This is a genomic window from Streptomyces sp. NPDC059169 (assembly GCF_042755225.1).
GTDB lineage: Bacteria > Actinomycetota > Actinomycetes > Streptomycetales > Streptomycetaceae > Streptomyces.
Window position 1 is genome coordinate 230,687 of record NZ_JBHZCF010000009.1, and the last position, 56,325, is coordinate 287,011.

General features: G+C 71.0%; 51 protein-coding genes, 2 tRNA genes and 1 pseudogene (2 of these 54 only partly in view). 14 read left to right on the plus strand and 40 right to left on the minus strand.

Features of this window, described 5'->3' with window-relative positions; all coding sequences use genetic code 11:
- Positions 1–1,281, minus strand: the 5' portion of a protein-coding gene (locus tag ACFXOM_RS19065) for a tetratricopeptide repeat protein (RefSeq protein WP_384932425.1). It extends 981 nt beyond the left edge of the window; only the first 1,281 of its 2,262 coding nucleotides appear in the window; the start codon lies at positions 1,279–1,281; its stop codon lies off the left edge, out of view.
- A gap of 276 nt (positions 1,282–1,557) precedes the next feature.
- Between ACFXOM_RS19065 and ACFXOM_RS19070 the strand changes: the two genes are divergently transcribed.
- On the plus strand, positions 1,558–2,064 hold the full coding sequence (locus ACFXOM_RS19070; RefSeq protein ID WP_384932428.1) for a DinB family protein: 507 nt from the start codon (positions 1,558–1,560) through the stop codon (positions 2,062–2,064).
- A gap of 89 nt (positions 2,065–2,153) precedes the next feature.
- On the opposite strand, the gene ACFXOM_RS19075 is transcribed toward ACFXOM_RS19070, so the two are convergent.
- Together ACFXOM_RS19075 and leuA are read right to left on the minus strand one after the other, a co-directional pair.
- On the minus strand, positions 2,154–2,873 hold the full coding sequence (locus ACFXOM_RS19075) for a TerB family tellurite resistance protein (protein ID WP_384932431.1): 720 nt from the start codon (positions 2,871–2,873) through the stop codon (positions 2,154–2,156).
- A gap of 189 nt (positions 2,874–3,062) precedes the next feature.
- Entirely contained in the window at positions 3,063–4,826 is a 1,764-nt protein-coding gene (gene leuA / locus ACFXOM_RS19080) for a 2-isopropylmalate synthase (RefSeq protein WP_384932434.1), read from the minus strand.
- Between the two features lie 297 nt (positions 4,827–5,123).
- Between leuA and ACFXOM_RS19085 the strand changes: the two genes are divergently transcribed.
- Both ACFXOM_RS19085 and ACFXOM_RS19090 read left to right on the plus strand, forming a co-directional pair.
- On the plus strand, positions 5,124–6,194 hold the full coding sequence (locus ACFXOM_RS19085; RefSeq protein WP_384945328.1) for a M4 family metallopeptidase: 1,071 nt from the start codon (positions 5,124–5,126) through the stop codon (positions 6,192–6,194).
- Between the two features lie 26 nt (positions 6,195–6,220).
- On the plus strand, positions 6,221–6,487 hold the full coding sequence (locus ACFXOM_RS19090; protein ID WP_384932440.1) for a protealysin inhibitor emfourin: 267 nt from the start codon (positions 6,221–6,223) through the stop codon (positions 6,485–6,487).
- A gap of 218 nt (positions 6,488–6,705) precedes the next feature.
- On the opposite strand, the gene era is transcribed toward ACFXOM_RS19090, so the two are convergent.
- The 3 genes from era to ACFXOM_RS19105 form a co-directional block, all read right to left on the minus strand.
- Positions 6,706–7,662: a GTPase Era gene (gene era, locus ACFXOM_RS19095; protein WP_384932442.1), complete on the minus strand. Its 957-nt coding sequence runs from the start codon at positions 7,660–7,662 to the stop codon at positions 6,706–6,708.
- Between the two features lie 53 nt (positions 7,663–7,715).
- Positions 7,716–8,717: a WxL protein peptidoglycan domain-containing protein gene (locus ACFXOM_RS19100; RefSeq protein WP_385038557.1), complete on the minus strand. Its 1,002-nt coding sequence runs from the start codon at positions 8,715–8,717 to the stop codon at positions 7,716–7,718.
- 63 nt (positions 8,718–8,780) lie between these two features.
- A complete protein-coding gene (locus ACFXOM_RS19105; protein WP_385038560.1) occupies positions 8,781–10,112 on the minus strand; it encodes a beta-xylosidase in 1,332 nt (443 codons plus the stop codon).
- 319 nt (positions 10,113–10,431) lie between these two features.
- On the opposite strand from ACFXOM_RS19105, the gene ACFXOM_RS19110 reads away from it, so the two are divergent.
- Positions 10,432–10,785, plus strand: a complete 354-nt coding sequence (locus ACFXOM_RS19110; protein ID WP_384932451.1) for a cytidine deaminase — start codon at positions 10,432–10,434, stop codon at positions 10,783–10,785.
- Positions 10,786–10,787: 2 nt separating this feature from the next.
- A complete protein-coding gene (locus tag ACFXOM_RS19115; RefSeq protein WP_384932454.1) occupies positions 10,788–11,162 on the plus strand; it encodes a hypothetical protein in 375 nt (124 codons plus the stop codon).
- A 151-nt stretch (positions 11,163–11,313) separates the two neighbouring features.
- Here ACFXOM_RS19115 and ACFXOM_RS19120 read toward each other — a convergent pair whose 3' ends face one another.
- The 5 genes from ACFXOM_RS19120 to ACFXOM_RS19140 all read right to left on the minus strand — a co-directional run bounded on the left by ACFXOM_RS19120 (position 11,314) and on the right by ACFXOM_RS19140 (position 15,717).
- The gene (locus tag ACFXOM_RS19120; RefSeq protein ID WP_384932630.1) at positions 11,314–11,667 is read right to left on the minus strand and encodes an MmcQ/YjbR family DNA-binding protein; all 354 of its coding nucleotides are present in this window, start codon (positions 11,665–11,667) and stop codon (positions 11,314–11,316) included.
- 8 nt (positions 11,668–11,675) lie between these two features.
- Positions 11,676–12,944: a hemolysin family protein gene (locus ACFXOM_RS19125; protein ID WP_384932457.1), complete on the minus strand. Its 1,269-nt coding sequence runs from the start codon at positions 12,942–12,944 to the stop codon at positions 11,676–11,678.
- Positions 12,941–13,438: an rRNA maturation RNase YbeY gene (gene ybeY / locus ACFXOM_RS19130; protein WP_384932460.1), complete on the minus strand. Its 498-nt coding sequence runs from the start codon at positions 13,436–13,438 to the stop codon at positions 12,941–12,943. Before ybeY ends, ACFXOM_RS19125 begins: the two co-directional genes overlap by 4 nt.
- A 15-nt stretch (positions 13,439–13,453) precedes the next feature.
- On the minus strand, positions 13,454–14,467 hold the full coding sequence (locus ACFXOM_RS19135; RefSeq protein WP_384932463.1) for a PhoH family protein: 1,014 nt from the start codon (positions 14,465–14,467) through the stop codon (positions 13,454–13,456).
- A 131-nt stretch (positions 14,468–14,598) separates the two neighbouring features.
- Positions 14,599–15,717: a carbohydrate kinase family protein gene (locus ACFXOM_RS19140; RefSeq protein WP_384932465.1), complete on the minus strand. Its 1,119-nt coding sequence runs from the start codon at positions 15,715–15,717 to the stop codon at positions 14,599–14,601.
- Positions 15,718–16,032: 315 nt separating this feature from the next.
- On the opposite strand from ACFXOM_RS19140, the pseudogene ACFXOM_RS19145 reads away from it, so the two are divergent.
- Positions 16,033–16,768, plus strand: a pseudogene (locus ACFXOM_RS19145) (MFS transporter); the annotation flags it as partial.
- 8 nt (positions 16,769–16,776) lie between these two features.
- Here the strand turns inward: ACFXOM_RS19145 and ACFXOM_RS19150 are convergent.
- The 4 genes from ACFXOM_RS19150 to ACFXOM_RS19165 all read right to left on the minus strand — a co-directional run bounded on the left by ACFXOM_RS19150 (position 16,777) and on the right by ACFXOM_RS19165 (position 19,640).
- Complete coding sequence (locus tag ACFXOM_RS19150) at positions 16,777–17,784, minus strand: adenosine deaminase (RefSeq protein ID WP_385038562.1); 1,008 nt, start codon at positions 17,782–17,784, stop codon at positions 16,777–16,779.
- Between the two features lie 10 nt (positions 17,785–17,794).
- Positions 17,795–18,703 carry a ribonuclease Z gene (locus ACFXOM_RS19155; RefSeq protein ID WP_384932471.1) on the minus strand — a complete coding sequence of 303 codons (909 nt, stop codon included), beginning with the start codon at positions 18,701–18,703 and terminating at the stop codon, positions 17,795–17,797.
- A gap of 22 nt (positions 18,704–18,725) precedes the next feature.
- A complete protein-coding gene (locus ACFXOM_RS19160) occupies positions 18,726–19,085 on the minus strand; it encodes a histidine triad nucleotide-binding protein (RefSeq protein WP_384932474.1) in 360 nt (119 codons plus the stop codon).
- A 66-nt stretch (positions 19,086–19,151) separates the two neighbouring features.
- Positions 19,152–19,640 carry a hypothetical protein gene (locus tag ACFXOM_RS19165; RefSeq protein WP_384932477.1) on the minus strand — a complete coding sequence of 163 codons (489 nt, stop codon included), beginning with the start codon at positions 19,638–19,640 and terminating at the stop codon, positions 19,152–19,154.
- A gap of 75 nt (positions 19,641–19,715) precedes the next feature.
- Between ACFXOM_RS19165 and ACFXOM_RS19170 the strand changes: the two genes are divergently transcribed.
- On the plus strand, positions 19,716–20,168 hold the full coding sequence (locus ACFXOM_RS19170; protein WP_384945323.1) for a hypothetical protein: 453 nt from the start codon (positions 19,716–19,718) through the stop codon (positions 20,166–20,168).
- Positions 20,169–20,324: 156 nt separating this feature from the next.
- On the opposite strand, the gene ACFXOM_RS19175 is transcribed toward ACFXOM_RS19170, so the two are convergent.
- The 4 genes from ACFXOM_RS19175 to hrcA all read right to left on the minus strand — a co-directional run bounded on the left by ACFXOM_RS19175 (position 20,325) and on the right by hrcA (position 24,391).
- Complete coding sequence (locus tag ACFXOM_RS19175; protein WP_385038565.1) at positions 20,325–21,056, minus strand: 16S rRNA (uracil(1498)-N(3))-methyltransferase; 732 nt, start codon at positions 21,054–21,056, stop codon at positions 20,325–20,327.
- Entirely contained in the window at positions 21,053–22,126 is a 1,074-nt protein-coding gene (locus ACFXOM_RS19180; protein ID WP_384932486.1) for a nitronate monooxygenase, read from the minus strand. Before ACFXOM_RS19180 ends, ACFXOM_RS19175 begins: the two co-directional genes overlap by 4 nt.
- 111 nt (positions 22,127–22,237) lie before the next feature.
- Positions 22,238–23,374 carry a molecular chaperone DnaJ gene (gene dnaJ, locus ACFXOM_RS19185; protein ID WP_384932489.1) on the minus strand — a complete coding sequence of 379 codons (1,137 nt, stop codon included), beginning with the start codon at positions 23,372–23,374 and terminating at the stop codon, positions 22,238–22,240.
- Entirely contained in the window at positions 23,375–24,391 is a 1,017-nt protein-coding gene (hrcA, locus tag ACFXOM_RS19190; RefSeq protein WP_384932633.1) for a heat-inducible transcriptional repressor HrcA, read from the minus strand.
- A gap of 188 nt (positions 24,392–24,579) precedes the next feature.
- Between hrcA and ACFXOM_RS19195 the strand changes: the two genes are divergently transcribed.
- Positions 24,580–25,302, plus strand: coding sequence for an MBL fold metallo-hydrolase (locus tag ACFXOM_RS19195; protein ID WP_384932492.1), 723 nt, complete (start codon positions 24,580–24,582; stop codon positions 25,300–25,302).
- A 104-nt stretch (positions 25,303–25,406) separates the two neighbouring features.
- On the plus strand, positions 25,407–26,204 hold the full coding sequence (locus ACFXOM_RS19200; protein ID WP_384932495.1) for a DUF3097 domain-containing protein: 798 nt from the start codon (positions 25,407–25,409) through the stop codon (positions 26,202–26,204).
- Between the two features lie 101 nt (positions 26,205–26,305).
- On the opposite strand, the gene hemW is transcribed toward ACFXOM_RS19200, so the two are convergent.
- The 4 genes from hemW to lepA all read right to left on the minus strand — a co-directional run bounded on the left by hemW (position 26,306) and on the right by lepA (position 33,966).
- Positions 26,306–27,538, minus strand: coding sequence for a radical SAM family heme chaperone HemW (gene hemW / locus ACFXOM_RS19205; protein WP_384945321.1), 1,233 nt, complete (start codon positions 27,536–27,538; stop codon positions 26,306–26,308).
- Positions 27,539–27,620: 82 nt separating this feature from the next.
- On the minus strand, positions 27,621–29,504 hold the full coding sequence (locus tag ACFXOM_RS19210) for a SpoIIE family protein phosphatase (RefSeq protein WP_384932501.1): 1,884 nt from the start codon (positions 29,502–29,504) through the stop codon (positions 27,621–27,623).
- 363 nt (positions 29,505–29,867) lie between these two features.
- Complete coding sequence (locus tag ACFXOM_RS19215) at positions 29,868–31,757, minus strand: AMP-dependent synthetase/ligase (RefSeq protein ID WP_384932504.1); 1,890 nt, start codon at positions 31,755–31,757, stop codon at positions 29,868–29,870.
- A 337-nt stretch (positions 31,758–32,094) separates the two neighbouring features.
- Complete coding sequence (gene lepA, locus ACFXOM_RS19220) at positions 32,095–33,966, minus strand: translation elongation factor 4 (protein WP_384932507.1); 1,872 nt, start codon at positions 33,964–33,966, stop codon at positions 32,095–32,097.
- A 236-nt stretch (positions 33,967–34,202) separates the two neighbouring features.
- Here lepA and rpsT point away from each other — a divergent pair, with 236 nt between their 5' ends.
- Positions 34,203–34,463: a 30S ribosomal protein S20 gene (rpsT, locus tag ACFXOM_RS19225; protein ID WP_384932510.1), complete on the plus strand. Its 261-nt coding sequence runs from the start codon at positions 34,203–34,205 to the stop codon at positions 34,461–34,463.
- A gap of 524 nt (positions 34,464–34,987) precedes the next feature.
- Here the strand turns inward: rpsT and holA are convergent.
- From holA to leuS, 8 genes are all read right to left on the minus strand, one after another.
- A complete protein-coding gene (gene holA / locus ACFXOM_RS19230) occupies positions 34,988–35,974 on the minus strand; it encodes a DNA polymerase III subunit delta (RefSeq protein WP_384932512.1) in 987 nt (328 codons plus the stop codon).
- A 180-nt stretch (positions 35,975–36,154) separates the two neighbouring features.
- Positions 36,155–36,400, minus strand: coding sequence for a hypothetical protein (locus tag ACFXOM_RS19235; protein WP_384932515.1), 246 nt, complete (start codon positions 36,398–36,400; stop codon positions 36,155–36,157).
- Positions 36,401–36,419: 19 nt separating this feature from the next.
- Entirely contained in the window at positions 36,420–37,229 is an 810-nt protein-coding gene (locus ACFXOM_RS19240) for an arylamine N-acetyltransferase (RefSeq protein ID WP_384932518.1), read from the minus strand.
- A 600-nt stretch (positions 37,230–37,829) separates the two neighbouring features.
- Positions 37,830–40,310: a ComEC/Rec2 family competence protein gene (locus tag ACFXOM_RS19245; RefSeq protein ID WP_385038566.1), complete on the minus strand. Its 2,481-nt coding sequence runs from the start codon at positions 40,308–40,310 to the stop codon at positions 37,830–37,832.
- 74 nt (positions 40,311–40,384) lie between these two features.
- Entirely contained in the window at positions 40,385–40,996 is a 612-nt protein-coding gene (locus ACFXOM_RS19250; RefSeq protein ID WP_384932524.1) for a helix-hairpin-helix domain-containing protein, read from the minus strand.
- 843 nt (positions 40,997–41,839) lie between these two features.
- Positions 41,840–42,685, minus strand: a complete 846-nt coding sequence (locus tag ACFXOM_RS19255; RefSeq protein WP_385038569.1) for a DegV family protein — start codon at positions 42,683–42,685, stop codon at positions 41,840–41,842.
- A gap of 218 nt (positions 42,686–42,903) precedes the next feature.
- A complete protein-coding gene (locus ACFXOM_RS19260; protein ID WP_384932528.1) occupies positions 42,904–43,686 on the minus strand; it encodes a hypothetical protein in 783 nt (260 codons plus the stop codon).
- A gap of 149 nt (positions 43,687–43,835) precedes the next feature.
- Positions 43,836–46,700, minus strand: a complete 2,865-nt coding sequence (gene leuS, locus ACFXOM_RS19265; RefSeq protein WP_385038572.1) for a leucine--tRNA ligase — start codon at positions 46,698–46,700, stop codon at positions 43,836–43,838.
- A gap of 460 nt (positions 46,701–47,160) precedes the next feature.
- Here leuS and ACFXOM_RS19270 point away from each other — a divergent pair, with 460 nt between their 5' ends.
- The gene (locus ACFXOM_RS19270) at positions 47,161–48,723 is read left to right on the plus strand and encodes a hypothetical protein (protein ID WP_384945313.1); all 1,563 of its coding nucleotides are present in this window, start codon (positions 47,161–47,163) and stop codon (positions 48,721–48,723) included.
- Positions 48,720–50,318: an NADH-ubiquinone oxidoreductase-F iron-sulfur binding region domain-containing protein gene (locus tag ACFXOM_RS19275; protein ID WP_384932536.1), complete on the plus strand. Its 1,599-nt coding sequence runs from the start codon at positions 48,720–48,722 to the stop codon at positions 50,316–50,318. The genes ACFXOM_RS19270 and ACFXOM_RS19275 overlap by 4 nt, the downstream gene beginning before the upstream one ends.
- A 64-nt stretch (positions 50,319–50,382) precedes the next feature.
- Here the strand turns inward: ACFXOM_RS19275 and ACFXOM_RS19280 are convergent.
- Together ACFXOM_RS19280 and ACFXOM_RS19285 are read right to left on the minus strand one after the other, a co-directional pair.
- Positions 50,383–50,455 (minus strand) — tRNA-Ala (locus tag ACFXOM_RS19280).
- 348 nt (positions 50,456–50,803) lie between these two features.
- The gene (locus ACFXOM_RS19285) at positions 50,804–51,037 is read right to left on the minus strand and encodes a hypothetical protein (protein WP_384932539.1); all 234 of its coding nucleotides are present in this window, start codon (positions 51,035–51,037) and stop codon (positions 50,804–50,806) included.
- A gap of 355 nt (positions 51,038–51,392) precedes the next feature.
- On the opposite strand from ACFXOM_RS19285, the gene ACFXOM_RS19290 reads away from it, so the two are divergent.
- Both ACFXOM_RS19290 and ACFXOM_RS19295 read left to right on the plus strand, forming a co-directional pair.
- Entirely contained in the window at positions 51,393–51,755 is a 363-nt protein-coding gene (locus ACFXOM_RS19290; RefSeq protein WP_385038575.1) for a hypothetical protein, read from the plus strand.
- Position 51,756: 1 nt separating this feature from the next.
- Positions 51,757–52,143 (plus strand): hypothetical protein, encoded by a 387-nt coding sequence (locus tag ACFXOM_RS19295; protein WP_385038578.1) that lies wholly within the window; start codon positions 51,757–51,759, stop codon positions 52,141–52,143.
- Positions 52,144–52,205: 62 nt separating this feature from the next.
- On the opposite strand, the gene ACFXOM_RS19300 is transcribed toward ACFXOM_RS19295, so the two are convergent.
- The 7 genes from ACFXOM_RS19300 to ACFXOM_RS19330 form a co-directional block, all read right to left on the minus strand.
- Positions 52,206–52,278 (minus strand) — tRNA-Ala (locus ACFXOM_RS19300).
- Positions 52,279–52,374: 96 nt separating this feature from the next.
- Positions 52,375–53,034, minus strand: a complete 660-nt coding sequence (locus ACFXOM_RS19305; protein ID WP_384932635.1) for a histidine phosphatase family protein — start codon at positions 53,032–53,034, stop codon at positions 52,375–52,377.
- Entirely contained in the window at positions 53,031–53,471 is a 441-nt protein-coding gene (gene rsfS / locus ACFXOM_RS19310; RefSeq protein ID WP_384932548.1) for a ribosome silencing factor, read from the minus strand. The genes ACFXOM_RS19305 and rsfS overlap by 4 nt, the downstream gene beginning before the upstream one ends.
- Positions 53,472–53,641: 170 nt before the next feature.
- Positions 53,642–55,339: an LCP family protein gene (locus tag ACFXOM_RS19315; RefSeq protein WP_385038581.1), complete on the minus strand. Its 1,698-nt coding sequence runs from the start codon at positions 55,337–55,339 to the stop codon at positions 53,642–53,644.
- Between the two features lie 19 nt (positions 55,340–55,358).
- Positions 55,359–55,976, minus strand: coding sequence for a nicotinate-nucleotide adenylyltransferase (gene nadD / locus ACFXOM_RS19320; protein WP_384932554.1), 618 nt, complete (start codon positions 55,974–55,976; stop codon positions 55,359–55,361).
- Positions 55,977–56,014: 38 nt separating this feature from the next.
- Positions 56,015–56,176 carry a hypothetical protein gene (locus ACFXOM_RS19325; RefSeq protein WP_384932557.1) on the minus strand — a complete coding sequence of 54 codons (162 nt, stop codon included), beginning with the start codon at positions 56,174–56,176 and terminating at the stop codon, positions 56,015–56,017.
- Between the two features lie 85 nt (positions 56,177–56,261).
- A protein-coding gene (locus tag ACFXOM_RS19330; RefSeq protein WP_384932559.1) for a hypothetical protein crosses the window boundary here: on the minus strand, positions 56,262–56,325 show its 3' portion. Its footprint extends 98 nt past the window's final position; the window shows 64 of its 162 coding nt (coding positions 99–162); the start codon falls outside the window, past its right edge; it ends in the stop codon at positions 56,262–56,264.

Consider the following 56,325-nt stretch of genomic DNA (forward strand, 5'->3'; position numbering starts at 1 on the left):
TGTGTACAGGGCGATGATGCGGCCGAGGGCGGCCCTGCGCTCGGCGGGTGCCGTGTCGCGTTCGAGGCGTTCGGCGGCGAAGACACGGATGAGGTCGTGCAGCCGGTAGCCGTCCGGCCCCGTCGTCTGGACGAGTTGGGCGGCGGCGAGGCGCTCCAGTGCCGCCCGGGCGGCGACCTGCGGACGGTCGGCGGCTGCGGCGGCGGTACGGGCGGTCAGCCGGAGGCCGGGGTGGGTCACCAGACTGCGGAAGTAGTGCTGGTCCTCGGCGTCGAGGGTGTCGTAACACGCTTCGAAACCAGCACGGACCGCGAGGTTGCCGACCCGCAGCTCGTCGAGACGGCCGCGTTCACCGGTGAGGCGGCCCGCGAGTTCGCCGACGGGCCGGGTGGGGTGGGCCCGCAACCGGGCGGCGGCGATGCGGACGGCGAGGGGAAGCAGACCGCAGGCGTGGACGATGGCGCACGCCGAGCCGGTTTCCCCGGCGATGCGCTCCGGGCCCGCGACGGCTGCGAGGAGGGCGAGCGCCTCGGACTCCGCGAGCGTCCCGAGGGGAACGGCGACGGCTTCGGGGAGGTCGAGGAGTGCCTGACGACTGGTGACGAGCGCGAGTGAATGCCCGTCGCCCGGAAGCAGTGGGCGGAGCTGCGCCGCGTCCGCGGCGTCGTCGAGGAGCAGCAGGACTCGTCGGCCCGCGGTGCGGCTGCGGAAGCGGGCGGCGAGGGCCTCGGGCGTGCCGCTCTGTTCCTCTTCCGGCGCGCCGAGTGCGGCGAGGAACTCGGCCAGTACGGCGGCCGGCGCGATCGGGTCGCAGCGTCCGGCGCCGAGGTCTGCGTACAGCCGGCCGTCGGGGAAGAGCGGTCGTAGTTCGTGGGCGAGGCGGACGGCGAGGGTGGACTTGCCGACTCCCGGGGCTCCGGTGAGGGCGAGGGCATGGTGGCCCTGGTGGACGAGTCCGAGGAGGACGTCCAGTTCCGTCCTGCGGCCTACGAAGTGTGCGCTCGACGCAGGGAGTTCGGCAGGGTCGGGAAGTTCGGGGAGGTCGGGAAGGTCGGGCCCGGGCGCTGTGGAGGGCGGGTCCGGCTCCGCGTCACGGGTGCGTCCCTGTCGGGCGGCGGCGACGGCCGTGCCGGCGGTCAGCAGACCGACGAGCGGCCAGGCCAGCGGGGCGAACGCAGCGGGCAGGGTGCCGCTGTTCGCCACGCTCACCGCGACGGCGACGAGCACCGAAAGCAGCACCGACCCCGTTGCGAGCACCGCCGTCGCGTGAGTGCGCTGCACAGTCCCCTCGATCCCCCCGTGCTGCAGTGGTCTCGTCCATTGTGGCCTACCGGGGCGGCAACTGACCGGTGAAAGCCACCTGTTGGCCGGCGCGCGTCCAGCCCCGCACGCGTTCCGCCGCACGGGCTGCGGTTCGGTTCCGTGCGAACGGCGGGGGTGGAGCGGTGTTCGGCCACCCGGCGGTCGTCACGGTGGGGATTCAGGCGGTGCGGGAGGGGGTCGACTCCGGCGCACCGTGGGGTCGGGATGCGTGCCGCGTCTCGTAGGGTCGCCGTCATGACCACTGAACGCATAGGGCCGCCCGTGATCGCGGGTGAACGCGAGATGTTGCGCGGGTTCCTCGATTTCCACCGCGCCACGCTGGCGATGAAGTGCGACGGCCTGACGGACGAGGAGTTGCGCCGGCGGTCCGTGCCGACGTCGACGCTCTCGCTGCTCGGCCTGGTCCGGCACCTGGCGGAGGTTGAACGCACGTGGTTCCGGAGGGTGATCAACGGGGAGGACGTCCCGTTGGTGTGGTCGCCGGAGGGCGACTACCAGGTGGCGTACGACGCGACGGGCGCCACGCGGTCGGAGGCCTTCGAGGCGTGGCAGGGGGAGGTGGCCCGTGCCCGGAGGGTCGAGGAGGCGGCGGCTTCGCTCGATGTGACCGGCTACCAACCGCGCTGGGAGGAGGAGGTGTCGCTGCGCCTGGTGATGCTGCACATGATCCACGAGTACGCGCGGCACAACGGGCACGCCGACTTCCTGCGCGAGGCGATCGACGGTTCCGTCGGGGCCTGATCCGACCCGACGGAACGTGGACGGGCCACCCCTTGGGACCGTTCCGCCGCTCGCTCCGCGGCGCCGCCCCGGGGGCCACGGCGACGGGGCTACGGCGACGGGGTGCCGGCGGCTGCCAGCAGCCGGGCCGTGTCGTCGTCGCACAACTGCAGCGCGTTGCCGACCGTGGTCAGCACATCCCGTTCGGCGGGGATGTAGGGGCCGTCGGCGAGCGCGATCTGGGCGCCCTGCAGCAGGATCGACTCGCGGCCGGCCGCGGCCAGGTGCGGGGTGAGCGGTTCCAGTGCCTCGTGGAGCTCGATGGCGAGCGCGGCACCGCACGGGCCGGTGTCGGTGATGAACCGGCCGGTGTCGGCGGCGAGGGCGTCGACCATCGCCGTCAGCTGGCCCTCGGTGCAGTCGTTGAACCCGGCCGCGCGGACGGTGCCGACGGCGGTTTGCAGGACTGTGCGGGAGGAGGTGCCGCCCGCCGCGAGGACGGCCAGGGCGACGGTGTGGACGGCGTCCCGGAGCATGGCGGAGAAGCGTGCCGTGGTCGGGTGGTCGAGTGCTTCGGTGCCGAACCGGCAGTGGCAGGCGGCGCATTCGACGACCGGGCCGGTGCAGCCGCGCGGGAGGACGGGAACGCCGAGGACGGTGAAGCGTCGCCGGCCGGTGCGGCGGCGGTAGTTGCGGTCGCCCCCGCATTCGGGACAGAAGAAGTCACCGTCGCCGATGGTGGTCCAGGACGTGCGAACGCCGAAGACACAAAGGCCGCGATGACCGTCGGTGTGCGGTTTTCGGCCTCTTTGTCCTAGGTCTGGCAGCACGTCGCACCTCCGTCATTCCCCCGTGGCCGTCTCGCACGGGTGGTGCATCCGCGGCACCGTTGCCGCGCTGACGTGATGTTAGCCACATCGATGTTGTGACGTCAGTACCCCCGGCGTGACACCGGGGGACAGATGGCTGAACCCCGCCCCCGTGAGGGGGCGGGGTTCGCGGGCGCTGACGGGGGTGGCTCAGCGGGCCGCGCGGTTGACCGCCGAGATGACGGCCTTCAGCGAGGCGCGGGTCGTGTTGGCGTCGATCCCGACGCCCCACAGGACCTTTCCGTCAATGGCGCATTCGATGTACGAGGCGGCTTGCGCGGATGCGCCCTCGCTCATCGTGTGCTCCTGGTAGTCCAGCACGCGCGCGTCGACGCCGATCGTGTTGAGCGCGTCGATGAAGGCGGAGATCGGGCCGTTGCCGGTGCCGGTCAGCACGGTCTCCGTGCCGTCGACGACGGCTTCCGCGGCCAGCGTGTCCGTGCCGTCGGTGTCCGACGTGGTCTGGCCGGAACGCAGCTGGATGCGTCCCCACGGGTCGACCGGGTTGGGCAGGTACTCGTCCTGGAAGACCGACCAGATCTCCTTGGGCGTGACCTCGCCGCCCTCGGCGTCGGTCTTGGCCTGGATGATCCGGGAGAACTCGATCTGCATGCGGCGCGGCAGGTCCAGCTTGTGGTCGTTCTTCAGGACGTAGGCCACGCCGCCCTTGCCGGACTGGGAGTTGACGCGGATGACGGCCTCGTAGGAACGACCGACGTCCTTGGGGTCGATCGGCAGGTAGGGCACGGCCCACTCGATCTCGTCGACGGTCTTGCCCTCGGCGGCCGCATCGGCCTCCATGGCGTCGAAGCCCTTCTTGATGGCGTCCTGGTGGGAGCCGGAGAAGGCGGTGTAGACCAGATCGCCCGCGTAGGGGTGGCGCGGGTGGATCTCCATCTGGTTGCAGTACTCGCTGGCGCGACGGATCTCGTCGATCTGCGAGAAGTCGATCTGCGGGTCCACGCCCTGGGAGAAGAGGTTCATGCCCAGGGTGACCAGGTCGACGTTGCCCGTGCGCTCGCCCTGCCCGAACAGGCAGCCCTCGATGCGGTCCGCCCCCGCCATGATCGCCAGCTCGGCGGCGGCGACGGCCGTACCGCGGTCGTTGTGCGGGTGGACGGACAGGCAGATGTGCTCCCGGCGGGTCAGGTTGCGGGACATCCACTCGAAGCGGTCGGCGTGCGTGGAGGGCGTGGAACGTTCGACGGTGGCGGGCAGGTTCAGGATGATCTCCCGCCCGGGCCCGGGCTGCCAGACGTCGCAGACGGCCTCGCAGACCTCCAGGGCGAAGTCCAGCTCGGTGTCGGTGAAGATCTCCGGGCTGTACTGGTAGCCGAAGGCCGTCTCGTCGCCGAGCAGCTTCTCCGCGTACTCCATCACCAGCCGCGTGCCGTCCACCGCGATCTGCTTGATGTCGCCCTTGGAGCCGCGGAAGACGACGCGGCGGAACGTGGGGGCCGTCGCGTTGTAGAGGTGCACGCTGGCGCGCTTCGCGCCCACCAGGGACTCGACGGTGCGCTCGATCAGGTCCTCACGGGCCTGGGTCAGCACGGAGATCGTCACGTCGTCCGGGATCGCGCCCTCTTCGATGATCGAGCGGACGAAGGCGAAGTCCGTCTCGCCGGACGACGGGAAACCGACCTCGATCTCCTTGTAGCCCATGCGGACCAGCAGGTCGAACATCTCGCGCTTGCGCGCCGGGGACATCGGGTCGATCAGCGCCTGGTTGCCGTCCCGCAGGTCGGTGGAGAGCCAGCGGGGCGCCTGGGTGATCCGCTTCTGCGGCCACGTGCGGTCCGGGATGTGCACGGCCTCGTACGGGCCGTACTTGTGGATCGGCATACCGGAGGGCTTCTGGGTGTGCGTCGTATTGGTGATCGGCGTGGGCCGGCCGATCCACTGCGACTGTGACATTGCGCTGGGCTCCTCGGGATCCTGCTGCGGGGGAAGGCCGACTGGGTCGATGCAACACCAGACTCCGCGGGGAGGGAGTCGGCCTACGACTACAGGCCCTCGCCGCGGCAGCTAAGGAGAAGCAGCCCGAAACGCATGATGCCCAGAAGCCTAACCGAGCCCCGACCCGAACGTCGGCCCCGTTCCACTATGCGGGACGACCGATCAGTAACGGGCAAAAGCGATCCTGTCACTCCATTTCATTAATCATGGTCGCAGGTAGTGACAGTGTCATGACCCAGTGCCACATTGCCGGACATGACTTCCTCCACACGACACGTCCCGAATCCCGTCTTCTGCGGCATCGTGCCCCCGCACCTCCTCGACAAGCTCGCCCGCGCCGGCGACCCGGCGATCGCCGCCGCCGCACGCCGCACCCTGGTGGCGGACGCCGCCCACCGCACCGGACGCCGACTGACCACCGTCGTGGGTGCCGCCGCGCCGACCGACCGCGGCGCGGAGAGCAAGCCCCGGCGCACGCTCTACGACGCCGAACACGGCACCGCGCTGCCCGGGAGGAAGGTGCGCAGCGAGGGCGAGGAACCGGGCAGGGACGCCACCGTCAACCGTGCGTACGCCGGCCTCGGTGCGACGTTCGAGCTGCTGATGACGGCGTACCGGCACAACTCGATCGATGGCGCGGGTCTGCCGCTCGACGCGACCGTGCACTACGGCGAGGGCTACGGCAACGCCTTCTGGAACGGCGAGCAGATGGTGTTCGGCGACGGGGACGGTGAGATCTTCCTTGACTTCACCGTGCCGGTCGACGTCATCGGCCACGAACTGGCCCACGGGTTCACCCAGTACTCCGCGAACCTCACCTACTTCGGCCAGCCCGGCGCACTGAACGAATCCGTGTCGGACGTCTTCGGCTCGCTGGTGAAGCAGTACACCCTGGACCAGACGGCGGACCAGGCCGACTGGCTGATCGGCGCGGGGCTCCTCGCGCCCGCGGTGTCAGGCGTGGCGCTGCGCTCGATGAAGGAGCCCGGCTCGGCCTACGACGACGACGTGCTCGGCAAGGACCCGCAACCCGCGACGATGGACGACTACGTCCGGACCGGCCGGGACAACGGGGGCGTCCACATCAACTCCGGCATCCCCAACCACGCGTTCTACGTCCTCGCGACACAGCTCGGCGGCAAGGCGTGGGAGCGGGCGGGGCAGATCTGGTACGACACCATGACCTCGGGGAACCTGCAGGTCGACGCCGCGTTCTCGGACTTTGCGAAGGAGACGGTCGCGGCGGCCGCGGCCCGCTACGGGCAGGGCGAGGAGCACGAGGCGGTGCTGAAGGCGTGGTCGCAGGTCGGTGTACTTACCAGCTGACCCGTCTCCGTACTAGACAGGACCCCATGCGTATCCACGTACGTCGCACGGGTGGTTTCGCCGGCATCGAACGGGTCGCCGAAGTGGACACCTCGGGGCGACCCGATGCCGAGGAGTGGCACGCCCTGGTCGGGCAGGCCCTGAGCGAAGGCCGGGACACCCCGTCCGCGGGCGTCCCGGACGGCTTCCAGTACCAAGTCACGGTGGACGACCGGACGGTCTACTGCGCGGATCCCCGGCTCACGGAGGCACAGCGGTCGCTGATCTCGCGGGTGTTGAAGGAAGGGGCGTAGGCGCCGCCGTCGCGGCCGGTTCCGGGTACCGGGCGCGGCGGGTCCGGCTCCCTGTGCCGGGACGCCGTCCCCGCCGCGCCCGGCGGGTCCGTGGGCTGTCCTCGGCGGCGCGCAGGGCCGGCGGCGCCGCTGCGCAGGCAGCACCGCGGTCCGTCCGGGACGGGCGCACGGTCCACGGGCGGGATCCCGTCCCGTACGGCGACCGGCTCGGCCGTGGCCTAGAAGCCGAGCTTGCGCAGTTGCTTCGGATCGCGCTGCCAGTCCTTGGCGACCTTCACGTGGAGGTCCAGGAAGACGGGCGTGCCGAGCAGTGCCTCGATGTGCTTGCGGGACTTCATGCCGACCTCCTTCAGCCGGCTGCCCTTCGGACCGATGATGATGCCCTTCTGGCTGGGCCGCTCGATGTAGACGTTCGCGTGGATGTCGAGCAGCGGCTTGTCCGCGGGGCGGTCCTCGCGGGGGAGCATCTCCTCCACGACCACTGCGATGGAGTGCGGCAGTTCGTCCCGGACGCCTTCGAGCGCGGCTTCGCGGATCAGCTCGGCGACCATGACCTGCTCGGGCTCGTCCGTGAGGTCGCCCTCCGGGTAGAGCGCCGGGCTCTCCGGGAGGAGTGGGACCAGCAGATCCGCCAGGAGCGCGACCTGCTTGTCCCCGACGGCCGACACGGGGACGATCTCCGCCCAGTCGATGCCCAGCTCCTTGCCGAGCTGGTCGACGGCGAGGAGTTGCCCGGCGAGGGTCTTGGAGTCGACGAGGTCGGTCTTGGTGACGATGGCCACCTTGGGGGTCTTCTTGATCCCGGCGAGTTCCTTGGCGATGAACCGGTCGCCGGGGCCGATCTTCTGGTCCGCGGGGAGGCAGAAGCCGATCACGTCGACCTCGGCCCAGGTGGTGCGCACGACGTCGTTGAGCCGCTCGCCGAGCAGCGTGCGCGGCTTGTGCAGACCGGGGGTGTCCACCAGCACCAGCTGGGCGTTCAGGTCGGGACGGTGCACGATGCCGCGGACGGTGTGGCGGGTGGTCTGCGGCCGGTTGGAGGTGATGGCCACCTTCTGGCCGACCAGAGCGTTCGTGAGGGTGGACTTGCCCGCGTTGGGGCGGCCGACGAAGCAGGCGAAGCCGGCGCGGTGCGGGGCCTCGGATCCAGGGGTGTGAACGCTCATGCGGGCCATTCTCCCCGATCCGCGGGGCGCTCACGTACCGGGCGCCGGCCCGGAGGCCACCCTCACGCCGCGCCCGTGCCCCGGCGCGGCGGCCGCGGCCCCGTGCGCCGACCGCGCCCGGCCTTCCGCCACAGCCGCGCCGTGACGGCGGCGACCACCGCCAGCAGGACTCCGGCGGGCAGCCACGGAAACGCGACGAACGAAACGGCCCCGGACTCCCGTACGTCGCGCGCACTCGCCGTGAGCCTGACCTGGCCCCAATCGAGCTGCGGGGCTGGCGCCCAGTGCTCGGTGAGCCGGATCTTCTGACGGGGCAGCAGTTCGGAGGGGATCTTCGTCAGATCGCGGGCCAGCAGGGTGCGGCCGAAGAGTCCCTCGGCGCGCAGGGCGACCTTGGGGTTGAGGGTCACGTTGCCGCGGTTGTGGAGGGTGTAGGCGATGGCGGCGCTGCTGCCCCCGGTGCCCGGGACGAGGGGCCTGTCGGAGCTGTACGTCACGTCCTCGACGGAGAGCGCGGGCACGGTCGGGCCCGTGACCCGGAGGTAGACGCGGGCGCCGACCGCCCGTTGCACGCCGACCGCGACGTTGCCCCGTGACCCGGCGGCGAGGCGTTCGTCGAGGGCGACGAGTGCGCCGGGATGGTCGCCCGGTTCGGCGGTCTCGGGGACGGTGAGGGTGTAGGGGACGGTGACCGAGGCGTGGGCGGGGACCGTGATCCGGGTCCGTTGCGGCTTCGCCCAAGCGCCGACCCCGCGCTGGCGCTCCTGCTGAGTGCGCACGGCGAAGCCGCCGTCCCGCTCGGTGTTGTACGCGTCGGCGGCGTACAGCCGGAAGGCCAGCGGCTGCGCGGTCTTGTTGCTGACGGTCACCCGATCGGTGAGCGTGGTACCCGGATCAGCGGAGAGGTAGTAGTACGGGCGGTGGCCGAGTGCCGAAGCGGTGGGCTCGACGGACCACTCGCCGTTGTCGGCGGCACGGGAGGCCGGTGTGGCGCAGAGGAGCAGGACCGGTGCGAGCAGGAACGGCAGGAGCCTGCGGAACAGGGGTACGGACGGCTCGTCCACGGGTGCGGGTCCCCCCAGGGGTCGGGGCGGGCCGACCGGGTGCGCGCCCGGCCCGCCGGGTGGTCAGGTGAGCGTGAGGGTCAGCACGCCGGAGTAGGTCCCGGGCGCGGTGAACGCCGGCACGTCGAGCGAGACCTTCGCGCCCGCGGTGAACTCACCGCCGGTGAGGGCACCGTTGGGGGTGGAGGCCAGGGTCGCGCCCGCGCTGCCGACGGCACCCGCGGAGCCCGCCGCACAGGTGCTGGGGCTTCCCGCCTCGGTGGTGCAGGAGGGGGTCCAGCTGAGCCTGCCGGCGTCGATCTTTCCGCCGGGTCCGGTGAGGTCGGTCATCTTTCCGGTGAGGGACCAGCCCGCGGGCCCACCGCGGAAGTCCTTGATCGTCACGGCGTTCAGGTCGCCCGTCGATGTGCCCCCCTTACCGAAGTCGACCGAGGTCAGGGAGACGGTGTCGCCTGCCTGGGTCATGGAGAGGGTGCCCGCCGCGACGGAGGAGGACAGCTTCTGGCTGTTCGCGGGCAGCGGGGTGTCGTCGTTGACGGTGTACGCCGCCGGACCCGCGCCCTTGTCGTCGTTCCAGGCCGTGCCCTCGTACGCCACGATCCCGGTGGTCGCCTTGTCGTTGACCGTGAGGGAGGCGCTGAAGCCGCCCGTCGCGGTCGCCTTGACGGTGGTTCTGTCAGCGGTCTCCGCGGCACCGGCGCGACCGACGACGACGACGTCGGCGCCCGCGGTGAACTTGGCTCCGGTGACGGTGACCGGGTCACCCGGATTACCGGAGGCGGTACCGAGCTGGATGGTGCGCTCGTTGGCGCTCGGCTGGGGCGTCGCCACGATGGTCTGGGAGACGGGTGCGGGCGGGTTCTTCACCGTGCAGGGGGTGTCGAGCTCCATGATGTAGCTGGTGTGGATGTTGTAGTCGCCCGGCGAGAGGGTGATCGAGCCGGGAGCATCGACCGTGAAGGTGCCGGTCATCGAGAACGCGGGGAACGTGCCCTTGCCCGGGACCGGCGGGTTCTTCTTGGGGCCGGTGACCGTGACGCCACCGGTTTGGGCACCCCCGAGGGTGACCTTCCCGGTGGGCGTCATGATGTCGGCGGGGAGCGCGATGTCGACGGGGTTGCCCGCTGCCGGCTTGGTGACCGTGTAGGTGACGGTGACCGTGTCGCCCACCTTCGGCGCGGGCTCGTCGACGGTGATCTCCGCCGTGGTCGTGCCGTCGATGGGCGGGATGCCGGCGATCGGCGGCGGTACGCAGTGCGTGGCGAAGTCGACCACCTGGGAGGCCGCCGCCAGGGCGGGGGCGGTGAGGAACCCGCTGCCGGTGACCGCGAGGGCGGTCACCCCCAGGGCGGCTGCCCAGCGGTGTCTTCGCGGGGCGGATCTCAGGGATGCCATGTGCTTCCCCCTTCAGTAGGTGGCCGCCATTGACGGGGCGAGGGGAAGAGAAGTCAATGGAATCGAAATGCACCGACTGATGACCCATCAGATTCTGTCAAGATCCGCACTTTCACCGACCAAAAGGGGGCAACTCCCCTCGCAAACCGAGGGGAAGATTCCGCACCGGACGGGCAGGACCACGGGCGCGGACCTGCTGGGTGGACCGCCGCTTCCGTCCCGTTCCCGCAGGGGCGCGAGGCAGACCCGCCCCCGTCACGAGCCGTCACGTTCCGGGTGCGTGCGGGCCGGCGCAAGGGCGTGGACCTATGCTCAGCGCATGACTGAAAGCACCGAACTCGCCCCAGAGGACCGCAAGATCATCACGTTGGCGCGCAGCGCCCGCGTCCGCAACGGGGTGCCCGAGGGGGCCGCGGTCCGTGACGAGACGGGACGTACGTATGTGGCGGGCACCGTGGCCCTGGAGTCGCTGCGGCTGAGTGCGCTGCAGACCGCCGTCGCCATGGCAGTGGCGAGCGGTGCGAAGTCCCTCGAAGCGGCGGCAGTCGTCGGGGACACCGACGTGGTCGCGGACGCCGACCGCGCGGCGGTGCGGGACCTGGGCGGGCTGGACACCCCCGTCCTGCTGGCCGGACCCGACGGGGTGCTCCGCGCCACCGTCACGGCAGGTTGAGGATGGCCGGGCCGTCCCGCAGCACCTGGGCGCGGATCGCGCTGGCGATCGGTCTCCTCGGAGTCGTGATCAATCTGGTCGACTGGGCGATCGACGGCAGGCTCGTCCCCTCCGACGCCTTCCCCCTGTTCCTGGCGGCCGCCGCGGCCGGAGAGCTGACGAGCGGCGTCAGGCAGCGCGTCCTGCGCGGCGCCGCTTCGGCGGTCCTCGCTGCAGTGGGCCTCGCCGCGGGCGTTCCAGCAGCGGCCGACCTGGTCCGCGGCGACCCCGTCGACTGGCTGGACCTGACGGTCGGAGTCCTGGTGGTGCTCTGGGCGTTGGTGGGCGGGGCGGCCCTCGTCGGACGGCTGCGCCGCCGCGGCTCCGCCGCGACGTGACCGCCCGCGCCGCACGACACGGACCGTGACGGTGCGGGCCCGCGCCGTCACGGAGCCGATGGCCACCACGGCGCGTCCGGGGCCGCCGACCGGGTCGGCGGCGGTGCGGCGATCGTGGCCGCGGCCACGGCCGGCCCGCGCCCCGGTCGGCTCAAGGGCGGTCGAGGCGGAGCCGCTGCGCCTTCGGCAGGCCCGCCACCACCAGGTCGTAACTGTCCTCGACGAGCTCCCGGACCATGCGGGCCGGGAGACCTGCCACGGTCACGGTGTTCCAGTGCCGCTTGTTGAGGTGCCAGCCGGGGACGATCGCGGCGTGCTCGGCGCGCAGCCGGACCGCCTCGTCCGGGTCGCACTTCAGCGACACCTTCAGCGGCCGGGCGTCCAGGTCGGCGAGGGCGAACATCTTCCCGGCGACCTTGAACACGGAGACCTCCGGGCCGAACGGGAATTCCTCGACCGCCGCGTTCTGTTCCAGGCACACCCGCTTCAGCTGCGCCGCGGTCAAGGGGGCCGTCACGAGGGCTCCACCAGCACTGTGACGATCTTGTTGCGGCGGCCGGCCGGTGACTCGGCGGTCAGCCGAAGCGAGCGTCCGTCCGGCAGGTCCACCTGCGCGGTCGCGCCCGCGATCGGAACCCGTCCGAGGGACTTGGCGAGCAATCCGCCGACCGTCTCCACGTCCTCGTCGTCGAACTCGTCCAGCCCGAACAGCTCTCCGAGGTCCCCGACGTCGAGCCGTGCGGTGACCCGGTAGCGCGATTCGCCGAGCTCCTCGACGGGCGGCAGCTCCCGGTCGTACTCGTCGGTGATCTCGCCGACGATCTCCTCGAGGATGTCCTCGATGGTGACGATGCCGGCCGTGCCGCCGTATTCGTCGATGACGACGGCCACGTGGTTGCGCTCCTGCTGCATCTCGCGCAGCAGGTCGCCCGCGTTCTTGGTGTCGGGCACGAACGCCGCCGGCCGTATCGCCGTGGAGACGAGCTCGGCCTCCGAGTCCCGGTTGATGTGCGTCTTGCGGACCAGGTCCTTCAAGTACACGATCCCGACGATGTCGTCCTCGTTCTCCCCGGTCACCGGGATGCGGGAGAAGCCGGAACGCAGCGCGAGGGTGAGTGCCTGGCGGATGGTCTTGTAGCGCTCGATGCAGACCAGGTCGGTGCGCGGGACCATGACCTCCCGGACGAGGGTGTCGCCGAGCTCGAAGACGGAGTGCACCATCTTGCGCTCCTCGGCTTCGATCAGCGACTCCTGCTCGGCGAGGTCGACCATGGCGCGCAGCTCCGCCTCGCTCGCGAACGGGCCCTTGCGGAAACCCTTCCCCGGGGTGAGCGCATTGCCGACGAGGATCAGCAGCTGCGGGACCGGCCCCATGATCCTGGCCAGCGGCAGCAAGACGTACGCGGCGGCCGTCGCCGTGTTCAGCGGGTGCTGGCGGCCGATGGTCCGCGGGGAGACGCCGACGGCGACGAAGGACACCAGGACCATCACGCCGATGGCGACGGCCAGCGCCTGCCAGGTCTCGGAGAACTCCTGCAGGCAGGCGTAGGTGACGAACACCCCGGCGGCCATCTCACAGGAGACCCGTACCAGCAGGGCCACGTTGAGGTAGCGCACCGGGTCGGCGGCGACCTGCGCCAGGCGGTCGGCACCGCGGCGTCCCGACCGCACGGCTTCGGCCGCCCGGAAGCTGGAGATCCGGGCGATGCCGGCCTCCGCGCACGCCGCCAGCCAGGCGACGACGACGAGCGCAACCGCGCCGATGACCAGCTGGGCGGTCATGAGACGGTCGGCGCCGGGGAGGGACCGGTCAGGCCCTTCTCCGCCCGCCAGCCGTCGACGATCGCCGCCTGCAGGCCGAACATCTCCGCACGCTCGTCCGGCTCCTCGTGGTCGTACCCGAGGAGGTGCAACACCCCGTGGACCGTCAGAAGCTGGAGCTCCTCGTCCATGGAGTGCTGGGTCGGCGCCTCCTCGCCCTGCTTCCGGGCGACCTCGGGGCAGAGCACGATGTCACCGAGGAGCCCCTGAGGGGGCTCCTCGTCGTCCTTGACGGGCGGTCGCAGCTCGTCCATGGGAAAGGACATGACATCCGTGGGGCCCGGCAGGTCCATCCACTGGATGTGGAGCTGCTCCATGGCCTGCTCGTCCACGACGATCACCGAGAGCTCCGAGAGCGGGTGGATGCGCATCCGTGCCAACGCATGGCGGGCGATGTCGAGGATCGCTTGCTCGTCGACCTCGGTTCCGGACTCGTTGTTGACATCGATCGACATGGTGCTGACCGGTTCTCACTTCCCGTTGCGGCTGTCGTACTGCTCGTACGCGTCGACAATACGGCCGACGAGCTTGTGCCGGACGACATCCTGCGACGTCAGCATGGAGAAGTGCACGTCCGGGACCCCGTCCAGGATCTCTCGGACCTGACGCAGGCCGCTCTTGGTCCCGCCGGGCAGGTCGACCTGCGTGATGTCACCGGTAATGACGATCTTCGAATCGAAGCCCAGACGCGTCAGGAACATCTTCATTTGTTCCGGATTGGTGTTCTGTGCCTCGTCGAGGATGATGAACGCATCGTTGAGCGTGCGGCCTCGCATGTAGGCCAGGGGCGCGACCTCGATGGTGCCCGCAGCCATGAGGCGCGGGATCGAATCCGGGTCGATCATGTCGTGGAGCGCATCGTAGAGCGGCCGCAGGTACGGGTCGATCTTCTCGTACAGCGTGCCCGGCAGGAAGCCCAGGCGCTCGCCCGCCTCGACGGCGGGCCTCGTCAGGATGATGCGGTTGACCTGCTTGGACTGCAGAGCCTGGACTGCCTTGGCCATGGCCAGGTAGGTCTTCCCCGTGCCCGCCGGGCCGATCCCGAAGACCACCGTGTGCTTGTCGATCGCGTCGACGTAGCGCTTCTGGTTGAGCGTCTTGGGACGGATGGTGCGGCCGCGGCTGGACAAGATGTTCTGGGTGAGGACTTCGGATGGTGTCTCGACCGCCGCTCCCCCGCTCTCCTCGCGCAGCATGGCGATCGAACGTTCCACGGCATCCTCCGTCATCGGCTGCCCGGTGCGGAGCACCAGCATCATCTCGTCGAACAGGCGCTGGACCAGAGCGACTTCCTGCTCATCACCGACGGCACTGATCACATTGCCGCGGACGTGGATATCCACCGTCGGGAACGCCGTCTCTATCACGCGCAGCAGGGAGTCGCCAGAACCGAGCACGGTCACCATCGGGTGCTTCGCGGGAACGGTGAAATGGGCTCGTGCCTGCCCCGGCGCGAGCGTCTGGTCTGTGGGTGTCTGAGTCATGGGCCGGCTCTGAGGCCTGCGCGTACCTCCCGTTGCAGGGGTTCTCGCTGCTCGACAACCTCCGGGGTACCAGCGTACGACTCCCCGCCGACCGTGCCGAAGCGCTTTTCCCGACCACCGGGAGGGGTCGGTCAGACCGGACGACGGAAGCCGATCGTCGGCACCGCGCGGCGCAGCGGCCACGGGCGGTCCGGGGCCGGGAGCAGCCGGGCCAGGAACGCGTACCGGGCGAGCGCCTCCGGGTCCTGGTCGGTGCAGCCCCGCACGTACTGCCACCAGGCGGCCACTTCGGACCAGCCGGGCGCGGACAACGATCCACCGAACTCCTGTACGGATAGCGCGGCGGTCAGGCCGGCGAAGGCAAGACGGTCGGCGAGGGGCCAGCCGGCGAGCGTGCCGGTGACGAACCCGGCCACGAAGACGTCCCCCGCTCCGGTCGGATCCAGAGCCTCCACCTGGATCGCGGGGACCTCCGCGGTCTCGCCCGTGGCGCCGTCGACGGCGTACGCGCCGTCCGCACCGAGGGTGACGACGGCGAGCGGTACCGCGTCGGCCAGCGACCTGGCGGCGGCACGGGGGCAGTCCGTGCGGGTGTAGCGCATCGCCTCCTCGGCGTTGGGGAGGAACGCCTCGCACCGGCCGAGGTCACCCAGTGAGGCGAGCTCCCAGTGGCCGGTGTCGTCCCAGCCGACGTCGGCGAAGATCCGGGCGCCGGCGCCAGCCGCCTGCGCGATCCAGGGCTCGCACCGGTCCGGCGCCAGCGAGGCGACGGCCGCCCGGGCGCGCGGCGGCGTGGCGCCGAACGGGGCGCCCCCGCCGTCGTGCGGCGGGGCCTCGTGGCCGTGCGAGACCATCGTGCGCTCGCCCTCGTACGCCATGGAGACGGTCACCGGCGAGTGCCAGCCGGGCACGGTCCGCGACCGCGAGAGGTCGATGCCCTCCCCCTGCTCCAGGGCGTCCCAGCAGTAGTCACCGTAGAAGTCGTCACCGAAGGCCGCGGCGAGCGAGGTGCGCAGCCCCAGCCGGGCGAGCGCGGTCGCCATGTTGGCGACCCCGCCCGGGCTCTGTCCCATGCCACGGGCCCAGGACTCGGTGCCGCGCACTGGCGCGGAGTCGAGACCGGTGAAGACGATGTCGAGGAAGACCGTGCCGGTGAGGAAGACGTCGCACTCGGGGTCCCCGCCGGTGCGCAGGGCACCCAACGGGTCTACGCCCGAGGTGTGTTGCGACTCTCCGTCGGTCGTGATCACGGTTGCTCCCGGATGGCGTGCAGAGCGGTGCGCGAGCGCTACGGATCAGGCCAGTGTGCCCGATCCGCCCCTTTCGGCGTGGACGGCAGCCCATCGAGAAGCACCACAGCTGCCCCCACGAATCCCACGCAAACCATAGGTGTCTCGCATCACACAATCTCATCTTCTCCGGACCCCGGCGCGCTTGATACACATGGGCGCGCGTTCCCGTTGCAACACCGGGCACCCCACCCTGCCCACCCACCTCAAAGGTGCGCTGGGACACCCCTCTTCACGCCTTCCCGGGAACGCCCATGCCCGCGCGCCGCGCGGCCCCTGGTCGCCGTCTTCGCAGCCGGCTACCTCGCCGTCTACCTGCTACCGACGGTCGTCGGACGGCTCGCTTCCGGTCTCGGGCTCGACCCCGCCAGAGCCGGGCTCATCGGCTCCGCCCTGCTGCTCGGTTCGGCCGTCGCCGGGTTCGTCCTCGCCTCACACGTCGGACGGCACGGCCCCCGCCGACTCGCACGGCTGGGGCTGCTGCTCTCCGCGGCCGGCTACGGTGCCGCCGCCCTGACACCGCTGGTTCCCCTGGTGGTCATCGGGGCCGCGGTCGGCGGACCGGGCTCGGGGACGGCAACGGCGGTCACCGCGACGGGGATCGCCGCGCCGCGCGACCGCACCGGACCTCGGCGCTCGGCCTCTTCGCGGTGTCCGCCGCCGGTACCTCACGCTCCCCCGGCTGGGCGGCGGGCACACGGTGCCGTTCGCGGCGCTCGCACCGGCCGCGCTGCCGGCCTGGCCCGCGACGGGCCGACTCGAGGCCCCCGAGGAGCGGACGATCGCGCGGGCTCCTCGAGCCCGGCTCCCACGGCGACGCCCGGGAACCGTCCTCGCGGCCGCGATGCTCTGCTGGTCGATGGCGCAGAACGCCCCGTGGGGCGTGAGCGGGCGGATCGGCACCGCCCAGGCCGGACCGAGCGAGGACACGGTCGGCGCGGTCTTCGCCGTGGGACTCGGCGCGGGGCTCGCCGGAGTGGTCGGGGCCGGGGCGCTGGGGCAGCGGCTCGGTCCTCGGGATCAGGTCCGCGGGTCCGCGTCGAAGTCGTACGACTCGACCGCCGCGAGATACCGCTCGCGGCGCCTCTCGTCGTGGTCGAGGAACGACGCGCGGAAGGAGTTGCGGGCCAGCTCGCGCAGTTGCTCGTTGCCGAGGCCGAGCGCCTCGCGGACCGCGTGGAAGGTGTCCCCGACGTACCCGCCGAAGTAGGCGGGGTCGTCGGAGTTGACGGTGACCAGCAACCCGGCGTCCATCATCGAGCGCAGCGGGTGGTCCTCCAGGGTGTCGACGACGCGCAGGCGGACGTTCGACAGGGGACAGAGGGTGAGCGGCACCTGGTCCCTGGCGAGCCGGGCCACCAGCTGTGGATCCTCCATGGAACGCAGCCCGTGGTCGACGCGTTCCACCCCGAGGACGTCCAGCGCCTCCCAGACGTAGGCGGGCGGCCCTTCCTCACCGGCGTGCGCGACCTTGCGCAGGCCCAGGGACTCGGCGGCCGCGTACACCTCGCGGAACGTGGCGGGCGGATGGCCGACCTCCGCCGAGTCCAGTCCGACTCCGGTGATGTGGTGGAGGTAGGGCTTCGCCGCGTCGAGGGTCGCCATCGCCGACTCCGCGGAGCGGTCGCGCAGAAAGCACATGATCAGCTGGGTGGAGATCCCGTGCCGTTCCTCGCTGCGGTCCAGTGCGTGCGCCAACCCTTCGATCACCGTCCCGATCGGCACGCCACGCGCCGTGTGCGCCTGGGGATCGAAGAAGATCTCCGCGTGCCGCACGCCCTGCGCCTTCGCGCGCGCAAGGTACGCCTCGGCGAGCTCGGTGAAGTCGTGAGCGGTGCGCAGCACCGCCATCAGCTCGTAGTAGAGGTCGAGGAACGACTGGAGATCGGTGAAGAGATAGGCCCTGCGTAGGTCCTCGGTCCCGTCGTAGGGCAGCTGGACCTCGTTGCGCTCGGCCAGGGCGAAGGCGAGCTCGGGTTCGAGGGTGCCCTCGATGTGCAGGTGCAGTTCGGCCTTGGGGAGTGACATCGGTGCTCGCTCAGAGTTCGCGTTTGGGTACGGGGACCCGGACGAGGTCCTGGGCCACGGACAGCTCGCCGTCGAATCCGGCAGCCCGGGCCTGACGCTCGAACTCCTCTGGCTCGCTGTAGCGCTGCGAGAAGTGTGTCAGTACGAGGTGTCGTACGCCCGCATCGCGCGCCACGCGCGCGGCTTGTCCCGCCGTCAGGTGCCCGTGGTCGGCGGCCAGCAGGTGGTCCTCGTCGAGGAAGGTCGACTCGATCACCAACATGTCGCAGCCGTCGGCCAGCTCGTATGCCCCGTCGCACAGCCGGGTGTCCATGACGAACGCGAAGCGCTGACCGCGGCGCGCCTCGCTGACCTCCTCCAGAGCGACGCCCCCGAGCGAGCCCTCCCGCTGGATGCGCCCCACGTCGGGGCCCCTGATGCCGCGCGCGGCGAGCCGCTCGGGCAGCATGCGCCGGCCGTCCGGCTCGGTCAGCCGGTATCCGAACGACTCCACGGGGTGGGAGAGCCTGCGCGCCTCGAGGGTGTACGACGCGGTGGTGGCGAGCACCCCAGCCGCCGCGATCGGCGCCTGGTTGAGCGACACCGACTCGCGGTAGGCAGTCGCGTAGCGGAGCCGTTCGAAGAAGCGCTCCCCGCTCGCCGGGTAGTGAGCGGTGACGGGGTGCGGCACGTGGTCCAGGTTGATCCGCTGGATCACCCCGGCGAGCCCGAGGGAGTGGTCACCGTGGAAGTGGGTGACGCAGATCCGGTTGACGTCGTGCGCGGCGACACCGGCCCGCAGCATCTGCCGTTGGGTGCCCTCGCCCGGGTCGAAGAGGATGCCCTCGCCGTCCCAGCGCAGCAGGTAGCCGTTGTGGTTGCGGTGTCGGGTGGGGACCTGGCTGGCGGTGCCGAGGACGACCAGCTCTCGAGCGGACATGCGGTGCTCCGTGATTCGTCGGCTATCCGGGCGGCCAGTTCAGCCCGCGGCCGCCGAGGACGTGGGCGTGGGCGTGGAAGACGGTCTGGCCCGCCCCGCTGCCGGTGTTGAAGACGACGCGGAAGCCCGTGGCGTCGACCTTGTCCTCGGCCGCGACCTCGGCCGCCTCCCGGAGGACGTCGGCCGCCACGGAGGGCTCGGCGGCGGCGAGGGACGCAGCGTCCGGGTAGTGCGCCTTCGGGATGACGAGCACGTGCGTCGGTGCCTGCGGGTTGATGTCACGGAAGGCGACCGTGGTCTCGGACTCCCGGACGACGGTGGCCGGCACCTCCCCCGCGACAATCTTGCAGAACAGGCAGTCGGCTTGCGGTTCTCCCGCCATGGTCCGGCCCCTTCACGGTCGGCGAAGATCAGTGGACCTGCATGCTATCGGTGTCGGGGCACGGGGCTACTTGCCCGGGTCACGGGTCTCGGTGACCGTCACCGTCACGGTGGCCGCAGGACCCGGCGTCCCGCGCCCACCCGGTACGGGGACCGTGCGCGGGGGGTTGCAGTCGCCCAGCACGGAGGCGCGGAAGACCGTGCGTCCGTCCGCCTTCGCGGTGAGGTCGCCCCGTACGCAGCGACCGTCGACCTCCTGGGTGACCGTGCCGTCGATCGTGATCCTCCGGCCGTCGTCGGTCTCGCCCTCGCAGTGGACCGTCGCCGCGCCCGCATGTGAAGGGGTCGCCGTGGCGGGGGCGTTGAGCGAGGCCGTGCAGCTCAGCCAGCGCACCTTCACACCCTCGTGCTCCAGGGCTCCGGTACCCGTGATGTCCGTCGTGAAGGACACCGCCATCTCGCTGAGCCCACCGGAGTGCGGCTCGCACGCCACGACCCCCAGGCCCGAAATCCCCGCCAGGGCCATCGCGGCCAATGCACGACCGTACGCACGCATACCGGACAGCGTCCCACCGCACCCGTGGCGGCGGTAGACCGCGTCCCGCCCCAACGCGACGCGTACGGTGGAGTGATGAGACGTGATCGCGCACCGCGACGACTGGCCGCGGACGGGACGCGGTGGCTCTGGTCGGTGGGGCACGCGCATCCCGACTGTCGCGAGCTGCTGACCCTGCGCCGGGCCGGCGCCCGGCACTCCCAGCTGCGGCTGGTGTTCCGCCACGGGCCGGGGCGGATCGTGGCCGGCGGCACCTGGCCTTCCGGGGGCCTCGGCGACGACCGGGGCAACTTCCTCAACGTCAACGAGCCCGGTGTCGTACGGCGCTTCCTCGACGAGGCGACGGCACGCGGAATGCTACCGACCGCCCACGGCATCGAAGAGGCTGACGGCTGGCCGCTGTTCGATGCACTCGTCCGACACGAGCAGCGGTCGGCGGACTCCCCGGACCTGCCGGGGGCCGCGGACCGCGACGACGGGCCCGGGCCGGCGGCGGCATCCGCCGCGCCCCGCGGCGTCGGCTCCTGACCCCCGACGGGAACCGGCCACGCAGCGCGGGGCGGCGTGCACCTGCCGGCCCCGGTCGTGCAGCCGATCGCGGCGCACGGCTCGCTGAACGCCCGGCCGGGTCGCCGCAAGCGGCCGGTTGCGGCGACCGTACGGAGGGTCGCGGCGGGCGCCCGGTCACGACCAGCGGCCGGTGCGCCCCAACAGCAACGCAGTCGCGGCCGTCCCCGCCGTGGAGGTCCGCAGGACGCTCCGGCCGAGCCGGTACGGCTTCGCCCCCGCCTGCGCGAACGCCGCCAGTTCCTCGGGGGAGACACCACCTTCCGGTCCGACCACGAGCACGATGTCGCCCGACGGGGGGAGCGGTGCGGTGGCGAGCGGCTCTGCGCCCTCCTCGTGGAGCACGCCCGCGAAAGCCGCCCCGGCGAGCATCTCGGCGACCTTCCGGGTCGTCGCGGCTTCCGCAACCACGGGGAAGCGCAGCCGACGGGACTGCTTCCCCGCCTCACGCGCCGTGGCCCGCCACTTGGCCAGGGACTTGGCGCCGCGGTCGCCCTTCCACTGGGTGATGCAGCGGGCGGCGGCCCACGGCACGATCGCGTCGACGCCCGTCTCCGTCATGGTCTCGACGGCGAGTTCGCCGCGGTCGCCCTTGGGCAGGGCCTGGACGACGGTGATACGGGGCTCCGGTTCCGGTTCCTCGCGGAGCCCGACGATCCTGACCTCGAGACGGTCCTTCCCCTCGACGGCCGCGACGGTGCCGTAGGCGCCGTGGCCCGCGCCGTCGGTCAGCACGATCTCCTCACCGACGCGGAGCCGCCGCACGGAGACGGCGTGCCGCCCTTCCGGCCCGTCCAGGGTGACGGTGCCGTGGCCGATCCGGTCGACGACGAAGACGGGGGCGGTCATGAGGCACTCCGCAGGACGAGGGCGGCACTCGCGGCGCCGAGTTCGGCGGCGAGCTCCTCGACGAGCTGCCCGGCGGGGAGAGCGCGGGCCAACGTGTGGCCCTGGCCGGCCCAGAGGGCCATGGCCTGGGGGTCGCCCGCCTTGGCCGCGGCCTTGCGCAGGCCTGAGGTGAGGTGGTGCACCTCGGGGTACGCGGCGGGGGCGTACGGCCCGTGCTCGCTCATGAACCGGTTGACCAGGCCACGGGCGGGGCGCCCCGAGAAGGCGCGGGTGAGTTCGGTGCGGGCGAAGAGCGGATCGGTCATGGCCCGTTTGTGCAGCGCGTGCGCGCCGGACTCAGGGCAGACGAGGAACGCGGTGCCGAGTTGCGCGGCGTCGGCCCCTGCGGCCAGTGCGGCGGCGATCTGGTCGCCGCGCATGAGTCCCCCGGCCGCGACGACCGGCAGCCGTACGGCCTCCCTGACCAGCGTGATCAGGGACAACAGGCCGATGCCACCGCCGTCGGCGGCGGGATCGTCGCGGTGACTGCCCTGGTGTCCGCCCGCCTCGACGCCCTGGACACAGACGGCGTCCGCGCCCACGTGCTGCGCGGCGAGCGCCTCCTCGGGCGTCGTGACCGTCACCAGCGTGAGCGTCCCGACCCGCTTGAGGCGGTCGACGGCCTCCCGGGTGGGGCAGCCGAAGGTGAACGACACCACGGGCACGGGATCGTCGCACAGGATCGCCAACTTCGCCTCGTACCCGTCGTCCCGTCCGGCCTCGGGATCGCCGAGCGGGGTGTCGTACCAGGTAGCCTCACCGGCGAGCTGCTGGCGGTACACCTCCACCGCGGCGGGGTCGGCGTGCGGCGCCTGCGGCAGGAAGAGGTTCACCCCGAAGGCGCCCGAGGTCAGCACCCGCAGCTTCTTGATCTCGTGGTACATGCCGTCCGCCGTCTTGTACCCGGCGGCCAGGAATCCGAGGCCGCCGGCCTCGCACACGGCGGCGGCGAGCTCCGGACGGGAAGCGCCGCCCGCCATGGGGGCCTGCACGATCGGGTGACGACAGAGATCGGTCAGCGCGGAGGACATGCCCGCATGGTGCCACGTCCCCGCGCCCCGGCCGAATCCCGCCCTCCGCGGTGGTACGGGTACCCGCGGGCCCCGCGCCGTCGCCGGGGCCCGCCAGGTGAGGCGCACGCCTCAGCGTCCGTTGAACGCGTCCTTCAAACGGGAGAACAGCCCCTGCTGCCCCGGCTGGAACTGACCCATCGGCCGCTCCTCACCGCGCAGCTTCGCCAGCTCCCGCAGCAGCCGCTCCTGCTCCGGATCCAGCTTGGCCGGCGTCTGCACCTCGACGTGCACGATCAGATCACCTCGCCCGCCGCCGCGCAGGTGCGTCACGCCGCGGCCGTGCAGCGGGATCGACTGACCCGACTGGGTGCCCGGCCGGATGTCGACCTCCTCCATGCCGTCGAGCGTCTCCAGCGGCACCTTCGTGCCGAGCGCGCCCGCCGTCATCGGGATCGTCACCGTGCAGTGCAGATCATCGCCGCGCCGCTGGAACATCGGGTGCGGCAGCTCGTGGATCTCGACGTAGAGGTCACCGGCGGGACCACCGCCGGGGCCGACCTCGCCCTCGCCCGCGAGCTGGATCCGGGTGCCGTTGTCGACACCGGCGGGGATCTTGACCGTGAGCGTCCGGCGCGACCGGACCCGTCCGTCCCCCGCGCACTCGGGACACGGGGTCGGGACGACCGTGCCGAAGCCCTGGCACTGCGGGCACGGCCGCGAGGTCATGACCTGGCCCAGGAAGGACCGGGTCACCTGGGACACCTCACCGCGCCCGCGGCACATGTCACACGTCTGAGCCGAGGTGCCCGGCGCGGCGCCCTCGCCCGAGCAGGTCGTGCACACCACCGCGGTGTCGACCTGGATGTCCTTGGTGGTGCCGAAGGCCGCCTCCTTGAGCTCGACCTCCAGCCGGATCATGGCGTCCTGGCCGCGGCGCGTCCGGGACCTGGGCCCACGCTGGGACGCCGTGCCGAAGAACGCGTCCATGATGTCCGAGAAGTTACCGAAGCCGCCCGCACCGAAACCGCCCGCACCGCCTCCGCCGGCACCCGACAGCGGGTCACCGCCGAGGTCGTAGACCTGCTTCTTCTGCGGGTCCGACAGGACCTCGTAGGCGGCGTTGATCTCCTTGAAGCGCTCTTGCGTCTTCGGATCCGGGTTCACGTCGGGATGGAGCTCCCGCGCGAGCCTCCGGAAGGCCTTCTTGATCTCGTCCTGTGATGCGTCGCGGCGCACGCCGAGCACGGCGTAGTAGTCCGTGGCCACTTACGACTCCGCCAGGATCTGTCCGACGTAACGTGCCACTGCGCGTACCGCTCCCATCGTTCCGGGGTAGTCCATGCGGGTCGGTCCGACCACGCCGAGTTTGGCGACTGCTTCGTCGCCCGAACCGTAGCCGACCGCGACGACGGACGTGGCCGTGAGGCCCTCGTGGGCGTTCTCGTGCCCGATCCGTACGGTCATGCTCGAGTCCTTGGCCTCGCCGAGCAGCTTCAGCAGCACGACCTGCTCCTCAAGGGCCTCCAGAACGGGCCTGATGGTGAGCGGGAAGTCGTGCGCGAAGCGCGTCAGATTGGCCGTGCCGCCGATCATCAGCCGTTCCTCGGTCTCCTCGACGAGCGTTTCGAGCAAGGTCGCGAGGACGGTGGAGACGGTCGCGCGGTCCTCCAACTCGAAGGAGTCGGGGAGGTCCTGCACCAGCTGCGGCACATCGGTGAAACGCCGCCCGACGACCCGGCTGTTGAGCCGGGCCCGCAGATCTGCGAGCGACATGTCGGAGAACGGAGCCGGGCAGTCGACGTGCCGCTGCTCCACCCGTCCGGTGTCCGTGATCAGCACCAACATCAGCCGCGCGGGCGCCAGCGCCAGCAGCTCCACGTGCCGCACGGTCGAACGGGTCAGTGACGGGTACTGGACGACGGCGACCTGCCGGGTCAGCTGCGCGAGCAGCCGCACCGTCCGTGCCACGACGTCGTCGAGGTCGACCGCACCGTCCAGGAAGTTCTGGATGGCGCGGCGCTCCGGCGACGACAACGGCTTGACCCCCGCCAGCTTGTCGACGAACAGGCGGTAGCCCTTGTCGGTGGGGATCCGGCCGGCACTCGTGTGGGGCTGGGCGATGTAGCCGTCCTCCTCCAGCACCGCCATGTCGTTACGCACGGTGGCCGGCGAGACACCGAGCCTGTGCCGCTCGGTGAGGGCCTTGGAGCCGACGGGCTCCTCCGTCCCGACGTAGTCCTGGACGATGGCGCGCAGCACCTCGAGTCTGCGTTCGCTGAGCATCGCGCACACCTCCAGCTGTGGTCCGTCGACGGCTTCCCGGTCCTTGACTGGCACTCGCTCCGTTTGAGTGCCAGCTTCCCCGGCCCAGTGTACGGCGGGTGGGTACGCCCCGAGCAAGGGCGGACGGACACGCTACCTTCCCGCGGAACGACGGGACGCCCCAGGTCGCCCCGGGATAGCGTCGCCGTATGGACGTGAGTTGGGAAGACTTCGGGTGGGAGGGCCTCGCCGACGGCGTCGGCCGACGCCGCCTCCCGGTCTGGGACGCCACCGCGGGCCTGGTCGTCGGCGAGGGGGCCGCCCTGCTCTACGACACGGGCTCCACCCTCCGTGAAGGCGCCGCACTCCGCTCCCAGGCCGAGGCGCTGCTCGGGGGCCGCCGTGTGACGCATATCGCGCTCAGCCATCCCCACTTCGACCACGTGCTCGGCACCGCGGCGTTCGCCGCGGTCCGGGTGTACGGCGCGGTCGGCGTCGACGACCTCCTGATGCGCGAACGAGAGTCGCTGCGCGCCGACGCGGTGCGCCACGGGATGACACCCGACGAAGCCACGCAGGCCACGGACGTCCTGGTGGCCCCGCAGCACCTGGTGTCCGGGGAGTGGACCCTCGACCTCGGCGGCCGCCAGGTCCTGCTGGCGAACGTGGGCCCCGGCCACAGCGGCCACGACCTGGCCGTACTGGTGCCGGGCACTCCGGAGGTCGTCTTCTGCGGCGATCTGGTCGAAGAGTCCGGCGAACCGCAGGCCGGCACCGACGCCGTTCCCTCCCGCTGGCCCGCCGCGCTGGACCGGCTGCTGGAGCTCGGCGGCGAGGACGCGGTGTACGTGCCGGGCCACGGAGCCGCGGTCGGTGCCGGCTTCGTCCGTGCCCAACGCGACGAGCTGGCACGGCGGTTCGGGGTGTCATAGCGTCTGGCGCACGCGCAGCCCCGCCCGTGTCCCGTCCCACCGCCGGGACGGCACGGCCCGCCTCCCGCAGCCAAGAACATCCGGCCACCCAGAAGAAAGAGCCCATGCGCAGCTACAGCCCCGACCTCACCCCTCCGTGGAAGAAGCAAACCCCGGCACCCGAGGTGCCGGCCGAGCCCGACCTCGTGGTCGAGGAGGTCGCCACGGGCTTCTGCGGAGCGGTGATCCGCTGCGAGGCCGGGACGGTGACGTTGGAGGACCGCTTCGGCAAGCAGCGGGTGTTCCCCCTGGCACCGCGCGGCTTCCTGCTCGAGGGCAGAGCCGTCACCCTGGTCCGGCCCGCGGCGTCCCCGGGGCGTCCTACCCGCACGGCCTCGGGTTCGGTCGCAGTGCCGGGAGCCCGGGCCCGGGTGGCCCGCGCCGGCCGCATCTACGTGGAGGGTCGCCACGACGCGGAGCTGGTGGAAAAGGTCTGGGGTGACGACCTGCGCGTCGAGGGCGTGGTCGTCGAATACCTGGAAGGCATCGACGACCTGCCGTCCGTCGTGGCGGACTTCTCGCCCGCGGCGGACGCCCGCCTCGGCGTCCTCGTCGACCACCTGGTCCCGGGCTCCAAGGAATCCCGCATCGCGGCCTCCGTCACCGATCCGCACGTACTGGTCGTCGGCCATCCGTACATCGACGTCTGGGAGGCGGTGAAGCCCTCGTCCCTCGGGATCGCCGGGTGGCCGCGCGTCCCGCACGGACAGGACTGGAAGGCGGGTGTCTGCCGGGAGCTCGGCTGGCCCCCGAACACCGGCGCGGCCTGGCAGCACATCCTGTCCCGGGTGACGTCCTACAAGGACCTCGAGCCCGCACTCCTGGGCAGGGTCGAGGAGCTGATCGATTTCGTGACGGCTTGACATCCTCTCCCCCTGAAGGGGGGAGATTCCCGGCGGCGCCCGGCCGAGGCACGCGGCGGGCGGGCTCGCGGGGACGCCGCCCGTGCCGTGTGCCCCGCTCCTCAGTCCACCAGGTCCCGGACCACCGCGTCCGCCAGCAGGCGTCCGCGCAGGGTCAGCACCGCCCGTCCGGCCCCGTACGGCTCCGGGGCGAGGAGCCCGTCCGCCAGGGCCCGGCGGGACGCGGCAAGCCCCTCGGCCCTGAGCAGGACGAGCGGGCATCCGTCACGCAGCCGCAGTTCCAGCAGCACCCGCTCGACCCGGCGGTCCTCGTCGGTGAGGACTTCCCGTCCGGCACCCGGTGAGCGGCCTCCGGCAAGGGCAGCCGCGTACGCCCCGGGGTGCTTCACGTTCCACCAGCGCACGCCCCCCACGTGGCTGTGCGCGCCAGGACCGGCGCCCCACCAGTCCGAACCGCGCCAGTACAACTCGTTGTGCAGGCAGCGAGCGGCCTCGGAGGTCGCCCAGTTCGACACCTCGTACCAGGAGAACCCGGCCGCGGACAGCACGTCCTCCGCGATCAGGTAACGGTCGGCGTGCACGTCGTCATCGGTCATGGGTACCTCGCCGTGCCTGATCCGGCGCGCCAGCTGGGTGCCCTCCTCGACGATCAGCGCGTAGGCCGACACATGGTCCGGACCGGCAGTGATGGCCGCCTCCAGCGAGGCCCGCCAGTCGTCGTCGCTCTCCCCCGGAGTGCCGTAGATCAGGTCGAGGTTCACATGCTCGAACCCCGCGGCCCGTGCCTCGGCCACGCACGCCTCGGGCCGGCCGGGGGTGTGGGTGCGGTCCAACACGCGCAGCACGTGCTGCCGGGCGCTCTGCATGCCGAACGAGATCCGGTTGAACCCGCCTTCCCGCAGCTCCGCCAGGTACGCGGCGTCCACCGACTCGGGGTTCGCCTCCGTCGTGACCTCGGCGTCGTCCGCGAGTCCGAACTCCTCGCGGATCGCGGCCAGCATCGTGACGAGGTCGGCGGCGGCCAACAGCGTCGGCGTGCCGCCGCCGACGAACACGGTCCTGACGTGGCGCGGGTCGTCCCCGAGGACCTTGCGGGCGAGCCGGACCTCCTCCCTCAGCGTCTCCGCGTAGTTGTCCCGCGAGGCCAGTACCCCTCCACTGCCACGCAGCTCGGACGCCGTGTACGTGTTGAAGTCGCAGTAGCCGCAGCGCGTGGCGCAGTAGGGGACGTGCAGGTAGAACCCGAGGGGCCGGTCGCCCGTGCCCTCGAGGGCGTGCGGGGGCAGCGCCCCGTCCTCGGGAACGGGCTCACCATCAGGCAGTACGGAAGGCATACGGACCATTGTCCGCCACCCGTCGGACCACGGCGGACGGGTGACGGCCGGCGGGGAACGCCGTGACTGCAGGATGGCGGTGTCACCGTGCCTGGAGCACCAGCAGCGCCAGGTCGTCGTCGGGCGGGGTCTCCGCGAAGGTGTGGACGGCCTGCCGTATGCGGTCGGCAACGCCCTGCGCGGTCAGTCCCGTGCAGTCGGCGAGCGCCCGGGCGAGACCGTCGGCGTCGTCGAACATCCGCCGCCCGGAGCGCCGCTCCGTGACACCGTCGGTGACGCAGAGCAGGGTGTCGCCCGGCTCCAGGGCGAAGGTCTGGCTCTCGTACGCGACGTCCTCCACGACACCGAGGAGCAGCTGGGACGACGCCGCGGGACGTACGGAACCGTCAGGGCGGAGCAGCAGGGGCAGGGGGTGGCCGGCGCAGGCCAGCGTGCAGCGGACGCCGCCGCCCGACAGTGGGGTGAGCTCCCCGTACAGCAGCGACAGGAAACGTGACTGCGGCCCCTCGTGGGTACCCGTGCCGGAGGCCGCGACCATGAGGGCGGCTGCTTCGGCCGCTTCCATGGCGTCGTCGAGGAGCAGCCCGTTGAGCCGGTCGAGGACCGCACCGACCTGGTAGCCCTCGCGGGCGAGCAGGCGCAGCCACGGCCGGGCGAGGCCCGTGACGACGGCGGCCTCCGGACCGCTGCCCTGGACGTCGCCCAGCATGAAGCACCAGCGGCCTCCGTTGCCCGCCGGGAAGATGTCGTAGAAGTCGCCGCCGGCGAGCCCCTCGTCGCTCGGCTCGTAGACGAGCGAGCTGTCGACGCCGGGGATCCGAGCGACCTGGGCGGGCAGCAGTCCGCGCTGCAACACCCTGCTGATGGTGGCCTGCCGCGCATACTGGCGGGCGGCCCCGATAGCGAGGCCCACGCGGCGCGCGAAGTCCTCGATCAGGGAGGTCACCGCATCGGGGACGCCCTGGATCCCCTCACGACCGAGGAGCAACGTGCCGAGCGACCGGGCTCCTGCCGTCAGCCGGAACGCGACGGCGCTCCCTTCCCCGGATTCCGGCCACACGACGGGGACGGCGACCGCCGCCCCGCGGACCCCTTCGGCCAGCAGCGGCGGTTCCTTGGCCAGGGCCGCGCACAGCTCCTCGATGGCCGACTCGTCGGCGTGCCAGACCCTGGCGAGTCTCGGTCCGGAACCCGGCTGGCCCGGGTCCCCGTCCAGCCAGATCCCGCACCAGTCCGCGAACCGCGGCACCAGTAACTGACCGGCGAGGGCCGCCACCAAGTCCTCGTCGAGCTGCCCGGCGAGCAGGTCGGAGGCCTCGGCGAGGAACGACAGGGCGGCGCGACCGCCCCACTCGCGGTCGTCGCGCACCGGCCTGCGGGACGGCGGGGCGAGGATCTCGGCCGCCCGGAGGCCGCGCTGCAGAGCGCTCTCTCCGGACGCAGCCGCAGCCGTGGACGCCGCCGCGGTGTCGCAGCCGTCGAGCGCGAGGCGGGCCCAGACCGTCTTGAGCCCCGGACGGTAGGTGATCCCCCATGATGCGGCGAGGGCGGCCACGAGCTGCAGTCCGCGACCGTACTCCGGCTCGCCCGGGACCGCGGGCGGCTCGGAGCCGTCGCTGCGCACCGCACGGGTCGGATGGTGGTCGGCGACCTCGACCACGAGGGCCGCGGGATCGTCGTCGACGGCCGCGTCGAGCCGGGTGACCACCTCGACGTTGGTGCCCGCGTGCACCACGGCGTTGGTGACGAGCTCGCTGACGACGAGGACGGCGTTCTCGGCGAGCAGGTCCGTACCGTGGGTCGCGACCAGTCCCAGCCGCGTCCAGTCGGCGAGCGCCGCGCGGACGAACCGGCGCGCGGCACACGCGGCGAGCGGGTTGCCGGGCAGACTGGTGCGGGCGGCGGGGCGTGCGTCGCCGCGCGGTGTGTGCAGGTGCACCGGGCGGTGCGTGGCTTCCTGCTGCATCGGAACGGACCCCACACTGCAGCTCCCGTCCGGTTCTGGCGTTGCCCCGTGGAACGAATGACGACAACCGACAGAGTGACAGACCGAGCCTGCCCCTATGCAGCGGGTTACCGGACCGGACCGTGAGGAACGGCACCGGATGAGGGAATGTTGCGGCGCGAGGCTGACGTCAGGGGTATCCGAACCGTGGCCGACCCACCTCGGCCACGTGCTTGCCGGGCCCGCGGGGCACGTCCCCCGGCACCCCCACCGCCGGCGCCCCGGGGGCACGGCGAGGCCCCCGCCCGGCGCCGCGGGCACGACGGATCGGCTCCGTCGTGCCCGCGGCGGTTCGGGACTTCGCCGGCAGTACGCCTCGAGGGGCTACGCCTCGCGCGTCCCCGCGTACATGTCCTCGATGAGCTCCTTGTACTCGCGCTCCACGACGGGGCGCTTCAGCTTCAGGCTGGGCGTCAGCTCACCGTGCTCGACATCGAGGTCGCGGGGCAGCAGACGGAACTTCTTGATCGTCTGCCAGCGCTGCAGCGTCTCGTTCACGCGCTTCACGTAGCCGTCGATGAGCTGCACGGTCTGCGGGGCGGCGACCACCTCGGCGTAGGTCTTGCCGTCCAGGCCGTTCTCCTTCGCCCAACCGAGGATGGCGGGCTCGTCGAGGGCGATGAGCGCGGTGCAGAAGTTGCGGTCCGCGCCGTGCACCAGGACGTTGGAGACGAACGGGCACACCGCCTTGAACTGCCCTTCGACCTCGGCCGGCGCGATGTACTTGCCGCCCGACGTCTTGATCAGGTCCTTCTTGCGGTCGGTGATCTTCAGATACCCGTCCGCTGAGAGCTCGCCGATGTCACCGGTGTGGAACCAGCCGTCGTCCTCGAGGACCTCCGCGGTCTTCTCCGGCAGGCCGTGGTAGCCCTGCATGATGCCGGGCCCACGCAGCAGGATCTCGCCGTCGTCCGCGATGCGCACCTCGGTGCCGGAAAGCGGCTTGCCGACGGTCCCCGTGCGGTACGCCTCGGCCGGGTTGACGAACGACGCGGCGCTGGACTCGGTGAGACCGTAGCCCTCGAGGATGTGGATGCCGGCGCCGGAGAAGAAGAAGCCGATCTCGGGCGAGAGCGCGGCCGAGCCGGAGACCGCGGCGCGCAGCTTGCCGCCGAACGCCTCCCGTAGCTTGGAGTAGACGAGCACGTCGGCGACCTTGTGCTTGAGGCCGAGCCCGAAGGACGCCGATGCCGTGCCGGTGCGACGGAAGTTGTCCTGCGTCTCCTTGGCGTACTCGCGCGCGACGCCCGCGGCCCACTGGAAGATCTTGTACTTGGCGGCGCCGCCCTCGCGCGCCCTGGCCGCCACGCCGTTGTAGACCTTCTCGAAGATGCGGGGCACGGCGGCCATGTAGGTGGGCTGGACCACCGGAAGGTTTTCGATGATCTTGTCCACACGGCCGTCGACCGCGGTCACGTGCCCGACTTCGATCTGACCTGAGGTCAACACCTTGCCGAAGACGTGTGCGAGCGGCAGCCAGAGGTACTGCACGTCCTCCGTGGTGAGCAGGTCCGTCCCCGAGATCGCCTTCGCCATGTACGACCAGTTGTCGTGCGGCAGCCGTACGCCCTTGGGGCGGCCCGTGGTGCCGGACGTGTAGATGAGGGTGGCCAGCTGCTCGGAGGTGATCGCCTCGACCCGCTCCTTCACGGCGCTCGGGTTCTTGGCGAGGTACTCCGCACCACGCGCCTCCAGGTCGGCGAGGGAGAGCACCCAGCCGTCGGGGTCGCCCTCGGCGGGCTGGGCGGCAGCGGCGTCGATCACCACGACGTGTTTGAGGTTCGGCAGCTCGGCGCGCTTCTCGCGGGCCTTGGCCAGCTGATCGGCATCCTCGGCAACCAGCACGCGACTATCGGAGTCGGCGAGGATGTAGGCGGACTCCTCGGCATTGGTCTGCGGGTACACGGTCGTGGTGGCCGCACCTGCGCAGAGAATGCCGAGATCCGCGAGGATCCACTCGACGCGGGTGGCGGAGGCGAGGGCGACCCTCTCCTCCGCCTGGATGCCGAGTTCGATGAGCCCCGCCGCGATGGCGTAGACCCGATCCGCGGCCTCTGCCCAGCTCAGCGACCTCCACTCGTCGGGCCCCTGCCCCGAGCCGGACGGGACCGGATAGCGGTAGGCCTCCAGGTCGGGGGTGGCCGCCACGCGCTGGACGAAGAGATTCGCCACGGAGGGCGGACGGTTCTCGATCTCGGTCTGTGTGTCGCTCACGACATCCTCCGGGCCTGCTGCTGCGGCGTTGCTGCATGACGGGCTGTTTTGCCTGACTGGTCACATTTGTTTAACTCGCCAGTAACCATCGAGCCGTGATCAGGGTAGAGCGCGGGGCTGCGCCACGTAAGAGCCTGCGGGCTGCCGCTTGATAACGAAGAGGCCCCCGCGCAGCGACGCGGGGGCCCGTGGGGCAGAACAGCCGACGAGAGGCGGTTGGTACTTCTGCGCTACAGACGCGCCGGCGCCACGCCGCTCATGTCGGGCTTCGACGCCCCGACGTCCTCCGCCACCGCGCTCCCAGTCGTTCGTTTTGGTTCCGCTTCCTGCCTCCCGGCTACTTCTTCGCCTTCCCGCCGGCGGAGTCGTCGCTGGACAGCACCGCGATGAAGGCTTCCTGCGGAACCTCCACGGAACCCACCATCTTCATCCGCTTCTTGCCTTCCTTCTGCTTCTCCAGCAGCTTCCGCTTGCGGGAGATGTCGCCGCCGTAGCACTTGGCGAGGACGTCCTTGCGGATCGCGCGGATGGTCTCTCGAGCGATGACCCGGGATCCGATCGCCGCCTGCACGGGCACCTCGAAGGCCTGCCGCGGGATGAGCTCCTTGAGCTTCGCGACGAGGCGCACGCCGTACGCGTACGCCTGGTCCTTGTGGGTGATCGCGGAGAACGCGTCGACCTTGTCGCCGTGCAGCAGGATGTCGACCTTCACCAGCTGGGCGCCCTGCTCACCGGTGGGCTCGTAATCGAGCGAGGCGTAGCCACGGGTCTTGGACTTCAACTGGTCGAAGAAGTCGAAGACGATCTCCGCGAGCGGCAGGGTGTAGCGGATCTCGACCCGGTCTTCGGAAAGGTAGTCCATGCCGAGCATCACGCCGCGGCGGTTCTGGCAGAGCTCCATGATCGAGCCGATGAACTCGCTGGGGGCGAGGATCGTGGCGCGGACGACCGGCTCGTAGACCTCGCTGATCTTCCCCTCGGGGAACTCGCTCGGGTTGGTGACGGTGTGCTCGCCGCCGTCCTCCATCACCACCCGGTAGACCACGTTCGGCGCCGTCGCGATCAGGTCCAGGCCGAACTCGCGCTCGAGCCGCTCGCGGATCACGTCGAGATGGAGCAGGCCGAGGAAGCCGACGCGGAAACCGAAACCGAGGGCGGCGGAGGTCTCCGGCTCGTAGACCAGCGCGGCGTCGTTGAGCTGCAGCTTGTCGAGGGCGTCGCGCAACTCGGGGTAGTCCGAGCCGTCCAGCGGGTAGAGCCCGGAGAACACCATGGGCTTGGGGTCCTTGTAGCCGCCGAGCGGCTCGGTCGCCCCCTTGTGCTGCTGGGTGATCGTGTCACCCACCTTCGACTGGCGGACGTCCTTCACACCGGTGATGAGGTAGCCGACCTCGCCGACTCCGAGCCCGTCGGCAGCGAGCATCTCCGGCGAGTTGGTGCCGATCTCCAGGAGCTCGTGCGTCGCGCCGGTGGACATCATCCTGATCCGCTCGCGCTTGCTGAGCTGGCCGTCGACGACACGCACATACGTGACCACGCCGCGGTAGGAGTCGTAGACGGAGTCGAAGATCATCGCGCGGGCGGGTGCGTCCGCGACGCCGACCGGAGCGGGCACGTCCTGCACCACCCGGTCGAGCAGGACGTCCACGCCGACGCCGGTCTTGGCCGACACCTTCAGCACGTCCGACGGGTCGCAGCCGATGAGGTTCGCCAACTCCTCGGAGAACTTCTCGGGCTGCGCGGCAGGGAGGTCGATCTTGTTGAGCACCGGGACGATCGTGAGGTCGTTCTCCATCGCCAGGTAGAGGTTGGCGAGGGTCTGCGCCTCGATGCCCTGCGCAGCGTCCACCAGCAGGATCGTGCCCTCACAGGCGGCGAGCGAACGCGACACCTCATAGGTGAAGTCCACGTGGCCCGGGGTGTCGATCATGTTGAGGATGTGGGTCGTGCCCTGACCGTCACCCGTGGTGGGCGCCCAGGGGAGACGAACCGCCTGGGACTTGATCGTGATGCCGCGCTCACGCTCGATGTCCATACGGTCGAGGTACTGAGCGCGCATCTGCCGCTGCTCGACCACGCCGGTCAGCTGGAGCATCCGGTCGGCGAGTGTCGACTTGCCGTGGTCGATGTGCGCGATGATGCAGAAATTGCGGATCAGCGCCGGGTCGGTACGGCTCGGCTCGGGCACATGGCTGGGGATCGCGGGCACGCAGGGTCCTGATTCTTGAGCGCCGAGCGCTCGTCTCGGGTCGATGTCGGATCGATACGCAGCCTCCATGCTCCCATGGCCGCGGGGCTGCGGGCGGTTTGGGCCGGTCGAACGGCGGCTGGTAATCTGGGCAGCTGTGTCTCGCATGCCCCTCCGGGGGTACCTCCCACACCCGCAGGGTCAGGGAGAGTCGGGACGCACCCTCAAAGATCAATCGAACCTGAAAAGGCTCTTTCGTGGCGAACATCAAGTCCCAGATCAAGCGGAACAAGACGAACGAGAAGGCGCGCCTGCGCAACAAGGCCGTCAAGTCGTCGCTCAAGACCGCGATCCGCAAGGCCCGTGAGGCTGCCGCTGCGGGTGACGTCGAGAAGGCCACCGTGGCCGCTCGCGAGGCCGCCCGCAAGCTCGACAAGGCCGTCTCGAAGGGTGTCATCCACAAGAACGCCGCCGCCAACAAGAAGTCGGCGCTGGCGTCCAAGGTTGCTTCCCTCTAGGGCTGAGCCGTAGTTCCCCCGGGGGAGACCCCGGAACCGGCCGGCGCCCGGACCGGGTGACCTGCCGGACGACTTGATCGCCGGAACGGACCAAGCGGGCCCTCTCAACCGCTCCTGACCGGCACCCCGGATTCGCACGCGGCCTGCGTTCGCCACGCGGGTGCGAATCCAAGGCTTCACGGCTGACGTCGAAGGCCCCGCCTCCCTCCCTTCCCCAGGGCGGGTGCGGGGCCTTCGGCTGTTCGAGGCGCCTCACCTGCGGGACACATGGGGGGCCTCACCTGCGGGACACATTTTCGATGTGCAGCGGCCTTCCGAAGACGATCGGTCGCGCACTACGGTGTGACGCGAAGGCCTCCGTGCAAGAGAGTCGTCCATCGCTCTCTTGCACGGAGGCCTTCGCCAATCCACCGCGCCGGCCACTCCCGCAGCCCCGTAGCGGACCGGGACCACCGACGTCGGCCTGCTCATGAACACGTCCGAACACATCCGGCCCGCCGAGGCCCGAGACCCGACGCCCCCGGTCAGCGACGCAGGCGGGCTGCTCGCGCCACCGTCACGACCGCCTTCTCCAAGGCGTACTCCGGGTCGTCCCCGCCGCCCTTGACCCCCGCATCGGCCTCGGCAACCGCGCGCATGGCGAGAGCCACGCCGTCCGGCGTCCACCCCCGCATCTGCTGACGGACGCGGTCGATCTTCCACGGGGGCATGCCGAGTTCGCGCGCGAGATCGGCAGGGCGTCCTCCACGGGCCGACGAGAGCTTGCCGATCGCCCGCACCCCCTGCGCCAGGGCGCTGGTGATCAGCACGGGGGCAACGCCGGTCGAGAGCGACCAGCGCAAGGCCTCCAGGGCCTCGGCGGCCCGGCCCTCCACGGCTCGGTCAGCGACGGTGAAACTGGACGCCTCGGCCCGCCCCGTGTAATAGCGGCCCACGACGGCCTCGTCGATCGTGCCCTCGACGTCCGCGACGAGCTGGGACACGGCACTCGCCAACTCCCGCAGATCGCTTCCGATGGCGTCGACGAGCGCCTGGCACGCCTCGGGGGTCGCGGAACGCCCGACCGCACGGAACTCGGACCGCACGAACGTCAGCCGCTCCGCCGGCTTGGTCGTCTTCGGGCACGCCACCTCACGGGCACCGGCCTTGCGCGCTGCGTCCAGCAGGCCCTTCCCCCTCGCACCGCCCGCGTGGAGCAACACCAGAGTGATCTCCTCGACGGGGGCCCCGAGGTAGGCCTTGACGTCCTTGATCGTGTCGGCGGACAGGTCCTGGGCATTCCGTACGACGACGACCTTGCGCTCGGCGAAGAGCGACGGGCTGGTCAGCTCGGCGAGCGTGCCCGGCTGGAGCTGGTCGGACGTGAGGTCGCGCACGTCCGTGTCGGCGTCGACGGCACGGGCGGCAGTGATCACCTGTCGCACGGCACGGTCGAGGAGCAGGTCCTCCTGGCCCACGGCGAGCGTGACGGGGGCGAGGGGATCGTCGTTCGTGTTCTTCCTGGTGGCCATCGCGGTCCAGCATCGCACGGGCCGCGGACATCGGAGTCGTCCCCGAGGCACCCGGCTCTCCCCGCGGGGCCCGGAACCGCCGAAGTGCACGGCGAGGTCGGAGCCTGCGGAGCGGAGTCACCGGTTGCCGGGCCCGGCAACCGGGCTCATCCGGGTCGGCGGGGCCGCCCGACGGACGGGCTACGGCGCCTCCCGCCAGCCGTCCCAGTCGGCGACGAACTCGTCCAACTCGGCTGCGTCCAGCCGGCCCTCCGGGTCCTCGACGACCACCAGCCACTGGGCGTCCTCAGCGTCGTCCTCACCGTGGAGGGCGTCCCTCACCAGTTGGGGCTCGTCGTCCACACCGAAGTGATCACCGATGGCCTCGATGACCTCCTCGGCGGCGTCGCGGTCGGGAAGCACCAACACATGTCTCATGTCGCTCACCGCCACATTGTGCCGCGCCTCAAGGCTTCGGCTGACGGGCCTCCGGCACCTGCTCCAGCTCCAGGCCGAAGTGCTCCCGGTACGCGGCCAGCACGTCCGCGTCGGCGCCGAGCTCCTCTTCCTTCCGCTCGCCCTCCACGGTGCGGACGAGCCTGCGCCCGCTCAGCGTGATCCGGCCGTCGTCGGTGAGTCGGGAGCAGATCAGCGACCGGGTGAAACCCGAGGCGGGCGACGTCCGGTGGTACCAGGCGCCGGCCTCGAAGTCCGCGAGCGCACGGGGACGCTGGTCGACACGGAACTGCGGCGCGCCGTCCCTCGTCACGTCCAGGTCCCCCTCGGGTGTCTCCTCGATCCGGAAGACGCCCGCCGGATCCCTCTGGTCGCCGCGGTCGCACAGGGCCAGGGGGTAGTGGCTGTGGTTGCCGAACCCGACGTCGGCGAGCCAAGGGCCGGTATCGTCGGCCGTCTCCACGCGCAACGTGAGGTGGTCGTAGGGGATGCCGAGCCGTCCGTCCTTCCCGAAGACCCGTGCCTGGAGCAGGGTGACACCGAAGCCCAACCCCCTGAGCAACGCGGCGAACGCTCCGTTGAGTTCGTAGCAGAAGCCCCCGCGACGAGCCCCGACGACCTTGCCGAGAATCGGCTCGTCGTCCAGGACGATGTCCTCGCCGAGGTGGATCGAGAGGTTCTCGAACGGCACGGAGAGCAAGTGCCGCAACTGAAGCCGGCGCAGGGCGGCGGCATCCGGCCGGTCGGGGCGGTCGGCCCCGATGCGGCGCAGGTACGCATCGACGGTCTGCTGCGACGGTGCCCGGGGTGCGGTGGTCATGGGAGCAGTCTGTCCCGAGCCGGACGACCGCACCACGCGCCCTTCGTCATAGGCCACCCGTCGGATGCGGATACGCCCATAGTCCGACGTTCGGCTCCCCCTGTACCGCGTGGCGTTCGGCATGGAGACTTCCCGGAACGGCGTCGGAGCCGGGCGCAACGCGGACACGACGGCCTCACCCGTTGGCGACGGACGGGGAGGCCGGGGTGACCACGTCGGCGGACGAGGCTCCCCGGCTCGTACCCCCGAGGTTCCCGTGGGGCGACGGAAACACCCACCTCGTGGCAGCGTGCCTACACCCGGTCCCTCCCAACGCACCCCCAGGCGAGGTCGCAGCCACTCCGTCGGCCCGGTCACCGACGTCGTGCACGCGGGGCCGAGGCCACGGAGACACCGGATCTCGCTACGGACGCGGGCGATGCCTTTGCAGCGAACACTTCCCGGCCCCCGCTCCGATGTATCCCGGATGTCCCGCTGCTCCCTCCTCCCAGGTATGGCCCGCTTCCCGCGGTCAAGACGTCGTGCACGGGAGGACGAGCAGCAGCCCGGCAGGTTCCTGCTGCACCGCGGCAGGGGACGGGAGAGAACGACGGCCAACGCTCATGGGTCTTCTGCCCTGTGAGCCTCCCGTGCCACAGCTCGCAGTTGTGCACCCTCCCCGGTCACCGCGATCGCCCCGTCCCGGTCAGTACGCAGAACGAGAGCTCCCCCGGCCCGCAGAGCAGCGACGGTACGGGGTGCCGGATGCCCGTACGGGTTGTCGGCCCCGCAGGAGATCAAAGCGAGCCTCGGCCCTGCCAGAGCCAGCAAACCGGGGTGCTGGTACGCCGAGCCGTGGTGGGCGACCTTGAGCACGTCCACCCGCGGCAGCTGGGGATGCGCCCGTAGCAGCTGCTGCTGCGCCGGAGGTTCGAGATCGCCCAGGAGCAGCAGCGTCAGCCCGCCCTCGGTGCGCACGAACAACGTGACGCTGGCGTCGTTCGGCCCCTCGGGGACGGCGCCCGGGTCCGGTATCGCGCGTGGGTCCGGCCACAGCACCTGCCAGCTGAGCGGCCCCACGCGGCGCCGCTCCCCCGGCCCGGCGCGCACCACCTGCACTCCGGCAGCCGCCGCAGCACGATGGACGAACTCCGCCTGCTCCCGAGGCTCTTCGAAGGTCGTGGTCTGGATCGCTCCGACGCTCCTACCTCGCAGCGCACCGGGCAGACCCGCGACATGGTCTGCGTGAAAGTGCGTCAGGAGCAGCAGCGGGATCCTGCTGACGCCCAGGTCTCGAAGACACCGGTCCGTGGGCTCCGGATCCGGCCCCGCGTCCACGACGACGGCCGTGCCGGAACCGACCGCGAGTACCGCGGCATCGCCCTGTCCCACATCGCACATCGCGAATGCCCAGCCCGGTGGCGGCCAGCCGGTGGCAATCCTCGTCAACGGTGGTGGCCGCAACACCGCGAGCAGGAGCAGCAGGGCACAGCCAGCGGCCGGCCAGGGTCGGCGCACCATTCTGCGCGCGACGAGGACAGCGAGCGCCGTGCCGGCAGCAAGCAGCAGGCCGCCCCACCAGCCGCCCGGCCAGGCGATCCGAGCCCCGGGCAGATGCGCACCGGTGCGGGCGACGCCGGCAATCCAGCCGACCGGCCACCCCGCACAGTGGGCCAGCGCCTCGGCGACCGGTATCGCCACCGGCGCCATCGCGAGCGCGGCGAAACCCAGCACGGTGGCGGGCGCGACAGCCACCTCGGCAAGCACGTTGCAGGGGATGGCGACCACACTGACCTGGGCGGCGAACACCGCCACCACGGGCCCGCACACCGCCTGCGCCGCACCCGCGGCGGCAAGGGCCTCCGCGAGCCGTCCCGGCACACCGCGCCGCTGCAGTCCGGCGCTCCAGCGCGGAGCGATGGTGAGCAGAGCCCCGGTGGCCAGCACGGACAGCAGGAAGCCGTAGGTCAGGGCCAGCCACGGGTCGTAGAGCACGAGGAGCAGCACAGCAGCAGCCAGCGCGGGGATCAGGGATCTGCGCCGGCCCGTCCCGACGGCGAGCAGGGTGATCGCACCGCATGCAGCCGCACGCAGCACGCTCGGATCCGGTCGACACACCACGACGAAGGCGATCGTCAACGCTCCGCCGACCAGTGCCGTGGCTCGCAGCGACAGCCCGAGCCGTGGCGCCAGACCACCGCGCTCGGCCCGGAGTGCGCTGCCGGGCGGTCCGATGAGCAGGAACAGGACGTAGCCGAGGTTGCTTCCGGACACCGCCAGGAGGTGCGTGAGGTCCGTTGCCCTGAAGGCCTCGTACAACTCGGACCCGATGCGGGAGGTGTCTCCGACGACCAGCCCGGGAAGAAGGGCACGAGCGTCCGGTTCGAGCCCTTCAGCCGCCGTGCGCAGACCCGCCCGCAGCGTCCCTGCCGTCTTCTGCACGGCGGTCGGCGGCCCCGTGATCCGGGGCGGTCCGCCACCCTGCACCCTCAGTACCGCGGCGAACCTGTCGCCGTCGAAGGGCAGCGTGGCTCGGGCGGACACCCGCAGCCGCGTCGACGGCAGCAGCCGCAGCCACTCGGCTGCTGCCGCACCCGGTCTGGCGATCACCAGGACCGGTGCTCCCGTGGCGACGGCAGATCCGTCTCGTGTCGTCACGCGGGTCACTTCGGCCTCCAACATGATCGTCTCCTTCGTCATCCGGTCACCGCGCACATGAGGTCGGGTCTTGCGGGGATCTGAGGTGATGGTCAGCTCCGTGCTGACGCGGTCGTTCTGACGTGCGGCCGCCGGTACCGGCCCACGGTGCAGGTCCGCTCCTCGCAGCCCGCCCACTCCGGCGCCCGCCGCGGTGCAGAGGAGCACGGCCGCGACCGCGACCCCGTTGCGCGTGCCCGGACCTGGCGCCCGGCGCGCGGTCGGCATCAGGAGGGCCGCCAGGAGCAGGAAGCCTGCCAGGGCGCAGCTCAGGGCTGCTCCGGCGGGCCAGGGAGGCGGCGCGGTGAGCCCGAAGGCGGCCGCGCCCCACGCCGCGAGGGCGGGCGGGACCAGCCGGAGGTCGGTGGGACCCTCCCGGGGCGCGTCGCGGCGCGGCTCCGGCACGGGAGTGCCCCCTTCATGGCGAAACCGGACTGTGGTGAGAACCTCGCCCGCCCCGGGGTGCGCCATCGGGCGCGTCATGGGCTCACCAGCGGCTTCAGCTCGGCGAACCGGCGGTCTCCGATACCCGTGACATCGCGCAGCTCGTCCACCGAGCGGAATCCGCCGTGCTCGGTGCGGTAGTCGACGATGTGCCGGGCGAGCACGGGACCCACGCCCGGCAACGTGTCCAGTTGTTCTGCGGTTGCGGAGTTCAGACTCACCGATGCCGTGGGCGACGTGCCGTCGCCGGCCCGGGGGCCGGCCCCCGGTGGCGCGGTGACTCCGACCACCACCTGCTCGCCGTCCATGAGGACACGCGCCCGGTTGAGTCCCGTCACGTCGGTGCCGGCCATGACGCCACCCGCCGCGCGCAGTGCGTCGGCCACCCGCGAGCCCGGGGGCAGTCTCAATACCCCCGGTCGCCGCACCTTGCCGCTGACGTCGACGACGATGCGTCCGGCGGAGTCCTTGCCCGGCGGCGGTCCAGGCGATGGGCGGGGCTCGGCAGCCACCACGGCGGCGTGGCTCCCGTCGACGAGGGCGGGTGGCTGCACGGGCTCCGGTCTCGCTGCCCGGAAATGCTGCGCGGCCAGCCCCACGGCGACCACGAGGACGACGCCGAGCGCCGCCAGCGTCCTCGGCTCCATACCGCATCTGGCGCGGGCCCAGGACGGCCAACGCTCCCATAACACCAGCCGTGCGCGCTCCCGCAGTGACGGCTTGGAACAAGAAGCCGGAGAGGCAGCGGACGGAGCAGAAGCAGCCGTCGAGGCGGACGCGGCGGATCGGGCCGGCTCGCTCCGGCTTCCCGCGGTCACGGCGCGCTCGGGCGGTGTGCCCTCCGCAGCCCCGGATCGGGTACGCGGCGCCGCCGGCCTCAGCGGGATCCGGCGTCCTCCAAGGCTCCCTCCGAGCCCGGGCGGCAGCTCTCCCGGGCCGGGCGGCCTCTTCCCGCGCCAGGGCGGCCCGGCACCTGTCCTGGTCCCCGGCGCCGGCGGGACCTGTTCGTCCGGCTCCGCAGCGCCCCCTTCACCCACGGCGCCGCGGCCACCCACAACGCCCCGGTCTGCAGCGACCGGCCCCGTGGCACGGAACAAGGCGTCCCCGCGCTGACGCACACCCGTGGGCTGCTGCTCAGGCGACGGCGGTACGACCGCTGACGGGGCAGGTGCGGCGGGAACCGGACGGCGGGCCGCGGAGAGCCTCGGACGGCGATGGCGTGCCCGACCGTCCGAAGCGGGGGCGCGGCCGGGGCCGCTGGTTGCAGAACGTGATCGCTGATTCATGCCACCTGACGGTAGGCACTCCTGCCGAATCTCACCGAACCGCCTTCAATCCGGTGGACAACCGCTCCGTTGTGGATAACCGCGTCACGCTCCGGAGTGATTCTCCGGTGCCGTGAGGCGTCGGGTTTCCCCGCCGCAGCGTCAGCTACCGCTCGCCCCGCCCGGGTCTCTGTCGGCGCCCCCGATCACCAGAGTCGCCCCGGGTCAGCGCGGCGAGACCACAACGCCCAGCAGACCGGGTCCCGTATGCGCGCCGATCACGGCACCCACCTCGCTCACATGCAGGTCGGCCACCCCGGGCACCCGCTCCCGCAGCCGAGCCGCCAGCGCCGACGCCCGGTCCGGGGCTGAAAGATGGTGCACTGCGATGTCCACCCGTCCCGCGCCCGCGCGTTCCGTGACGATCTCCTCGAGGCGGGCGATCGCCTTCGACGCCGTCCGTACCTTTTCCAGCAGCTCGATCCGGCCGCCCTCCAGCTGGAGCAGCGGCTTCACCGCGAACGCCGAGCCGAGCAGCGCCTGGGCCGCTCCGATGCGACCGCCGCGCCGAAGGTAGTCCAGGGTGTCGACGTAGAAGAACGCGGACGTGCCCGCCGCCCTCTTCTCGGCGGCTGCGACCGCCTCGTCCAGCGTGCTCCCCGCATCGGCGGCTTCCGCCGCTGCGAGCGCACAGAACCCGAGCGCCATCGCGACCATGCCGGTGTCCACGACACGGACCGGAACCGGGGCGGCCCGTGCCGCCAGCGCAGCGGCGTCGTAGGTCCCGGAGAACTCGGACGACAGGTGCAGGGAGACGATGCCGGACGCCCCCGCCTCAGCCGTCGCACGGTACGCCTCGGCGAACGTCTCGGGGCTCGGTCGGGACGTGGTCACCGAACGCCGCTTCTGCAGGGCGAGAGCGAGGGAACGGGCCGAGATCTCGGTGCCCTCCTCGAAAGCGCGGTCGCCCAGCACGACGGTCAGCGGCACGGCCGTGATGCCGTGCCGCTCCATCGTCTGCGGCGGCAGGTAGGCCGTTGAATCAGTGACGATCGCGACATGGCGGGACATGAGCGGGAGGTTACCCGCAGGGGCCGGATCGTGGCAGCCCGACCCCACCCCGCTGATCGGTTCCGGTCAGCAGAACCCCTCCATCCGGAGGGGGTTCGCATGCCGGGCGACGGGCTTGGCCTCGTCGGACCACCGCGCCCACGCCCGGTACGCGTCCGGCCCGGTCGTCCGGCTCGGCCACGGGCTCCGTAGGTCCACCCCGAGGGGCGGGACAGGTCCTAGTTCGTGGGCTCCGGACGAGCCGTCTTCTCCCACGCGTACGTCTTCGGCCTGCGGGGATCCCGCCCGGTGATCGCTCGCGGCCCCGACGGCCCTCCTTCCGGCCCTGCGGTGCGCGGGGTCTCTCCGGAACGCTCCGACGCGGGCGCCCCGGCTTCCCGGGCAGTCGACGGCGGCCCGGATGCCGACGCCGGCTCCGACGAAGGCGGGATCGTGTCTGCCCCCCATTCCGCTTCCGTCCGCGTCCAGTGCCTCAGCGCCCCCGCCTCCACGTCGATCTGCGCGGACAGCGCTTCCAGATCGTCGTCCGCGAAGGCCCGCGCGCGGTCCCTGGCCGCCCAGCGGAGCGAGTCCGCCGAGTGGGTGATCCGCTCGACGCGCTCCCGCAGCTGCGGCAAACGTTCCACCACGCGGTTCCGGTCGGGATCGCGTTCGAGCCGCCTCAGTTCGTCGTCGAGTTCCCGCCCGTGCACACTGAGCCGCTCGAACAGGCCGATCGACTCCGACAGCGATGCGTCCTCGACGGCCCCCGTGCGCAGGGCGTCCTGGGTGGCCCGCATCGACGTACGCAGATCGAGCCTCAGCTGCGCCAGCTCGGCGGCCGCGCCCCCCTGCCCGAGGGTCTTCGCCCGCAGCGTCGTGTCCTCCACCGTCCGCCGGGCCTGCGTGAGCGTGCGATCGACACCGCGCTTGGCCGCACCGACCACCTTGACGCTCACGTACACCCCGAGCGCCACGAAGGCGAGGAAGAGGAGCGCCAGGATGAGGATGACGGATTCCATGGGGCGCCCTCCGGTCGTACGGCTGTGTCCTCCCACCGTAAACGGAGAGGGCAGGCGAGGGGTTCCATCGGAACCCCCAACCTGCCCCTAGGGGAAACGCCAGGGGCGATCCGGCCGCCTGGACGGCGGCCGGATCGCCCCGTCGGCTGCTAGGCCGGAACGATGTTGACCAACTTCGGAGCCCGCACGATCACCTTTCGGATGCCCGCGCCGCCCAGGGCCGCGACGACCGTCTCATCGGCCAGCACCAGCGCCTCCAACTCCTCCTCCGAGATCGAGGGAGAGACCTCCAGGCGCGCCTTGACCTTGCCCTTGATCTGCACGACGCACGTGACGGTCTCGTCCACGACGTACGCCGGGTCGGCGAGCGGGAAGTCCTGGTGGACGACGGAGTCGGTGTGGCCCAGCTTGCGCCACAGCTCCTCGGCGACGTGCGGTGCCAGCGGCGCGACCAGCAGCACCAGCCGCTCGGCCACCGACCGGGCGAGCGGGCCGCCCGCCTTGGTCAGGTGGTTGTTCAGCTCGGTCACCTTGGCGATGGCGGTGTTGAAGCGCATCGCCTCCATGTCCTGGCCGACACCGTCGATGGCCTTGTGCAGGGCGCGCAGGGTCGCCTCGTCCGGCTCCTCGTCGACGACGGTGACCTGTCCGGTCGCCTCGTCGACGACGTTCCGCCACAACCGCTGCAGCAGCCGGTACTGGCCGACGACCGCGCGGGTGTCCCACGGACGGGAGACGTCCAGGGGTCCCATGGCCATCTCGTACAGGCGCAGGGTGTCGGCACCGTAATCGGCCGCGATCTCGTCCGGAGTCACGGCGTTCTTCAGCGACTTGCCCATCTTGCCCAGCTCGCGCTTGACGGACTCGCCTTCAAAGAAGAACTTCCCGTCCCGCTCCTCGACCTCGGCGGCCGGCACCGGGAAGCCCCGGGCGTCGCGGTAGACGTACGCCTGGATCATGCCCTGGTTGTAGAGCTTGTGGAACGGCTCGACGGACGAGACGTGGCCCAGGTCGAACAGCACCTTGGACCAGAAGCGGGCGTACAGCAGGTGCAGGACGGCGTGCTCTGCGCCGCCGACGTACAGGTCGACGCCACCGTGCGGCTGTCCCTCGCGCGGCCCCATCCAGTACTGCTCGATCTCCGGGTCGACCAGCTGCTCCCGGTTGTGCGGGTCCAGGTAGCGCAGCTCGTACCAGCACGAGCCCGCCCAGTTCGGCATCGTGTTGGTCTCGCGGCGGTAGCGCTTGACGCCGTCGCCCAGGTCCAGCTCGACGTTGACCCACTCCTCGTTGCGCGACAAGGGGGTCTCGGGCTGGGTGTCGGCGTCGTCCGGCGCGAACGTCCGCGGCGAGTAGTCGTCGACCTCCGGCAGCTCAAGGGGCAGCATCGACTCGGGCAGCGCGTGGGCGACGCCGTCCTCGTCGTAGACGATCGGGAAGGGCTCGCCCCAGTAGCGCTGACGGCTGAACAGCCAGTCCCGCAGCCGGAAGTTGACGGTCCCCTCGCCGATGCCCTTGGCGACCAGCCACTCGGTGATCTTCGCCTTCGCCTCGGCCACTCCCAGGCCGTTCAGGGAGATCTCGTCGTTCGCCGAGTTGATCGCGGGCCCCTGGCCGGTGAACGCCTCCCCTTCCCAGTCCTGTGGGGGCTGGACGGTGCGGACGATGGGCAGCCCGAACGCCTCGGCGAACTCCCAGTCGCGCTCGTCCTGGCCGGGCACGGCCATGATGGCACCGGTGCCGTAGCCCATCAGCACGTAGTCGGCGACGAAGACCGGGATCCGCGCTCCGGTGACCGGGTTCAGGGCGTAGGCGCCGCTGAAGACACCGGTCTTGTCCTTGTGTTCGGTCTGGCGCTCGACGTCGCTCTTCGTCTGGGCCTGCTTGCGGTACGCCGCGACGGCCTCGGCCGGGGTGGCCGCACCGCCGGTCCAGGCGTCCTTGCCCCGGGCGTCCTCGGGCCACTCGTCCGGCAGGATCGAGTCGATCAGACCGTGCTCAGGCGCCAGGACCATGTAGGTCGCGCCGAACAGGGTGTCGGGACGGGTCGTGAAGACGGTGACCCGCGCGCCGTCGTGGCCGTCGACGGCGAAGTCGACGCGCGCACCTTCGCTGCGGCCGATCCAGTTGCGCTGCTGCAGCTTGATGGCCTCGGGCCAGTCCAGCGCGTCCAGGTCCTGGAGCAGACGGTCCGCGTAGGCCGTGATGCGCATGTTCCACTGGCGCAGCTTGGCCTTGAAGACCGGGAAGTTGCCGCGCTCGGATCGGCCGTCCGCGGTCACTTCCTCGTTGGCGAGCACCGTGCCCAGCCCGGGGCACCAGTTGACGGGGGCGTCGGAGGCGTAGGCCAGGCGGTACTCACCGAGTACCGACGCGCGTTCGGCGGAGCTCAGCTCGTTCCAGGGCCGCTCTTCGCCAGGGACGGCCCGCTCGCCGCTCTCGAACTGCGCCACGAGGTCCGCGATCGGCCGGGCCTTCTTCGCCTCATCGTCGTACCAGGAGTTGAAGATCTGCAGGAAGATCCACTGGGTCCACTTGTAGTACGTCGGGTCGATCGTGGCGAACGACCGGCGCTTGTCGTGACCCAGGCCCAACCGGCGCAGCTGGGCCTTCATGTTCTCGATGTTGGCGTCGGTGGAGACGCGCGGATGCGTGCCGGTCTGGACGGCGTACTGCTCCGCGGGCAGGCCGAAGGCGTCGAATCCCAGGGTGTGCAGCACGTTGTGGCCGGTCATCCGCTGGTACCGGGCGTAGACGTCAGTCGCGATGTAGCCCAGCGGGTGACCGACGTGCAACCCCGCCCCGGAGGGGTACGGGAACATGTCCATGATGAACTTCTTGGGCCGGGCGACGACCGGCGCGGCACCGGCCAGGTCGCCCTTCGGGTTGGGCGCCTCATAGGTGCCTTCGGCATCCCAGAAGTCTTGCCAACGCGCCTCGATATCCGCTGCCATGGCCGCCGTATAGCGGTGCGGTGCAGCCGCCTCCACGGCAGCAGAATTCGTCTCGCTCATGATCCTCAAAGCTCCATCGATCGTCTCTGCCGGCGATTACCGAAACGAAAAATCCCCTCGCACAGGAGGGGAAGCCGCGCCGATTCCGACCGTTTGATTCACAGGTCGGGACTGATCAGCGCGGCTCGCTAAGCAGAAGGCGTACGGCACGCATGGCGTCAGGGTACCCCAGGGGCCCATCCCGCTGCATCGAGCATCCGGGCGGTGACCGAGAGCGCCACACCAGACGCGCTGTAACCGCAGGTACCGGATGTGTGACCAGGCCACCGTCACCCGCCATCCGGGCAGCGAGTGGTTCCGGTCACCGAAGTTACTCGGCGTATCGCCCTTATCCAGGGCAACCCCAGAGTCAGTAACCGGCCCATGGCCTCGATAAACCTGCAAACGTCGTACTAGCTGGTATGCGGACACCTAGAGTTCGTTCACGGGACCGCTTTCCCGCACCACTCGGAGTTGCCCCATGAACCCTCGTCGCAAGATCCGTTCGTCGCCCGACCAACCGGGCCTGAGCCGTGAGGCACAGGGCGGATTGATCGTCGCCGCGCTCGTGCTCATCCCCCTGCTCGCCATCGGCGGCGGTGACACACTGCGCACCTTCCTCGACTTCGGCTCCGGCGTCCTCTCGCTGGTTTCCCTCTCGGCATCCGTCGCCTGGGGCCTCCTCGCCACCGACCGGATCTTCCTCTCCGTGCGGCAACGCCTGATCGCCCAGGCGATCCACCGGACCACGGCCACCGCCTCGATCGGCTTCCTCCTGCTGCACGTGTCGGTCAAGGTGTCGCTGGGGCACGTCGAACTGCTGGGGGCCCTTGTCCCGTTCGGCCTCGGGCTCACCGGCACCTCCGTCCTCATCGGCTTCGGCTCGCTCGCGGGCTTCCTGATGGTGATCGCAGGCGCGACGGGCGCGGCACGGAGCGCCCTCGCCGGCAACAACAGCCTCGCCAACAGCTGGCGGGCCCTGCACATGCTGGCCTATCCGGCGTGGTGCGCCGCGCTGATCCACGGCCTGTTCGCCGGACGTCCCGCAGCCGCGTGGGTGACGACCCTGTACAGCCTCTCCCTGGCCGGAGCCGCAGTCGCCGTCTCCCTGCGGCTGCTCCCGCCCCACGTGAAGCGCCAGGTCGTCGAACGGCTCCTGTCACTGACCGGCCGGAACGTCGAGACCCCCACGGAAGAGTCGAAGCAGTCCCGGCGCAATCTCTCCACGGCACCTCTGCCCGGCACCTCGGGCATGTCCGCCCCGCCGGAGTACGAGCGTGATTTCCCGCGCAGCCCTGCCGACCGCGACGAGCCGTTGGGACGCCCCCTCGGACAGCCCCTCGGCCCCCCGCTCGGGTCCACCCTGGGAGTGTCCAGGAGCGAGCCGCCGAGGCTGGCGGCACCCTCCCCGCAGCTGTACGAAGCGTCGCAGGTCTACCCGTCCGCCCAGGAGGCGTCCGCCTCCGAGCCGGCGACCGCCGAAGGCGCATTCCCCGGCTCGGGATCGTTCTCCGAAGGGCCCCTGCCCGGTGACGGACCCGGAACGGGCATCTCCGCCGCATACCGCGCCGTCTCCATGGCCGGTGACGCCTCCACACGCCCGACCGGCTCCCCGACGTCCTCGGGGGTGCCTTCGGACGGCATCCCCCTCGCCGAGCGCGTCCCCTTGACCGAAGAACTGCCGATCATCGCCGAGGACCCCGCCCCGCGCTCCGGGCTCTGGCCGACACCGTCTCCGCCGCCGCCCGCGCAGGCCATTCCGTCCCAACCCGTTTCCTCTCCGTACGAGACGGGCCCCACTTCCTCATACGCCTCCTACGGCACCCCGTACGACCAGGGCTCTGCGTACGGCACCTCGGGCGGCTACGACGCCCAGACGCCCACGACCGCCTACCCCGGCCCGCTGGACGAGACCCAGGCCCACCCCGGCCCGCTGGACGAGACCCAGGCCTTCCCCGGCCCGCTGGACGACACACAGTCCGGCACCCTCTATCCGCCCCGGGCCGGGGAACCCTGGCACGCACCTGCAGGAGAACGACCGTGAACGCCCCTCTCCCCGATGTCCCCGAAGTCCGCGTCGTCGGCCTCCCCCAGCTGACCCAGGGCTTCGACCTGGTCGAGCGACTCGACCTCGCCATGCACCTCAAAGTGCATGGGCCTCTCGAGCCGATGAGCGGGGAACGACTAGCCCAGCTGGCCGAGAACATATCCCTGCGCGGCCGCGGCGGCGCGGGCTTCCCGTTCGCCAAGAAGCTGCGAGCGGTGGCCAAGTCCGCGATCCGACGGGGAGTGCGGCCCGTCGTGGTGGTCAACGCCAGCGAGGACGAGCCGGCATGCCGCAAGGACACCGTGATGGTCAACCGTGCCCCGCACCTCATCCTGGACGGGGCGCTGCTCGCCGCCGAAGCCCTGGGCGCCCGCACGCTGGTGGTCGCGGTGACCCGCAACTCCACCGAGGTCTCGATACGCGCCGCCCTCGCCGAGCGGGGGCTGTCCGACCGGCGGGGCCAGCAGCTGCGCGCCCGGGTGCAGCGCAACCCCGAGCGCATGGTCTCCGGCGAGGCCTCGGCGATCATCCGGGCGATCAACGGCGGCCCCGCGCTGCCTCCCGGCCGCCGAGAGCGGGCCGCCGAGTCCGGTGTCGGCGGTGCGCCGACACTGCTGTCGAACGCCGAGACGTTCGCGCAGCTCGCCGTGGCAGCCAGGGTGGGCGCCCGCCGGTACGCCAACACCGGCCTGGAGAACGAGCCGGGCACGGTGATGCTGACGGTCTCCGGGGCCGTGGCGCGACCCATGGTGCTCGAAGTGCCGACCGGCGTCCCGATGCGCTACGTGCTCCAGCTCGCGGGCGCTCCGCCGGTCCCCCAGGGTGTGCTGACCGGTGGTTACCACGGCGACTGGATCGATGCCGCCGCCACCCACGACGCCGTGATCTCGCGCGAGTCACTGGCCAACGTGGGCGGCGCGCTGGGGGCTGGCGCGATCCTGCCGATCGGACCCGAGACCTGCCCGCTGGGCGAGGCGCAGCGCGTGGCCAACTGGCTCGCGGCCGAGACGGCTGGCCAGTGCGGTCCCTGCAAGCTCGGCCTGCCCGCCGCGGCCGGCGGCCTGTCCGATGTGATCAACGGTGGCGGTCCGGCCGCGCTGGAGGCGCTGCGCGAGGTCATCCAGGCGGTCAAGGGCCGTGGTGCGTGCAAGCACCCGGACGGATCCGCACGCTTCTTCGTGTCGACCCTGTCGGCCTTCACGGACGACCTGGCCGCGCACGTCCTGCACGGCGGTTGCGGGCGCGAGACGACCGGCGTGCTCCCGCTGCCCATGCCCGGCTACGAGGAGGCGCAGGAGTCGATCCCGAGCGGAGAGAAGCTCGCCATCGACTGGACGCTCTGCCGCGGCCACGGCATCTGCGCGGACATCGTGCCGGAGCTGATCCGCATGGGCGCCGACGGCTACCCGTCAGTGGCGGAAGCCGCGGTGCCGACCCATCTGCGCGGGCGTGCACAGCGGGTGGTGCGACGCTGCCCGGCACTCGCGATCCGTCTCGAGCAGACGTCGTCGGCGCCGTCCCCCGAGAAGAAGAAGGGTCCGGCGGCTCTGCCGTCGACCAGCCGCAAGGCCCTGGGCAGCGGCCGGAGTTAGCGGAGACAAGGAAGAGGGCCACCCGATCGGGTGGCCCTCTTCCTCATGCTCTGACGAGCTGCTGTGGAGCTAAGGAGAATTGAACTCCTGACCTCTTGCATGCCATGCAAGCGCTCTACCAACTGAGCTATAGCCCCTTGTCGTCTTCCGTCCTTCGTGGGTTTCCCCCCGCGGCGACACGGAGAACATTACACGGTCCCCCCGGTGGTTCAGCAAATCGTTTCCTGTTCTACCCGATGAGGGCGGTAACGCCCCTTTCGTGACCGTGATCGCAAGGGCGTCCTGCTCGGTCCGCAGAGCCGACCGGCGGACCTTTTACACCGTTTGCACCGGTCTCATGCACCGTCTTCCGGACGGCCCAGCGGGCGGCTCATGTCACGCTGCCCGACCTGATGGTCTACCGGCCAGAGGGGCAGACCGGCCGGCGATGGCCACTGCGTGCTGGTGAAGCTGAACGACCGGTCGGCGGCAGGCAACGGGGCGCGTCAGGCGGTCGCGAAGGAGTAGAAGCGCTTGAGCGTGCAGTGCTCGTCGAGCAGCCGCCCGTAGATCGGTTCCCCTTCGAGTTCCCGGTAGGTCTCGATGGGGTCGCCCTTTATGATCAGCGCCCGGGCGCACTCCTCGCACCAGTACTGGTAGTCGGAGTTCACCGGGTCCATGTCGCGGACGATCGGCGTGCCGCTGCCGCACCAGTCGCACTTCCTCCTGTGTGCACCCATCACTCAGCTCCAGCTGTGGCCGCAGGCCGTGCACACGTACGAAATACCTCCGTTGTCACCAAGCACTTGGGCGACATGGGAAGAGCCGCACGAAGGACAGCTAAGACGAGCACGTGCACCCGGAGCGGCAAGCAGGCCATCGTCGTCCTCGATGCTGCCTCCGGGCATCGGCTCTCCCTCCCGTCCGGGCGTCATCTCCCTCCCGCCATCCCGATTCTGCCATGGCCAGGCAACCTGGTCATGGCCGTCGGCCAACGAGGCCGGTGATCGCTCCCAAGATCGCGGCACCTGCGAGCGCGAAGGCGCACACCCGGAGCGCCCGGCCGGACGAATGGGCCCGGGGAACAGTGAGGCGGTGGAGGAGGAGTGTGCCGAACTCCGCCACGCCGAGGAGCTGTCCGCGCTGACTGACGGTCACCAACAGCCCGCTCGCGACCGCGCCTCCTCCTGCCCCACGGCCGCGAGGACACCCGAAAGCGTGGGGGTGAAGGTGAGGGACGAACCCGCGCCGACACTGATGAACGCGGCGCACGTGCCGGTGCCCGTGGCGGCACCGCCTTCCAGCAACCACCCCGTCGGCCCCGGTGGACACCCGCGGCGAGGAGGGCCCCGGCTGGCCTCCAACAGTCGTTACGACGTCGTCGCCACCAACCCGGCCCACCGGCAGTTGTTCTTCGGCTCCCGCCAGCCAGCCACCGAGGTCCGCCCGGAACGGTGAGTTGCCCAACGCGCCGTGGGCCCTCTTCACGACGCCCGGGCCGGGCTGCCCGCTCGTCTCCCGGGAGGGCGAACTGCCGGTGATGGTGGCGACCCGGTGCGATGCGTACGGGCGATACCCGGGCGAGCACCCGTGGGAGACCTTCGTACGACGGCTCTCGGCTACCTGCCCGGAGTATGCCGCACTGTGGGAGGGGGGACGTCGTGCCGCCAGGTCCCCGGACAAGGGTCTTCCGCCACGCAGCGGTGGGCGAGAGGCCCGAAGGGCATCCCTGTCGCCGGCCGTCAACGGGATGCCGGAGTGCCGGATCGTGCCCTACACGCCGAACGACGCGGAAAGCCGCCGTCGCGCGGAGTGGCTTTCGGAGCTCCGTGCCGCGACGGGGTGAGAGACACCCGGAACGGAAAATCCCGCCCCCTGGTGGGGACGGGATCCGGGTGATGAAGCTTGTGGAGCTAAGGAGAATTGAACTCCTGACCTCTTGCATGCCATGCAAGCGCTCTACCAACTGAGCTATAGCCCCTTGTGTTCTTCACGCTCCGCGCTGCGAACAAGAAGAACCTTAGCCTGTGACCAGCCGGAAAGGGAAATCCGGCCGGTCCCGGGCCCTCGGCGGGCCTCAGTCGTCGTCGCCGAGGACCGGCTCGGGCAGGGTGCCGGCGTTGTGCTCCAGCAGACGCCAGCCCCTGGCCCCCTCGCCGAGCACGGACCAGCAGCAGTTGGAGAGCCCGCCCAGACCCTCCCAGTGGCGCGCTTCCAGGCCGAGCAACCTACCGATGGTGGTGCGGATGGTGCCGCCGTGACTGACCACGACGAGCGTGCCGCCGTCAGGGAGCTTGTCCGCGTGGTTCAGCACGACCGGCGCCGCGCGATCGGCGACCTCGGTCTCCAACTCGCCGCCACCGCGGCGCACCGGTTCCCCGCGCTTCCAGGCGGCGTACTCCCCGCCGTACCGAGCGACGATCTCCTCGTGGGTCAGCCCCTGCCACACGCCCGCGTAGGTCTCACGGAGCGCGGCGTCGTAGGTGATCTCGTGCCCGGTGATCGAGGCGAGCTGGCCGGCGGTGGCCACTGCGCGCTTCAGGTCGGAGGCGATGATCGCGTCAGGCTTCAGCGAAGCGAGCAGCCGGGCGGACCGCCGTGCCTGACCGAGACCGGTGTCGGTCAGCTCGATGTCCGTGGAGCCCTGGAAACGGCGCTCCAGGTTCCATGCGGTCTGGCCGTGCCGCCACAGGACGATGCGACGGCCCCTGCCCTTCCCGGTGTCGCTGCTGTTCAGCTCAGCTCACCGTCCGTCCCGCTGCCGTCACCCATGAGGCGGGCGTGCTCCTCCGCCTTGCCGCGCGTCTTCAGGGCGTCCTCGGGCAGCGGCAGCTCGGGGCAGTCCTTCCAGAGTCGCTCCAGTGCGTAGAAGACGCGCTCCTCGCTGTGCTGGACGTGCACGACGATGTCGACGTAGTCGAGCAGGATCCAACGCGCGTCGCGATCACCCTCGCGCCGCACCGGCTTGGCGCCGAGCTCCTTCAGGAGCCGCTCCTCGATCTCGTCGACGATCGACTTGACCTGGCGGTCGTTGGGCGCGGAGGCGAGCAGGAAGGCGTCGGTGATCGACAGCACATCGCTGACGTCGTACGCGATGATGTCGTGCGCGAGGCGGTCGGCGGCCGCCTGGGCGGCGGCGGTGACGAGCTCGAGAGAGCGGTCCGTGGCGGTCACAAGCAGGCTTTCGTCGGTGGTCAGGTCCCCTCAAGGGTCTCACGGACCGCCGGCACCCCACGCAGTGATTATGCGCGGCCCCTGTCGCGCGACGGTCGACACGCCCCCGATTCCGCCGCGCCCGTGGGGTGCGGACTCCCGTCGGGCATGTCCCGACGGGAGTCCAGGGGTCACCTGCCCTTGAAGTCACCGCCGAGGAGGACCAGGACATCGGCGTTGGCGGCGGGCTTGCCGGGCTTGACCGAGCCCTCCGGCAGCCCGAGTGTCTTGGCGACCTCCACGGCCTTGGCCTTCTGGCCCTCGTCACCGTAGGTGACCTGCGACGTCGACGCGGTCTCCGCCTTCCCCACATCGATGAACGAGTAGCCGCCATTGACCAGGACGATCCGCGCGGCCTCGGTGGCGTCGGCGTTCCCGCTGGCGTTGCGCACGCCGACCCGCACCGCCGCGCCCTGCTCCGGTGCGCTGACCTTGCCGCCGAGGACGTCCTTGACGACGCTGTCGCTCGCCTGCTGGCTGAGCGTTCCGTCCTGCTGCACCGGTAGCACGGCGGTCTTGTAGTCGCCTCCCTTGGCGTGTTCGGCGAGGCGGGCGAGCGACGCCCCCAGGTCCTTCTCCGGAAGGGAAGGGTCGAGGATCTGGGCGAGGGTCTCGACGGTGATCGTCGCTCCCTTCGGATCACTGGAGATCTTCCGGAGCGCGCCGTACATCACCTGGCCGAAGCGCAGTAGCTGCTTGTCCTCGGCCTCGCCCGGTCCCCGATAGGTGGCGTAGGCGACGGCCGCCTGGCCGTTGAGCGTCTGGTTCTCGCCCTTCTTCACCAACGGAGCCTCACCCTTCTTGGCCCCGGGCACCGTGGCGTCGGTGGTCAGGTCGATTCCGCCGACCAGCTCCACGAGGTTTTCCAGGTACGGGGTGTCGAGCCGCCAGGTCCCGGTGATGCGCGTGCCGAGCAGGCTGCCGATCGACTCGCGGGTGCCGGTGCTGCCGTCGTCGTCGACGGACTTGCCGAGGGTGGTCGCGTTGCCCTCGTCGTCGGCGATGGCGAGCGAGTTCGGCAGGAGGACGGTCGTGCCCTGCGTGGTGGTGGAATTGTCGACGAGGAGGGCGGTGGACGTGCCCTTCTTCTTGGTGTTGTGCAGATGCACCACGATCACGTCGCGCTTTTGCGGTCCCGTGGCGGTGGTCCGGGCGTCGCCAGGCCCCGAGACCCCGGGCAGCATGCCCGCGTACCAGAGGTAACCCACGCCTCCGGTGAGGGCGAGGGCCAGGACGACGACGAGGGCGACGACACGGTTGCGTCCGCGGCGCTTGGCTTCCTCCCGCCGCTCGGTGCGACTCTCGGTGAACTTGAGCCAGTCGATGACGTCTTCGGAATCCTCGTCCGGTTCCTCGACGAACGAGAACTGCCCGGTGCGGTAGTCGTCGTCACCGCGCTCGGCGTCCGGCGCGGCGGGCCGCCGCTGTCCGGGCACGGACGCCGGCCCGGCCTGCGCGGGCCGGTCCGCCGGCGGTTCTTGCTGCTGCGGGACGTCCCACTGCTGACCGGTGTCGAGTCCGGACTGGGAGGTGTCGAGCGCGGCGTGCTGCCCGGCGTCGTAGGCGTAGCCGCCCGGTGCGGTCGGGGCCTGGCCGTACGCGGCATAGCCCTGAGGCTGCTGAGGCTGGGCGTACGGGTCGTAGCCGTACGTCTGCTGGTGTTGCTGGTACTGCTGGTACTGCTGGTGTGGCTGCGCGTACGGGTCGTAGCCCTGTCCTTGCGCGGAGTGCTGGGGCTGCTGGTAGACCGGCTGCCCGTACTCGTCGTAGCCGATGATCTGCGGCTGCTGGGAGTAGTACGGGTCGTACGGGTTCTGTTGGTCGTTCACCGGTGCCCCTCTCCGTGGCTCACTCGCCGCGGTACAACTGGCGCTTGTCGATGTAGCGCACCACGCCATCCGGCACCAGATACCAGACAGGGTCGCCCTGCGCGACCCTCGCGCGGCAATCGGTGGACGAGATCGCCAGCGCGGGAACCTCCACGAGCGAGACCCCGCCCTTGGGCAGGCCGTCGTCGGTCAGGTCGTGGCCCGGTCGGGTGACACCGATGAAGTGGGCGAGCGAGAACAGCTCTTCGGCGTCCCTCCAGGTGAGAATCTGGGAGAGGGCGTCCGCGCCGGTGATGAAGAAGAGGTCCGCGTCGGCGTTGAGCGCCCTCAGGTCCCGAAGGGTATCGATCGTGTACGTCGGCCCGCCCCGGTCGATGTCGATGCGGCTGACCGAGAACTGCGGGTTGGAAGCCGTGGCGATGACCGTCATCAGATAACGGTCCTCCGCCGGTGAGACCGCCTTGTGGGTCTTCTGCCACGGCTGCCCGGTGGGTACGAACACCACCTCGTCGAGGTGGAACAGGGCGGCCACCTCACTGGCGGCCACCAAGTGTCCGTGGTGGATCGGGTCGAACGTCCCGCCCATGACGCCGAGTCGGCGTTTGCCGTGGCCGGTGGGCATTACCTGCTGCTCCATGCGTGCAGAGCCTACTTGCCCGGCGACCCGGCCCGGCCTCAGCGGTCGCGGTTGAAGCGGGTGGTGATCCACAGCAACAGAACAAGGGCGAAGAGTGCGCCTCCACCAGTGAGGTAGGGGCTGAGGCTTTCGTGGTTGCCACCGTGCTCGGCGCCCTCGGCGAGAGTGACCAGGTTGGCGGCTGTGCTGGCGAGGCTCATCTTCTGCAGGACCTATTCGATCGGGAGTCGGAGCGGAGACTTCGGGCACATCGTATGCGTGTGGTCCGGGCACGCTCACGTCGACTCAGTCGTTGTCGGTTCCGCCGTCCCCGTTTCCGCGGTAGCCGCGCAGCAGGAACCAGGCGAGC

Bases quoted from the DNA above. Each gene is read 5' to 3' on its own strand.
- ACFXOM_RS19070 (WP_384932428.1), top strand. From the start codon at position 1,558: ATGACCACTGAACGCATAGGGCCGCCCGTGATCGCGGGTGAACGCGAG.
- leuA (WP_384932434.1), bottom strand. From the start codon at position 4,826: ATGTCACAGTCGCAGTGGATCGGCCGGCCCACGCCGATCACCAATACG.
- ACFXOM_RS19085 (WP_384945328.1), top strand. From the start codon at position 5,124: ATGACTTCCTCCACACGACACGTCCCGAATCCCGTCTTCTGCGGCATC.
- ACFXOM_RS19090 (WP_384932440.1), top strand. From the start codon at position 6,221: ATGCGTATCCACGTACGTCGCACGGGTGGTTTCGCCGGCATCGAACGG.
- era (WP_384932442.1), bottom strand. From the start codon at position 7,662: ATGGCCCGCATGAGCGTTCACACCCCTGGATCCGAGGCCCCGCACCGC.
- ACFXOM_RS19105 (WP_385038560.1), bottom strand. From the start codon at position 10,112: ATGGCATCCCTGAGATCCGCCCCGCGAAGACACCGCTGGGCAGCCGCC.
- ACFXOM_RS19110 (WP_384932451.1), top strand. From the start codon at position 10,432: ATGACTGAAAGCACCGAACTCGCCCCAGAGGACCGCAAGATCATCACG.
- ACFXOM_RS19115 (WP_384932454.1), top strand. From the start codon at position 10,788: ATGGCCGGGCCGTCCCGCAGCACCTGGGCGCGGATCGCGCTGGCGATC.
- ACFXOM_RS19125 (WP_384932457.1), bottom strand. From the start codon at position 12,944: ATGACCGCCCAGCTGGTCATCGGCGCGGTTGCGCTCGTCGTCGTCGCC.
- ybeY (WP_384932460.1), bottom strand. From the start codon at position 13,438: ATGTCGATCGATGTCAACAACGAGTCCGGAACCGAGGTCGACGAGCAA.
- ACFXOM_RS19135 (WP_384932463.1), bottom strand. From the start codon at position 14,467: ATGACTCAGACACCCACAGACCAGACGCTCGCGCCGGGGCAGGCACGA.
- ACFXOM_RS19150 (WP_385038562.1), bottom strand. From the start codon at position 17,784: ATGTCACTCCCCAAGGCCGAACTGCACCTGCACATCGAGGGCACCCTC.
- ACFXOM_RS19155 (WP_384932471.1), bottom strand. From the start codon at position 18,703: ATGTCCGCTCGAGAGCTGGTCGTCCTCGGCACCGCCAGCCAGGTCCCC.
- ACFXOM_RS19160 (WP_384932474.1), bottom strand. From the start codon at position 19,085: ATGGCGGGAGAACCGCAAGCCGACTGCCTGTTCTGCAAGATTGTCGCG.
- ACFXOM_RS19165 (WP_384932477.1), bottom strand. From the start codon at position 19,640: ATGCGTGCGTACGGTCGTGCATTGGCCGCGATGGCCCTGGCGGGGATT.
- ACFXOM_RS19170 (WP_384945323.1), top strand. From the start codon at position 19,716: ATGAGACGTGATCGCGCACCGCGACGACTGGCCGCGGACGGGACGCGG.
- ACFXOM_RS19175 (WP_385038565.1), bottom strand. From the start codon at position 21,056: ATGACCGCCCCCGTCTTCGTCGTCGACCGGATCGGCCACGGCACCGTC.
- ACFXOM_RS19180 (WP_384932486.1), bottom strand. From the start codon at position 22,126: ATGTCCTCCGCGCTGACCGATCTCTGTCGTCACCCGATCGTGCAGGCC.
- hrcA (WP_384932633.1), bottom strand. From the start codon at position 24,391: ATGCTCAGCGAACGCAGACTCGAGGTGCTGCGCGCCATCGTCCAGGAC.
- ACFXOM_RS19195 (WP_384932492.1), top strand. From the start codon at position 24,580: ATGGACGTGAGTTGGGAAGACTTCGGGTGGGAGGGCCTCGCCGACGGC.
- ACFXOM_RS19200 (WP_384932495.1), top strand. From the start codon at position 25,407: ATGCGCAGCTACAGCCCCGACCTCACCCCTCCGTGGAAGAAGCAAACC.
- hemW (WP_384945321.1), bottom strand. From the start codon at position 27,538: ATGCCTTCCGTACTGCCTGATGGTGAGCCCGTTCCCGAGGACGGGGCG.
- ACFXOM_RS19210 (WP_384932501.1), bottom strand. From the start codon at position 29,504: ATGCAGCAGGAAGCCACGCACCGCCCGGTGCACCTGCACACACCGCGC.
- holA (WP_384932512.1), bottom strand. From the start codon at position 35,974: ATGGCCACCAGGAAGAACACGAACGACGATCCCCTCGCCCCCGTCACG.
- ACFXOM_RS19240 (WP_384932518.1), bottom strand. From the start codon at position 37,229: ATGACCACCGCACCCCGGGCACCGTCGCAGCAGACCGTCGATGCGTAC.
- ACFXOM_RS19250 (WP_384932524.1), bottom strand. From the start codon at position 40,996: ATGGAGCCGAGGACGCTGGCGGCGCTCGGCGTCGTCCTCGTGGTCGCC.
- ACFXOM_RS19255 (WP_385038569.1), bottom strand. From the start codon at position 42,685: ATGTCCCGCCATGTCGCGATCGTCACTGATTCAACGGCCTACCTGCCG.
- ACFXOM_RS19260 (WP_384932528.1), bottom strand. From the start codon at position 43,686: ATGGAATCCGTCATCCTCATCCTGGCGCTCCTCTTCCTCGCCTTCGTG.
- leuS (WP_385038572.1), bottom strand. From the start codon at position 46,700: ATGAGCGAGACGAATTCTGCTGCCGTGGAGGCGGCTGCACCGCACCGC.
- ACFXOM_RS19270 (WP_384945313.1), top strand. From the start codon at position 47,161: ATGAACCCTCGTCGCAAGATCCGTTCGTCGCCCGACCAACCGGGCCTG.
- ACFXOM_RS19285 (WP_384932539.1), bottom strand. From the start codon at position 51,037: ATGGGTGCACACAGGAGGAAGTGCGACTGGTGCGGCAGCGGCACGCCG.
- nadD (WP_384932554.1), bottom strand. From the start codon at position 55,976: ATGGAGCAGCAGGTAATGCCCACCGGCCACGGCAAACGCCGACTCGGC.
- ACFXOM_RS19325 (WP_384932557.1), bottom strand. From the start codon at position 56,176: ATGAGCCTCGCCAGCACAGCCGCCAACCTGGTCACTCTCGCCGAGGGC.